Origin of the sequence: Natronococcus pandeyae (genome assembly GCF_008122205.1) — an archaeon.
Classification (GTDB): domain Archaea; phylum Halobacteriota; class Halobacteria; order Halobacteriales; family Natrialbaceae; genus Natronococcus; species Natronococcus pandeyae.
The window spans coordinates 55,855-113,525 of record NZ_PHNJ01000006.1; the positions used below are offsets into that span (position 1 = coordinate 55,855).

The 57,671-nt window shown below is 64.9% G+C and carries 49 protein-coding genes (2 of these 49 only partly in view); 32 read left to right on the top strand and 17 right to left on the bottom strand.

The features are described 5' to 3' along the window. A protein-coding gene (locus CV102_RS12735) for an efflux RND transporter permease subunit (RefSeq protein WP_148858394.1) crosses the window boundary here: on the bottom strand, positions 1-2,622 show its 5' portion. 30 nt of this gene lie to the left of the window's left edge; the window shows 2,622 of its 2,652 coding nt (coding positions 1-2,622); it begins with the start codon at positions 2,620-2,622; the stop codon falls past the left edge of the window. Between the two features lie 216 nt (positions 2,623-2,838). Here CV102_RS12735 and CV102_RS12740 point away from each other — a divergent pair, with 216 nt between their 5' ends. Together CV102_RS12740 and CV102_RS12745 are read left to right on the top strand one after the other, a co-directional pair. After that, a complete protein-coding gene (locus tag CV102_RS12740) occupies positions 2,839-3,486 on the top strand; it encodes a hypothetical protein (protein ID WP_148858395.1) in 648 nt (215 codons plus the stop codon). Positions 3,487-3,746: 260 nt separating this feature from the next. Further along, the gene (locus tag CV102_RS12745) at positions 3,747-6,410 is read left to right on the top strand and encodes a valine--tRNA ligase (protein WP_148858396.1); all 2,664 of its coding nucleotides are present in this window, start codon (positions 3,747-3,749) and stop codon (positions 6,408-6,410) included. Between the two features lie 67 nt (positions 6,411-6,477). Here the strand turns inward: CV102_RS12745 and CV102_RS12750 are convergent, their stop codons facing one another. The 4 genes from CV102_RS12750 to CV102_RS12765 all read right to left on the bottom strand — a co-directional run bounded on the left by CV102_RS12750 (position 6,478) and on the right by CV102_RS12765 (position 10,138). Then, positions 6,478-7,482: a hypothetical protein gene (locus CV102_RS12750; protein WP_148858397.1), complete on the bottom strand. Its 1,005-nt coding sequence runs from the start codon at positions 7,480-7,482 to the stop codon at positions 6,478-6,480. A 112-nt stretch (positions 7,483-7,594) separates the two neighbouring features. Further along, complete coding sequence (locus CV102_RS12755; RefSeq protein WP_148858398.1) at positions 7,595-8,377, bottom strand: ABC transporter permease; 783 nt, start codon at positions 8,375-8,377, stop codon at positions 7,595-7,597. Between the two features lie 40 nt (positions 8,378-8,417). Beyond that, complete coding sequence (locus CV102_RS12760) at positions 8,418-9,200, bottom strand: ABC transporter permease subunit (RefSeq protein ID WP_148858399.1); 783 nt, start codon at positions 9,198-9,200, stop codon at positions 8,418-8,420. Further along, positions 9,197-10,138, bottom strand: coding sequence for an ABC transporter ATP-binding protein (locus CV102_RS12765; RefSeq protein WP_148858400.1), 942 nt, complete (start codon positions 10,136-10,138; stop codon positions 9,197-9,199). The genes CV102_RS12760 and CV102_RS12765 overlap by 4 nt, the downstream gene beginning before the upstream one ends. A 446-nt stretch (positions 10,139-10,584) precedes the next feature. On the opposite strand from CV102_RS12765, the gene CV102_RS12770 reads away from it, so the two are divergent. Continuing rightward, the gene (locus CV102_RS12770; protein WP_148858401.1) at positions 10,585-10,938 is read left to right on the top strand and encodes a DUF7344 domain-containing protein; all 354 of its coding nucleotides are present in this window, start codon (positions 10,585-10,587) and stop codon (positions 10,936-10,938) included. Positions 10,939-10,949: 11 nt separating this feature from the next. Here CV102_RS12770 and CV102_RS12775 read toward each other — a convergent pair whose 3' ends face one another. Beyond that, positions 10,950-11,651 carry a DUF1405 domain-containing protein gene (locus tag CV102_RS12775; RefSeq protein ID WP_148858402.1) on the bottom strand — a complete coding sequence of 234 codons (702 nt, stop codon included), beginning with the start codon at positions 11,649-11,651 and terminating at the stop codon, positions 10,950-10,952. A 102-nt stretch (positions 11,652-11,753) separates the two neighbouring features. Here CV102_RS12775 and CV102_RS12780 point away from each other — a divergent pair, with 102 nt between their 5' ends. The 3 genes from CV102_RS12780 to CV102_RS12790 all read left to right on the top strand — a co-directional run bounded on the left by CV102_RS12780 (position 11,754) and on the right by CV102_RS12790 (position 14,412). Then, entirely contained in the window at positions 11,754-12,524 is a 771-nt protein-coding gene (locus CV102_RS12780; protein ID WP_148858403.1) for an acetoacetate decarboxylase family protein, read from the top strand. A gap of 102 nt (positions 12,525-12,626) precedes the next feature. Further along, positions 12,627-13,535 carry a pyridoxal 5'-phosphate synthase lyase subunit PdxS gene (gene pdxS, locus CV102_RS12785; protein WP_148858404.1) on the top strand — a complete coding sequence of 303 codons (909 nt, stop codon included), beginning with the start codon at positions 12,627-12,629 and terminating at the stop codon, positions 13,533-13,535. A 97-nt stretch (positions 13,536-13,632) separates the two neighbouring features. Beyond that, complete coding sequence (locus CV102_RS12790) at positions 13,633-14,412, top strand: hypothetical protein (RefSeq protein WP_148858405.1); 780 nt, start codon at positions 13,633-13,635, stop codon at positions 14,410-14,412. A gap of 25 nt (positions 14,413-14,437) precedes the next feature. On the opposite strand, the gene CV102_RS12795 is transcribed toward CV102_RS12790, so the two are convergent. The 6 genes from CV102_RS12795 to CV102_RS12820 form a co-directional block, all read right to left on the bottom strand. Then, the gene (locus CV102_RS12795) at positions 14,438-14,788 is read right to left on the bottom strand and encodes a hypothetical protein (protein WP_148858406.1); all 351 of its coding nucleotides are present in this window, start codon (positions 14,786-14,788) and stop codon (positions 14,438-14,440) included. Between the two features lie 11 nt (positions 14,789-14,799). Beyond that, complete coding sequence (locus tag CV102_RS12800; protein WP_148858407.1) at positions 14,800-15,687, bottom strand: homoserine kinase; 888 nt, start codon at positions 15,685-15,687, stop codon at positions 14,800-14,802. Between the two features lie 123 nt (positions 15,688-15,810). Further along, entirely contained in the window at positions 15,811-18,801 is a 2,991-nt protein-coding gene (locus CV102_RS12805) for a methyl-accepting chemotaxis protein (protein WP_148858408.1), read from the bottom strand. A gap of 258 nt (positions 18,802-19,059) precedes the next feature. Then, positions 19,060-20,328: an MFS transporter gene (locus CV102_RS12810; RefSeq protein WP_148858409.1), complete on the bottom strand. Its 1,269-nt coding sequence runs from the start codon at positions 20,326-20,328 to the stop codon at positions 19,060-19,062. 88 nt (positions 20,329-20,416) lie between these two features. Further along, positions 20,417-21,676, bottom strand: a complete 1,260-nt coding sequence (locus CV102_RS12815) for a polysaccharide deacetylase family protein (RefSeq protein WP_148858410.1) — start codon at positions 21,674-21,676, stop codon at positions 20,417-20,419. A gap of 130 nt (positions 21,677-21,806) precedes the next feature. Then, complete coding sequence (locus CV102_RS12820; protein WP_148858411.1) at positions 21,807-22,403, bottom strand: DUF6149 family protein; 597 nt, start codon at positions 22,401-22,403, stop codon at positions 21,807-21,809. A gap of 220 nt (positions 22,404-22,623) precedes the next feature. Between CV102_RS12820 and CV102_RS12825 the strand changes: the two genes are divergently transcribed. From CV102_RS12825 to carB, 9 genes are all read left to right on the top strand, one after another. Next, positions 22,624-23,862, top strand: a complete 1,239-nt coding sequence (locus tag CV102_RS12825; protein ID WP_148858412.1) for an NAD(P)/FAD-dependent oxidoreductase — start codon at positions 22,624-22,626, stop codon at positions 23,860-23,862. A gap of 127 nt (positions 23,863-23,989) precedes the next feature. Then, a complete protein-coding gene (locus CV102_RS12830) occupies positions 23,990-24,211 on the top strand; it encodes a hypothetical protein (protein ID WP_148858413.1) in 222 nt (73 codons plus the stop codon). 74 nt (positions 24,212-24,285) lie between these two features. Next, a complete protein-coding gene (locus CV102_RS12835; protein WP_148858414.1) occupies positions 24,286-24,696 on the top strand; it encodes a DUF7124 domain-containing protein in 411 nt (136 codons plus the stop codon). Positions 24,697-24,797: 101 nt separating this feature from the next. After that, complete coding sequence (locus CV102_RS12840) at positions 24,798-25,697, top strand: ArsR/SmtB family transcription factor (RefSeq protein WP_148858415.1); 900 nt, start codon at positions 24,798-24,800, stop codon at positions 25,695-25,697. 166 nt (positions 25,698-25,863) lie between these two features. Continuing rightward, complete coding sequence (locus CV102_RS12845) at positions 25,864-26,781, top strand: ABC transporter ATP-binding protein (protein ID WP_148858416.1); 918 nt, start codon at positions 25,864-25,866, stop codon at positions 26,779-26,781. Further along, the gene (locus CV102_RS12850) at positions 26,778-27,650 is read left to right on the top strand and encodes an ABC transporter permease subunit (RefSeq protein WP_148858417.1); all 873 of its coding nucleotides are present in this window, start codon (positions 26,778-26,780) and stop codon (positions 27,648-27,650) included. Before CV102_RS12845 ends, CV102_RS12850 begins: the two co-directional genes overlap by 4 nt. A gap of 48 nt (positions 27,651-27,698) precedes the next feature. Then, a complete protein-coding gene (locus tag CV102_RS12855) occupies positions 27,699-28,235 on the top strand; it encodes a DUF5815 family protein (protein WP_148858418.1) in 537 nt (178 codons plus the stop codon). 280 nt (positions 28,236-28,515) lie between these two features. Then, on the top strand, positions 28,516-29,082 hold the full coding sequence (locus CV102_RS12860; protein WP_148858419.1) for a GrpB family protein: 567 nt from the start codon (positions 28,516-28,518) through the stop codon (positions 29,080-29,082). 121 nt (positions 29,083-29,203) lie between these two features. Next, a complete protein-coding gene (gene carB / locus CV102_RS12865) occupies positions 29,204-32,437 on the top strand; it encodes a carbamoyl-phosphate synthase large subunit (protein WP_148858420.1) in 3,234 nt (1,077 codons plus the stop codon). A gap of 616 nt (positions 32,438-33,053) precedes the next feature. On the opposite strand, the gene CV102_RS12875 is transcribed toward carB, so the two are convergent. Together CV102_RS12875 and CV102_RS12880 are read right to left on the bottom strand one after the other, a co-directional pair. Beyond that, positions 33,054-33,707 (bottom strand): ribonuclease HI family protein, encoded by a 654-nt coding sequence (locus CV102_RS12875; RefSeq protein ID WP_148858589.1) that lies wholly within the window; start codon positions 33,705-33,707, stop codon positions 33,054-33,056. 379 nt (positions 33,708-34,086) lie between these two features. After that, entirely contained in the window at positions 34,087-34,512 is a 426-nt protein-coding gene (locus CV102_RS12880; protein ID WP_148858421.1) for an EamA family transporter, read from the bottom strand. A gap of 600 nt (positions 34,513-35,112) precedes the next feature. Here CV102_RS12880 and CV102_RS12885 point away from each other — a divergent pair. Together CV102_RS12885 and CV102_RS12890 are read left to right on the top strand one after the other, a co-directional pair. Further along, on the top strand, positions 35,113-35,778 hold the full coding sequence (locus CV102_RS12885; protein WP_148858422.1) for a helix-turn-helix domain-containing protein: 666 nt from the start codon (positions 35,113-35,115) through the stop codon (positions 35,776-35,778). Between the two features lie 295 nt (positions 35,779-36,073). Beyond that, positions 36,074-36,295, top strand: a complete 222-nt coding sequence (locus CV102_RS12890; protein ID WP_148858423.1) for a hypothetical protein — start codon at positions 36,074-36,076, stop codon at positions 36,293-36,295. 389 nt (positions 36,296-36,684) lie between these two features. Here CV102_RS12890 and CV102_RS12895 read toward each other — a convergent pair whose 3' ends face one another. Beyond that, entirely contained in the window at positions 36,685-38,346 is a 1,662-nt protein-coding gene (locus CV102_RS12895) for a hypothetical protein (RefSeq protein WP_148858424.1), read from the bottom strand. Positions 38,347-38,586: 240 nt separating this feature from the next. Here CV102_RS12895 and CV102_RS12900 point away from each other — a divergent pair, with 240 nt between their 5' ends. Beyond that, complete coding sequence (locus tag CV102_RS12900; protein ID WP_148858425.1) at positions 38,587-39,369, top strand: ABC transporter ATP-binding protein; 783 nt, start codon at positions 38,587-38,589, stop codon at positions 39,367-39,369. A gap of 91 nt (positions 39,370-39,460) precedes the next feature. Further along, the gene (locus tag CV102_RS12905; protein WP_148858426.1) at positions 39,461-40,279 is read left to right on the top strand and encodes a hypothetical protein; all 819 of its coding nucleotides are present in this window, start codon (positions 39,461-39,463) and stop codon (positions 40,277-40,279) included. Between the two features lie 72 nt (positions 40,280-40,351). Here the strand turns inward: CV102_RS12905 and CV102_RS12910 are convergent, their stop codons facing one another. Continuing rightward, on the bottom strand, positions 40,352-41,146 hold the full coding sequence (locus CV102_RS12910; protein ID WP_148858427.1) for a S26 family signal peptidase: 795 nt from the start codon (positions 41,144-41,146) through the stop codon (positions 40,352-40,354). 152 nt (positions 41,147-41,298) lie between these two features. On the opposite strand from CV102_RS12910, the gene folP reads away from it, so the two are divergent. The 11 genes from folP to CV102_RS12960 all read left to right on the top strand — a co-directional run bounded on the left by folP (position 41,299) and on the right by CV102_RS12960 (position 53,759). Further along, a complete protein-coding gene (gene folP, locus CV102_RS12915; RefSeq protein ID WP_148858428.1) occupies positions 41,299-43,797 on the top strand; it encodes a dihydropteroate synthase in 2,499 nt (832 codons plus the stop codon). 94 nt (positions 43,798-43,891) lie between these two features. Continuing rightward, positions 43,892-44,668 carry a hypothetical protein gene (locus CV102_RS12920; protein WP_148858429.1) on the top strand — a complete coding sequence of 259 codons (777 nt, stop codon included), beginning with the start codon at positions 43,892-43,894 and terminating at the stop codon, positions 44,666-44,668. Between the two features lie 45 nt (positions 44,669-44,713). After that, the gene (locus CV102_RS12925) at positions 44,714-45,442 is read left to right on the top strand and encodes a class I SAM-dependent methyltransferase (RefSeq protein ID WP_148858430.1); all 729 of its coding nucleotides are present in this window, start codon (positions 44,714-44,716) and stop codon (positions 45,440-45,442) included. 57 nt (positions 45,443-45,499) lie between these two features. Further along, positions 45,500-46,579, top strand: coding sequence for a hypothetical protein (locus CV102_RS12930; protein ID WP_148858431.1), 1,080 nt, complete (start codon positions 45,500-45,502; stop codon positions 46,577-46,579). Between the two features lie 149 nt (positions 46,580-46,728). After that, on the top strand, positions 46,729-48,414 hold the full coding sequence (locus CV102_RS12935; protein ID WP_148858432.1) for an NADH-quinone oxidoreductase subunit D: 1,686 nt from the start codon (positions 46,729-46,731) through the stop codon (positions 48,412-48,414). 287 nt (positions 48,415-48,701) lie between these two features. After that, on the top strand, positions 48,702-48,836 hold the full coding sequence (locus CV102_RS27005) for a hypothetical protein (protein ID WP_267903121.1): 135 nt from the start codon (positions 48,702-48,704) through the stop codon (positions 48,834-48,836). A gap of 4 nt (positions 48,837-48,840) precedes the next feature. Next, positions 48,841-49,824: a YeiH family protein gene (locus CV102_RS12940; protein ID WP_148858433.1), complete on the top strand. Its 984-nt coding sequence runs from the start codon at positions 48,841-48,843 to the stop codon at positions 49,822-49,824. Between the two features lie 328 nt (positions 49,825-50,152). Next, entirely contained in the window at positions 50,153-51,133 is a 981-nt protein-coding gene (locus CV102_RS12945; protein ID WP_148858434.1) for a PstS family phosphate ABC transporter substrate-binding protein, read from the top strand. After that, positions 51,134-52,069: a phosphate ABC transporter permease subunit PstC gene (pstC, locus tag CV102_RS12950; protein ID WP_148858435.1), complete on the top strand. Its 936-nt coding sequence runs from the start codon at positions 51,134-51,136 to the stop codon at positions 52,067-52,069. It abuts the gene before it with no gap. Then, a complete protein-coding gene (locus CV102_RS12955) occupies positions 52,069-52,929 on the top strand; it encodes a PstA family ABC transporter permease (RefSeq protein ID WP_148858436.1) in 861 nt (286 codons plus the stop codon). Before pstC ends, CV102_RS12955 begins: the two co-directional genes overlap by 1 nt. After that, positions 52,926-53,759 carry a phosphate ABC transporter ATP-binding protein gene (locus CV102_RS12960; protein WP_148858437.1) on the top strand — a complete coding sequence of 278 codons (834 nt, stop codon included), beginning with the start codon at positions 52,926-52,928 and terminating at the stop codon, positions 53,757-53,759. Before CV102_RS12955 ends, CV102_RS12960 begins: the two co-directional genes overlap by 4 nt. Here CV102_RS12960 and CV102_RS12965 read toward each other — a convergent pair. Then, on the bottom strand, positions 53,756-55,219 hold the full coding sequence (locus tag CV102_RS12965) for a hypothetical protein (protein WP_148858438.1): 1,464 nt from the start codon (positions 55,217-55,219) through the stop codon (positions 53,756-53,758). The two genes, CV102_RS12960 and CV102_RS12965, sit on opposite strands and share 4 nt — an antisense overlap. 312 nt (positions 55,220-55,531) lie before the next feature. Between CV102_RS12965 and CV102_RS12970 the strand changes: the two genes are divergently transcribed. Both CV102_RS12970 and trpB read left to right on the top strand, forming a co-directional pair. Further along, a complete protein-coding gene (locus CV102_RS12970) occupies positions 55,532-56,926 on the top strand; it encodes an FAD-binding oxidoreductase (RefSeq protein WP_148858439.1) in 1,395 nt (464 codons plus the stop codon). A gap of 389 nt (positions 56,927-57,315) precedes the next feature. Continuing rightward, positions 57,316-57,671, top strand: partial view of a tryptophan synthase subunit beta gene (trpB, locus tag CV102_RS12975; protein ID WP_148858440.1) — the beginning only. The gene runs 796 nt beyond the window's last position; only the first 356 of its 1,152 coding nucleotides appear in the window; its start codon is at positions 57,316-57,318; its stop codon lies beyond the right edge, outside the window.

Here is a 57,671-nt window from a genome sequence, read left to right on the forward strand (position 1 = left end):
AAGCACGAGCAGACACGGCAACACCGTGAGACAGGCGACGAAGGCGAAGATGATGCTCAGCCCGGTCACGAGACCGAACCGTCGGAGCGGCGGGGCCAGCGCGAGCGCGAGGACGCCGAAGCCGGCCGCCGTGGTCAGGGCGCTCCCGAGCAGCGCGCCGCCGGTGCCGGTGATGGTTGCGGCGAGGGCGTCCTGAAGCGAGTCTCGGCGATCCGATTCGTCCTCACGGCACCCACCGGTCGCCGTTCGGGTATCCGGGACTCCTCTGGAGTCCCGCTCATCAATGAACCGCTCCCCGACGTGGATGCTGTAGTCGACCCCCAGTCCGATCGCGAGACTCGTGATCACGGCCGTCTCGCTGTTGAACGGCAGGTCGAGGATAGCCATCGCCCCGAGCAGCCACGCGAGCGCGGCGACCACCGGCGCGAGCGTGATCGCGCCGAGCGTGAGCGCCCGGTGGCGCACCCAGTAGAGGACGGTGAGGAACGTGAGGATCACCACTAGCGTGACCGCGAACGCCTGGACGAGCGTCTCGAGCAGCGCGTCCTGGATCACGGCCGTCGTCACCGGGCCGCCGGTCGCGATGGCCGACGCGGGAGCGTTCGCCTCGATCCCGCTCGCGATACCGCGGGTGTCGTCGGCGACTGACTGTGCGGCCGCGTCGCCGCGCACGCTGACGAGCAGGCGGGCCGACTCGTACTCGCCATCGTCCGTACGGTAGAGCACCGTCGACGCCGCCTCTTCGTCGGCCTCGTACAGTTCGTCGTACAGTCCCTCGAGGTCCTCGTCCGGGAGGCCGTCGCCATTGGTGTCGCGTTCCTCGAGCGCGGCGGCGACGGACTCGTTCTCGCTTGCAACCTCACGGAGTACCGAGACCGGGCTCTCGATCGCCGGTCCGCCGCCCGATCGGGTGATGATCGTGCCGCGAGTCCCGTCTCCGCCGCCGTCCGACGCGGCGCTATCGATCGCCGCGAGCGTCGCCGGATCGGTCACGTCTCCGCGTATCAGAATCTGGCTCTGGCTTCCCTCACCCCGTTGCTGGAAGTTCTCGCCGAGGTACTCGGCGTCGTCGCTGATCGTGTACGTGTCGGGAGCCAGCCCGCCGGGAAGCGATTTCGTCCACTCCGGCGGATCCTCCGGCAGGAAGTCGGCCTCGTTGAACTCGGTGTCGATCCCCGTCGCGCCGTAGGCGCCGCCGATAGCCAGCAGGAAGGCGAGTGCGACGACCGCGAGCGGCGCACGCTGGACGAGCGAGACGACGCCGGAGAGTCCGCGGTTGACGATTCCCGTCCCCCTGCCGAACGGCTCTTTCCGTCGGTCGATTCCGAACCGGCTCTCGAGCAGGTCGTCCACCTCGACCTTCAGCGCGGGCACGAGGACGGCGAAGGAGACGAACGTCGCGAGGATCCCTCCCGCAGAGAGGATCGCGAAGTCCTGGATCGCGGGCAGGGGGCTGACGACGTTCGAGAGGAAGCCGACCCCCGTCGAGAAGGTCGCGGCCGCGAGCGCGAGCACGACGCCGGCGAGTCCGACGCGCATCCCGTTTCGAACCGCCAGTTCGCCGCCGGTCTCGTCGCCGCCGTCGGTCGCCGTGCCGTCGCGCTCGAGCGTTCCCGCACGCGCTTCGCGCGATCGCATCACGACGTGCAACGAGTAGTCGATGCTGAGCCCGATCAGAAGGAACGGAACGGCGATCAGCAGTTGGCTCGTCGGAATCTCGAGCCAGCCGAGGATCCCCGCTAACCAGGCCATCACGACCGCGATGCCGAAGACGCTGATCAGCACGTCTACGAGATCCCGGTAGGCGGTTCCGAGCGCGAACAGGACGAGCACGAGGGCGACCGGCGTGATGATGGCGAAGCTGTCGCCGACGGCGTTCGAGGAGGCCTCGTTGGTGATCCCCTGCCCGAAGAGGAAGGCGTCGTCGAAGCGATCCTCGACGAGTTGGCCGATCTCGACCTGCGCATCGTAGGCCGCCTCGGGATCCTCGTCGGGGCCGCTCTCGTCGACCTGGAAGAGGAACGCGATCCGCGCGTCGGCGGTCGTCGAGCCCGGTTCGTACTCGGTCGGGAGGAACTCGTAGGGATCCTCGCCCTGGGTCTCCGAATCGGGGTCGAGCACGTCCGCCAGAAGGTCGTCGACCTCCTCGTCCGAGCGGGATTCGAGCGCCTCGATCTGTTCCTCGAGCGTCGGCTCGCTGGTATCGGGCGGTCCGTTCGCCTCGGCCGCACGATCCTCGAAGACGGCACCCGTCGCGACGACGTTCTCGAGGCCGACGAAGCCCTGGTCGTCGAGCGTCGCGTTCAGGTCCTCGTCCTCGCGAACCTCCTGTTGCAGATAGAGCCCATCGAGCAACGAGTCGCGCGTAAGGACGTCACCGCCCTCGTCGCGGACGACGAGTTGGGTGACGACGCGGTCGTCGGTGCCGTAGGTCGCCTCGATCTCCTCGAGCGCCGCAGTCTCCTCGGAGTCGGTTTCGAACTGGCCGATCCCCTCGTCCTCGCTGTCGCCGATCGCGGCCCCGGCGGCGACGACCGCCGTCAGCAGGAGGACGACCACGACGACGAGTTTGCTGTGCGAGACGATCGCGTCGGCGTAGCGATCGGCGAGCGATCCCGACATTCGTTATCGCCGCCTCCGGCCGGTCGGCTCGCGGACTTCTTCGACTCGAGCGTCCCGCCGAGAATCCGGCGACACCGGGCGATCCCGGCCTGCGTCCGGAGACGCGCCTGAATAGCGCAGCCTCGGCGGTTCGATGTGATCCATTACCCGTCCATCCAATCCAAGCGTTGATAGCAGTTCGGATAGAATCCAGTTTTGTATAATCGGTTCCTGATTATGAACACCGACATCGACCGCGATCGCGGGATCCTCACGCCGGCCGACCGCGCGTTCCTGCTGGGCGAGCGTGAGATGGGCCACGAACAGTCGCGACGAAACGCCGAAGCGCGCATCCGTCGGCGCGTCACCGACGCGATTCTGGACTTCGACCTGCTGTTGCACACGTTCTCGGAGAAGGATCGACGGCAGGTGTTCGACGAGCTAACGGCGGATCCCGACCACCTCGACGCGCTCAGAGCCATGCTCGCGTTCGCCTACATCGGAACGGACGAGCACGGTCTCGACTTCGAGGAAATCCTCGTCCCGGCCGTCCGCCACTCCGAGGAGGCCTGTGCCGCATCGCGCCTCGACGCGAACGTCTCGGTCGACGTCACCTTCGAGGTCGAGACGAGCGTCGAGTCGACGCTCGAGGGCGTCGCCGAGCGACTCGAGGCCGGCGACCCGGTCACGCCCCAGGAACTCTTCTCGCTCGTCATGCAGGGCGACCACGACCCCGGACGATACGACCGGATCGCGCTCGTGGTTCCGGAGGAGGGGGTCGACGACCAGTTCCTCGAGCGGCTGGCGACGTACCTCGAGGGCGAGGTTCGACGGCCGACGCCGTCGCGTGCGGTGATTCGACTGGACGGAGCGGAGAGCGAGTGATCGCTGCCTACGCGAAACACATAACAGGAATCATCGGCAAGAACTGCGTATGAGCGAGTCCGTCGAGTTCGAGGCGGTCATCGGCGGGTCCCACGACGCCGTTTTCGTAGGGGCCTCGTAGCCCCCTATTCCCACCCCGTATCGACGGATGTATTGTAGCCGACCAGCATTCACCGAACAACGACCGGTATGCAGATGTACGATCCACTTCCGCGACTTCCGACGACGAATCGACGACGCCCGAACCGGGCGGTGAGACCATGAGCACGGACGCCAATGCCCGCGAACGCGACGAGGCGAGCCTCGAGGGCGGCTACGACCCCGAGGCCGTCGAGTCCCGCTGGCAGGACCGCTGGGTCGACGCGGAGGTCTACGCCTACGACGGCGATCCCCAGCGCGACCCGAATACGGTCTACTCGATCGACACGCCGCCGCCGACCGTCTCGGGGAGCCTCCACATGGGTCACCTCTACGGGCACACGCTCCAGGACTTCGCTGCGCGCTTCCAGCGGATGCACGACGGCGAGGTGCTGTTCCCCTTCGGCTACGACGACAACGGGATCGCGAGCGAGCGACTGACCGAGAAGGAACTGGACATCCGCCACCAGGACTACGAGCGCCGCGAGTTCCAGAAGCTCTGCCGCGAGGTCTGTACGGAGTACGAGGCCGAGTTCACGGACAAGATGCAGGGACTGGGCTGTTCGATCGACTGGAACAATACCTACAAGACGATCGAACCGCGCGTCCAGCGCATCTCGCAGCTTTCGTTCCTCGATCTCTACGAGAAGGGCCGCGAGTACCGCAAGAAGGCACCTGCGATCTGGTGTCCCGACTGCGAAACGGCGATCTCACAGGTCGAGATGGAAGACGACGAACGTCACTCCCACTTCAACGATATCGCGTTCGAGGTTGCCGGCGAAGATCCGGCGCGCGAAGAGTTCGTCATCTCCACCACTCGCCCGGAGCTGATCCCCGCCTGCGTCTCCGTCTTCGTCCACCCGGACGACGACGAGAACCAGGATCTGGTCGGCGAGACGGCTCGGGTTCCCATCTTCGGCCACGAGGTGCCGATCATCGCCGACGACCGCGTCGACATGGAGAAGGGCAGCGGCGTCGTCATGTGCTGTACCTTCGGCGACCAGAACGACATCGAGTGGTACCAGGCCCACGACCTCCCGCTTCGCGTGGCCATCGACGAGTCGGCGACGATGACCGACCTCGCCGGCGACTACGAGGGACTGTCGACCGAGGAGGCCCGCGAGGCCATCGTCGAGGACTTAGACGACGAGGGATACCTTCGCGACCGCTGGGAGATCACGCACGCCGTCCAGGTCCACGAGCGCTGTGACACCTCCGTCGAGTTCCGCGTCTCCAAGCAGTGGTACGTCGAGATTCTCGACCACAAGGAGGAGTACCTCGAGGCCGGTCAGGAGATGGACTGGTACCCCGAGAAGATGTTCTCGCGTTACCGCCACTGGATCGAGGGCCTCGAGTGGGACTGGCTGATCTCCCGTCAGCGGGACTCGGGGATCCCGTTCCCGGTCTGGTACTGTACGGACTGCGATCACGAGATCATGGCCGAACGCGAGGAGCTGCCGGTCGACCCCCTGAGCGACGAGCCGCCGGTGGATAGCTGTCCGGAGTGTGGCAACGACGCGTTCGAACCGGAAGAGGACGTCTTCGACACCTGGGCGACTTCCTCGCTGACGCCGCTGATCAACGCCGGCTGGGACTGGGACGCCGACGAGGAGGAGTTTGCGATGGACAACCCCGAACTCTACCCGTTCGACCTCCGGCCCCAGGGCCACGACATCATCTCGTTCTGGCTGTTCCACACCATCGTCAAGTGCTACGAGCACACCGGTGAGGTGCCGTTCGACGCGACGATGATCAACGGCCACGTCCTGGACGAGAACCGCGAGAAGATGTCCAAATCGAAGGGGAACGTCGTCGCCCCCGAAGCGGTGCTCTCGGAGTACCCTGTCGACGCAGTCCGGTTCTGGGCTGCCAGCGCCGCCGTCGGCGACGACTTCCCGTACCAGGAGAAGGACCTGACCGCGGGCGAGAAACTCCTGCGGAAGCTCTGGAACGCCTCGAAACTCGTCGACAGTCTCGCCCCCGCCGACCCCGACGAGCCCGCCGAACTCGAGGCGATCGACCGCTGGCTCCTCGCCGAACTCGACGACGCCGTCGAGGAGCTGACGGCCCACCTCGACGCCTACGAGTTCGCGAAGGCCCGCGACCGGCTACGGACGTTCTTCTGGAACACCTTCTGTGACGACTACCTCGAGATCGCCAAGGAACGCGAGGACAACCCCTCGACCCAGTACGCGCTGCGGACCGCCCACCGCACGTTCCTCGAGCTGTGGGCGCCGTTCCTCCCGCACGTGACGGAGGAGATCTGGCAAGCGCTGTACGCGGAGGACGGGAAACTGGACGAGACCAGCATCCACGTCCGCGACTGGCCCGCCCCGCAGGGGTACGAGGCCGACCTCGAGGCCGGCGAGACCGCGATGGAGGTCATCTCGGCGCTGCGACGCTACAAGAGCGAGAACCAGTTGCCGCTGAACGCCGACCTCGAGGCCGTCTCGGTCTACGGTCCCGTCGAAGGGTTCGAGGACGCCATCCAGAACGTGATGCACGTCCGGGAACTCGACGTGCTCGAGGAGCCCCCGGAGATCACGACCGAGGTCGCCGCGATCGACCTCGACTACTCGACGCTCGGGCCCCGCTACGGCTCGAAAGTCGGCGACATCGACGCCGGAATCGAGAGCGGCGAGTACGAGATCGACGACGACGCGGGCGTCCTGCGAGTCGCCGGCGAAGATCTCGAGGACGACGTGTTCGAGGTCGAACTCGAGCGCACCTACTCGGGCGAGGGCGAGATGCTCGAGACCGACTCAGCGATCGTCATCCTCGAGTAACGTCGCACAATTCGTTTTCTTCCGAGTGTTCGTCTGGTTCGTTCGGGGCAGCCGCGTTTCGCGATCCTCAGTCGGTCGTCAGGTTCTCCTCTCGCCACGTGGCCGTCGCCGTAACCCGGTCGCCGTCGACGTCGACCGACTGCTCGTCCCCGGAGGCGCCGAGAAGCTCCTCGAGCGCGGCCTCGTCCGGCTCGTCGACGACCGCCGCGAACTCGCCGGTGGACGTCTCCTCGTCTTCGACGGCGAGCGACGAGACGATCGCCTCGGCGTCCTCGAGTTCGTCGAACCCGAAGTCGACGAGCCCCTCGCCGTTCGGCTGGGTGCCGGCTACGGGACCGTACTGCCCGACGGCAACGTCGCCCTCGCCGGCGCTCGAGACGACCCACTCGAACGCCCCGGATTCGTCCGTCGCCCGTTCGACGTCGCCCGTCGAGGCGCCGATGGTCGTCTCGAGCGTCGCCGTCGGCTCGCCGTCCTCGCCGTCGACGACCACGAGCGCGTCGCTGTCGACGGCGACCGCTGCGTCGGTATCGCCCTCGACCGGCGTGTAGACGTCGTACCCGCCGATATCGTCCGTCCGTTCGAGCTGGCGGATGAACTCGGCTTCCGGCTCGGCGGTGAGCCGGGCGTCGATTTCTTCGGTGACCATCTCCCCGGTCACGACGAACGCGTCGTCGGTCAGCAGCAGTCCCTCGACGGTCGACTCGAACTCGTCGTCGACGTCGAGCAGCCTGCCGAGTCTGTACTGGGCGAGGTCGAGTCCGACGAAGAAGTACGCCCGGAGCAGCCCGTCCGATACGGGCGCGATCATCGGATCCGCCCGGAACTCCTCGGGGACTTCTTCGTCCGGCCCCGCCTCCTCGAGTTCGTCGCCGACGAACCCCTCGAGGGCCGCCCAGTCGACGTGGACGAACTCGAGTCCGCCGTCGTCGATCGTGAGCCACCGACTGTATGTCGGGAGCTCGTCGCCCTCCTCCTGTGCACTGACTGGAAGACAACCTGCGGTTCCGACGGCGGCCACCGTCGCCGTTGCGCCCGCGAGCCCGAGCAGTTCACGTCGACCGAGTGTCATTACACGCCAGCACGCGTTCGATTTGGATATAGCCCGTCCCCTCGTTCATCGCCGGCTGACTGTCGGCGTTGCAGATTTGGCCCTGGTGGTCCTCGAGGTGAGAGACGCGGATTCAGATGTCTCGTCGTGTGAAGACGAAGACGGCGACGGCCACCAGAACGAGAAACGCTGCGAGGAGAATCCCGGCGTCACCGAACGCGTACTCCTCGTGGACGAGAATCGCCGTGTGGTCGTAGTATCGACTCGGCGCTGCGGCGCCGACCCACTCGAAATCCGGGTCGATTCTCGAGACGCCTTCGACCAGCCACAGTACGACCACCAGGCCGAGGGCTGCCGCCCTGGCGGTTCGCACCCTGTCGACGACGACGGACGCCACGAGACCGGTGGCCGCGCAGACGAGCAGATAGGGAACCGAGAGCAGGTGGACCATCGCGAGCGCGACGGGGTTGAACGCCTCGCCGATGAGGATCGCACCGACGTAGACGATGAGCGCAACCCCGACGTTCAACGCGACCAGGGGAACCCACAGAGCGCCGACCTTCTGGAGTACCACGGACTCACGAGAGATCGGATTGGAGAGGATGAGATCCATCCGCCGGTCCTGAACGTCCCTCGCGATCAGGCCGGCCCCGATGTACGCGAAGTAGATCCCGAGAAGGAGGACCCAAAAGAAGGAGTATATTTCGGCGGCGATGAAGCCCTCGATCGTGTGCAGTTCTTCGATCCGGAACAGTTCGAACATGAATCCCGGGAACGCTTCCTCGAGCACGTCCATCTCCTCCTGGATACCTGGGAACATCGAGAAGTAGAGGGCCGAAAGCAGGGCGAACACGGCGATCAGCACGACCGAGCCGCGGACCCGCTTTCTGGACTCGATTCGGAGAATGGCCGTCATAGCGTCACCTCCAGCCGATCCCTCGTGCGGTCGACGCTCATCAGATATCCCTCCGTGCGAAGATGAAGACGGCCATGCCCAGCAGGAGGAGAAAGACCGCGAGGAGAATCCCGGCGTCGAGAAGCGCGTACTCCTCGTGGACGAGGATCGCCGTCGGATCGTAGTACCGACTCGGTGTGAGGTCGCCGACCCACTCGAAATCGGGATTCATGTGAGAGAGGCCGTCGACCAGCCAGAGGATGAACACCAGCCCCAGTGCGGAGGCCTGGGCGGTCTCCACTCGATCGAGGACGACGGAAAAAACGATGCCGATGCCGGCACAGACGAGCAGGTAGGGGACGCCGAGCAGGTGCACCATCGCGAGGGGAACGAGATCGATTGACTCACCGAGGAGGTGCGCACCGGTGAGTAGAACGGCCAGCAGGGCGAGATTCAACACGACCAGGGGAAGCCACAAGGCCCCCACCTTCTGGAGCACTACGGACTCGCGAGAGACCGGATTAGCGAGAACGAGGTCCATCCGACGCGTGCGGATATCGTCCGAGATCATCCCCGCACTGATGTACGCAAAATAGATTCCGGCGAGGAGTATCCAGATGAACGGAAAGATATAGCCGCCGACGAAGCCCTCGATCGTGTGCAGTTCTTCGATCCCCAGGAGTTGGAGTATGTACTCCGGGTACACTTCCTCGAACAGTTCCGCTTCTTCCTGAATGCTCGGGAAGACGACGAGAAAGAACGCCGAGAGCAGGACGAGCAGGCCGGTCAGGGTGAGCGTGCTACGGAGGTGTTTGCCCGACTCGTTGCGAAGGATGGCCGTCATTCTCCCCCCACGAGGCCGTCGTCCCCGTAGTAGTGTTTGAAGATCTCGTCGAGTTGCGGATCACCGATCTCGACGTCTTCGAGTTCGTACTGGACGAGATGCTCCAGCAGCGCGGCCGGCTCGCCGGTGTAGGTGAACCGAACCGTCCGATCGACGACCTCGACGTCTATCATCTCCTCCGTGGTAAACCGCTGCTCGTCGACCGGCTCTGCCAGGTGAACGCGAACCTGCTTTCCGCCCCGTTTGAGCAAGTCGTCGATGTCCTCGAGGGCGACCAGTTCACCCTCCCGGATAATACCGACTCGATCGCACACGCGCTGCACCTCGCTGAGGACGTGCGACGAAAAGAAGATCGTCTTTCCAGCGTCGCGTTCCTCCTCGAGGAACAGGTGCATCCGGTCTTGCTTGAGCGGGTCCAGTCCGGACGTCGGTTCGTCCAGAATGACGAGATCCGGATCGTGCATGAACGCCTGCACGATCCCGAGCATCCGCTTGTTCCCGTGTGAGTAGGTTTCGATCGATTTGTCGAGCGGCGGCCGAAACAGCTCCAGTAACTCGTCCCGTCGTTCGTCTCCGCGCATTCGAGCGAAGTAATCGAGCGCCTGGCGACCGGTGAGTCGCTCCTCGAAGCCGAGCGTGTCCGGCAGATACCCGACGTTGGCTTTCGCCTCGGTGAGCGCTCGTCGATCGCGGATGTCTTCGCCGAGTACTTCGGCGGTGCCCGAGGTCGGTTTGATGAGTCCGAGCAGCAGCCGAATCGTCGTGGTCTTACCCGCCCCGTTCGGGCCGAGGTAGCCGAATATCTCACCGGCCTCGACGTCGAAGCTGATCCCGTCGTTAGCGGTAACGTCACCGTAGCGTTTGGTGAGACTGTCCAGCCTGATCGTCGCCTCGTCGTGGTCCGATTCGGTTTCGACGTCTTCGATCTGGGTACGCATGGTTCACCACCTGTTTTGAAAACTCGCAGCGGAACGCGACGACCGCTACACGCGACACGACGCCTCGATCGTGTATAAAAATGTTTGTGGGATTACATACTATTCTGACGAGGTGAGAGTGTGGGTTTCGGACACGTCTCGCAAGAACAGACACAGGCCCTGTCACGGTCGATCACTTCGTCGTGACCTCCACCTCGAGCAGTTCGGCGAGACGTCCGCGCTGTTCGCGCTTCGAGTGGGGTGTTCGACTGTCCCCTAGCTTGTGGTTTTCCCTAAACTCCCAGATATAGTTCACAGATACGGGACGTACTCGAGAACTGCCCACTATCTGCCCAGTAATAGAAAGTATATGTAGGGTGGCGCGCAACGGTCGGCTGTGCTCTGCTGAAGGTGACCAATGCTGACACGTTGGCCCTTGCTGTGTAAGCCGAGTACGGAGCACACCAATGACGACAGAAATCACACACGGAGACGCATCCGACACGCACGCTACTCTCTCACCAACCACTGTCTTCGAGTTGCTTCTCGACGAACGCCGCCGGCACGCACTGTATTATCTCTCTCGACACGTCGGAGCGGTATCGATCGAGGAACTCGTCGACGGCGTCGCGCGGATGGACGGCAAGCCGACACGGCAGCGACTCGACGCACTCGCGGTCGAGTTCCACCACAATCACCTGGATCGGCTGGCCGAGGCGGGTGTGTTGCGATACGACCGGGACGCTGAAACGGTCGAACGACGTCCGACAGCGCGAGCGCTCGATCCCCATCTCGAACTCGTCTACGGTGAGGGCCTGTAGGGGCGAGCGAATCAGCGGTCGGCGGTTCGTTCACGGACAGCCTCGCACTTTTTGACCCGCGTCGCGAGCGCGAGAAACAGCGCGAGGAGTACGAACGTCGTTTCGCCCGCGGCGATGACGCCCAGCGCGTCGGCCCCGAGGAACATCGGTTCGTCTCGCGGAACGGGGATGACAGTGTGATGGGGATCTCCGACGATCGGGATGTGATAGTCGACGACCAGGTTGCTGGTGTACCAGACGAGCGCGACGGCGACGCCCCAGACGGGAAAGTCGGTAATCCGGTGGAGGACGTACGCCTGGACGACCATCCCGAGGTGACTCCAGAAGAGGAACTGGTACATCAGGAAATCCGTCTGAGCCAGGTAGGTCTCGTGGAAGACGAGCAGCGTATAGGGCGTCCACAGGCCGAGGACGATGTTTCCGAAGAAGGCGAGCGCGGTCAGCCATGGCTGCTCGTGACCGAGTTTCCACGCCGCGATCGCGAGCGCGATGAACAGCGTCGCCAGCGGGCTATCCGGCACCCACGGCCACATCACCGTCGGTGTCGCGGCGAACTGGCCGGAGTAGTACCAGAAACCGAAGGCCGTCCCGCCGAGGTTGATCGCCACGATGAGCCACGCGAACCGCAGTCCGAGGTCTTCGATCGTCTTCGGGAGGGGAGCGAGGTAGCTCGGCAACGGGTCACGGTCGGGCAGCCCAGTCGGCGCGGTCATCGTTCGTATCCGGCGCGACGAACGGGGAACGCAAAATGGTAGCGGTTGTCGCCGCCTATAGACACCCACAGCGATACAGTACTCGTCACCGTTCGATCAGCTATGACAGTTGCGACCGACGATCGGGAACAGTGGAAACTCTCGACGGGCCACACGGTTTCGCTCCCGCTCGAGCTTTCGTATACGCTGGGTGGCGTAACCGTCCCGGCCTGGCGCGAGCGCCTCGAGTCGCTTCTCCCGGACGCGCTCTCTTCGCTGGCGATCGCACCGGGCGTCGGCTGCGTTTCGCTCGTCGGCATCCAGTATCACCGCGTCGGTAGCGCCGAACCCGGCTTCGAGCCCTACGACGAGTTCGCGGTCATCGTTCCCGCGGTCCGCGGGAGCCGAACCGATCTGCCGTTCGGACAACTCGCCGACGGCGAGGTGGGCGGCTACGTCCACTGGCTGCCCGTGACGACCGACGCGTCGGTCGCGCTCGGTCGCGAGATCTGGGGGTATCCGAAGGAGCGGGCACCCATCACCGTGACGGACGGCCCGCGCGGCGTTCGAACCGTGGTCGGTGACGCCGACTCGAGCGAGGACGTGATCAGACTCGAGGTTACTCGGCCCCGAACCGCCGTCCCGTTACAGGACGTAACGCTCTCGAGTTTCACGACCCGCGACGGCGAACTGCTCCGGTCACGGATGGAACTCCGCGGCGAAATTTCGATCGGCCCGCCGATCGGAACACACCTCGAAGTCATACCGAATCTGGCATCGGAACTCGGATTGTGGCGGCGACCGCTCGTCCGGATGACGGGTTCACGCGTTCGCGCACGGTTGTTCGACGGCGAGTCAGTAGCGACGCCGACGCCCGCGAAACCGGATCGCTGATGCTGAGAGCTACTCACGGGACGAACCCGAGCCACCGACGACACGCCCCGAGTCCCGGTCTCAAAGGACACGCGTAAGTGGAGTGGGTCCTAACGCCACAGCATGACCGAGAAGACCGATCTCGAGGAACTGCGACGTGGGACCGACCTCGTCAAGCGCGGTTTCGCCCAGATGCAGAAGGGCGGCGTCATCATGGACGTCGTCAACAAAGAGCAGGCCCGGATCGCCGAGGACGCCGGCGCGGTCGCCGTCATGGCTCTCGAGGCCGTCCCCGCAGACATCCGCAAGCGCGGCGGCGTCGCCCGGATGGCCGACCCCGCGGACGTCGCGGAGATCGTCGACGAAGTGTCGATCCCGGTGATGGGGAAGGCCCGTATCGGTCACACGAAGGAGGCCCAGATCCTCGAATCCGTCGGCGTCGACATGATCGACGAGTCCGAGGTGCTCACCCCTGCCGACGACGCCTACCACATCGACAAGCGCGACTTCACCGCGCCGTTCGTCTGCGGTGCGCGAAACCTCGGCGAGGCCCTCCGTCGAATCAACGAGGGCGCGGCCATGATCCGCACCAAGGGCGAGGCCGGCACCGGCGACGTGAACCAGGCCGTCCACCACCAGCGGACGATCAAGGGCGCGATCCGCGAACTCGAGGGGAAGAGCCACGAGGAACGCGAAGCCTTCGCCCGCGAGATCGAAGCGCCCGCAGAACTGGTCCACGAGACCGCCGAGATGGGCCGGCTTCCGGTCGTCAACTTCGCCGCCGGCGGCATCGCGACGCCGGCCGACGCGGCGCTCATGATGCACCACGAGTGTGATGGGATCTTCGTCGGCAGCGGGATCTTCGGCGCCGAGAACCCGCCGGAGATGGGCGAGGCGATCGTCGAGGCGACGAACAACTGGGACGACCCCGAAACGCTCGCCGAGATCTCGAAGAACCTCGGCAAGGGAATGAAAGGCGACGCGAACGCCGACCTCGCCGAGGAAGAGAAACTGCAGGGCCGCGGCGTCTGATCGGCAGTCGACGAAATTTTCCTTGTATTCTACCGTTCTAGACCGGAGTAAAGCGGCAAGCACGTCCGTTTTCTCCGTGTACAGCCACCGCTTTCGTATGAGTCACGCGACGTCTCCGACCACCTTCGAACGGCTGTCCGATCAGGTCAAAACGGGAACCGAGCAGTTGCTCCAGGAAACCGAGACCGACGCATCGGACGAGACGCTGTCGACGACGGCAGCCGAACTGTGGGACGTCGTCGAGGAAGTCGAAGACCTCCTCGAGACGATCGACCTCGAGAAGCTGCCGGATACCGTCGAGGTATCGGCGCTGCCCGATCTCCTCGACGTCGACGAACTCCCGAATGCGATCCGCGAGCACGATCCAGACCTGGCGCTGGACTTCAGCACGCTCCGACAGGCTATCAAACTGCGAGAGCTCTGGAATACGGTCGATCTCGCCGACTTCGCGAAGGAGAGCCGACAGCTCAAAGCCGAACTCGAGGACGTCGTCGGGCCCGACGCGCTCGACTCGAGTGGCGACTCCGAGGCAGCAACCGAGGTCACGGAGTTCGTCGACGAGGTGAAGGGGGACGCGACGAACGCAGCGATGCAGCAGAAGGCCAAAAAGAGGGCGAAAACGGCTCGAAGAGGGGTCATCGAAGGCCACTCGAAGTTCGAGGAACTGTACGAATCGAACCAGCGCGGATCCGGCTACGCCGGCCGGCGCCCGGTCTCGAACAACCCGACGGCTGTCTCGTCGGTTCCCCACGGTCCGCTTCCGGCCGGCGTCTCCGCGAGAGTCTCGACCGTTCCGACGAACGTCCGCCAGTCCAAGGTCGACGCGCTTCCGCGGATCTACGGTCGCCGCTGGAAAGGCGCGACCAACCGTCCCTGATACTCCGGTCCGGAGAGTACCGTCGCTACCACCACGTCTGCGGCGGCGGAACGAGTTCGATTCGAACGAGCCCGAGAAATACGAGATACGTTATCAGTGCACCACAGGCCAGCGACAGCACCGGCTCCGGTGCGAGGAGCGCGCCGACGGCCGCGATACCGATCGCGACCGCGAGCGACGTGAACTGGACGTCCCGTCGCTCCCAGTACCGGCGCACGAATTCGTACGCTCGAGCCGCGAGTAGTTCGAACGCGAGCGTCGCGAGGCCACCGACGAGCAGGAAGGACGGGGAGAGCGAGGCGTCGACGAGAACGGCGAAGCCGACGAAGACGGCCAGCGCGACGAGCGCGAGCGCGGCGTCGGTTCGTGTGCCCATTCGAATCCCGGCTACGTTCCGTCGCGGTAGAGCCGCGCACCCTCGCCGACGGCCGTCTGGTAGGCCCGACTCTCGATTCCGGCGGCGTCGAAGGCGTCGATCATCGCCCCGGCGATGGCGCGCCGGTCGGGTTCGTGACAGACCGCGAGAACGCCCGGGCCGGCACCGCTGACGGTGACCCCGGTCGCGCCAGCCTCGAGTGCGGCCTCGCGGACCGCATCGTAGCCGTCGATGAGCGCGGATCGTTCGGGCGTGACGATCTCGTCGCTCATTCCGGTTCCCACGAGGTCGGGATCGTCGCGGGTCATCCCCACGGTGAGCGTCGCGGCGTGGCCGACGGTGTCGACGACGTCCTCGAGTGCGGCCGCCTTCGGAACGACGCCGCGTGCGTCCCGCGTCGAGACGCTCGTCTCGGGAAGACACGCGACGAGCGGGATCGAAGCGTCGACCTGCGTCACGCCGTCGTCGGTGGCGATCGTGAACCCGCCCAACAGGGAGGGGGCGACGTTGTCCGCGTGGGCCTCGCCGGAGACCAGGGCCTCGCCTTCGGCGGCGATCGGGACGAGTTCCTCCCGCGACAGCCCCCGATCGTACAGCGCGTTGAGGGCGACGGCCGCCGCGGCCGCGCTGGCCGCGGAGGAGCCGAGTCCCGAGGAGGGGCGAATCCCCTTGTCGATCCGGATCCGGGCAGGTGCGTCGAGCGCCTCCGCGACGGCGCCGACGGTGTTCTGTTCCGGATCCTCGGGAATGTACTGACTTCCCGCTCCGGTGATCGAAATCGTCGTCTCCGGGGCGCGCTCGACCCGGACCACGTCGGCGGGCGCCTCGAGAGCGACGCCGAAGACGTCGAAACCGCTCCCGAGGTTCGCACTGGTCGCTGGAGCCCGCACGGTGAACATGCCGCTTTCTTCCGAGAGAACAGGCAAAAAGGTAGCGAACGACGGTGACTGCGTGCGTTGCCGGCGGTCGAGAGTTCGATTCGCGACCGACCCGAAGCGGAACCTCAGCGCCGAAAACCGCCGTTACTCCTGGTCCCCGTCGCCGAAGGTGAACACTTCGTCCGATCCGTCCACGTCCTCGTCGGTGCCGTCCGTGGCATCGTCGTCGGCATCCTGGTCGTCAGCCACTTCCTCGTGTCCGTCGGCCGCTTCCTCGAGTTCGTCGGCGACTTCGGCGAACGGGTCGTGCTGTTCGTCTTCGACCGCCCCCGTGTCCTCGATCGCTTCGAGCGGATCGCCGCCGGAGACGTCCGCGTCAGTTGGTTCGACCGCCAGCGGATCGTCGGCATTCACGTCACCCTCGTCCGGTTCGACGGGGTGGCCGGCGACCGGTTCGGCGTCGTCCGCCGGAGCCACGGTTTCTGCCTCGTTTGCGGTGTACTCCGACTCCGGAACGGAACCGGACGGCAGCGTCGAATCGACGGAGGAGTCCGTCGGTTCCGACCCCGGTTCGCCGGCACCGTGGAACTCCGTCTGCACGGTGTCGTCTGGGGCTTCACTGGAGTCGACCAGTGGGTCGCCCTGTTCGTCATCCTCGGGGCCCGTCCCCTCCGGATCGACTGGCGGTTCCCCTGCAGTTTCGGGAGCCACAGCGATCGACTCGGCGTCGCCTTCCGACGCGGCCGCGACAGTTTCCTCCTCCCCGTTCGTCGCGAGGAGTTCCTCCGCGTCGGCCGACGACTCCTCGATCGGAGGCTCGTCGGTACTGGTTTCGAATCGGTCGAGTCCTTCCGAAAGCTCCGCGGCCTGTTCGGAGAGGTTCGACGCGGACTTCGTCACTTCCGTCAGTGCAGTGGTCTGCTCTTCGGCTGCTGCAGCCACGTTCTCGGACTCGGCAGACGTCTGGTCGGAGATCGACGCGGCGTCGTCGACCATGGCGACGACCTCCTGGGTCGACGCCGCCTGTTCTTCGGTTGCCGCCGAAATCTCCTGTACGCCGACGTTCGTCTCCTGTGCGAGGTCGGTAATCTCCTCGAGGGCCTCGACCGCTTCGCGTACCTGTTCGCTGGCGTCGTCGATCTGGTCGCTGGTGACCTCGACCTCCTCGGCGGAGCGTTCGGTTCGCTCGCGGATCGACTCGAGCCGATCCTCGGCCTCGTTGGCCGCCTCGGCGACGTCCTCGGAGAGGGCTTTGACCTCCTTTGCGACCACGGCGAACCCTTCGTCGTCGTCACCGGACGCGGAGCGCGACGCCTCGATGTTGGCGTTCAGCGCCAGCATGTTGGTCTGGCGAGCGATCTCGGAGATCGTCGCGATCAGTTCGTCGATCTGCTGGACCTCCTCTTTGAGCTGGGTGATCTCGTCGACTGCCTGCTCGGATTCGGTTTCGATCTCGTTCATCGCCGTGATCGCCTCGTGGGCAGCGTCCTGCCCCTCGCGGCCCGTCTCGGCCGTTCGCTCGGCGATGTCGGCGACCTCGTTCGAGGAGGCGGCGATCTCCTCGGTCGTCGTCGAGAGCCCGCTCATCTCCTGGTTGACCGACTGCAGCGACTCGTTCTGCCGGTCGGCGCCGTCCGAAATCTCCTGGACGGAGCCGGTGACTTGCTCCGAGGCGGAGCGAACCTCCTCGCTCGAGGCGGTAACCTGTTCGCTGGCGATCGCGACCTCGGTCGCGAACCGGTTCAGTTCGGACACCGTCCCCTCGATCTCCTCGAGCATGTCGTTGAACTCCTCACCGATCTCTGCCATGACCTCGTTCTCGCTTTCCGTCTCTGCGCGGGCAGTGAGGTCGCCGTCAGCGGCTGCGCCCATGACGTCACAGTACTCCGTCGCCTTCTCCTCCAGGTGGTCGTTGAGTTCTGCGACGCGTTCGCGTTCGCGTTCGGCCTCCTCCCGGGCGGCTTCGGCTTCCTCGATCTGCTCGCGCAGCGCGATCCGCATCGAGTCGAAGCCCTCGTAGAGCCGGCCGATGTTGTCGATCCGTTTGGTCTCGAGATCGACCTCGAGGTTCCCCTCCTCCATCTCTCTCGCCTTGTTGGTGAGGCGGTCGGTCGCGACGGCCGTGTTGCGACCGAGTACGGCACCGACGAGACCGATCAGGAGCACGCCACCCGCGGTCGCCATCGTTCCGTACTGGTCGACGTCGTTGACGAAGCCGTAGGCCTCGTCCGTCGAGGTGTGCATCAACACGACCCAGCCCATGTCGGTCGTGTGGTAGGCCGCGACGTAGCCGTCCGGTCCGAACTCGTAGGGCTCGTTCTGGAGGGTGTCGCCCGGCTGGCTGTCGAACGCCATCGCGCCGGAGGCGTTCGCGTCGTCTTCCGCGAACGCCGCCTCGAGCAGTCCGTCGTCGTCGGCGTACTCCTGGCGGAACGCGTTCTCCGTGTAGTCGTCGATCAGCGCGTCCGCACCTGTTCCGGTGAACGTGTCGTCCGCGACGATCTCGCCCTCGGAATCGACGGCCATCGTGACGCGATCGCCCTCGACGGACTTGCCGAAGTCGGCCATCATGTCCTCGAGGTCGAACGTCATGACGAGCGCCGTATCGTCCGAGCCGCTGGTCTTGATGTAGTACGAGACGACCGGCGTTCCGTCGCTCTCGTAGGCTTCGGTCCGCTCGGCGGTCGAGGCCGACAGATCGTCGTTGACGTCGTTCGTCGCCGGGAAGTCGACGTCGTCGAGCGTCTCGGCCCCGTCCGTCGTGGTGGCCCGCAGCTCGTGGTCGTCGACGTCCACGTAGTGAACCGCGGTCACCTGATCGGAGTACTCGAGCAGGACGTTGTTCAGGTGGGCTTGAATCTCCGACTCGTTACCCGACTCGACGGTCGGCGTGTTAGACGTACTCGCCGTCACCCGTTTGTTCTGCTCGTTCCAGTTGTCGAGCGCGGTTGCCTCCTGTCCCGCGAGCGCCTCCTGGTCTTCCAGTGCGTTTTGCTCGACGCTGTCGGTGATCTGCGCGGTTCCGATAACCCCAATCAGACCGACCGACAGCCCGAGGATCAACAGTGCGATCCCGAACTTGACCGCGTACCTGCGCCGAATCGGCGCCGGCACCAGTCGTCGAAGGAACTCCATTGATAGGACACGGGTATCATCACCAATACATAAATGGTCAGTCTCCATTATTGGTATTGATAATTGGACGGGTCGTCTCGGCCGCAAAAGCTACGTGGCCTGTGTCACCACTCACCGCGGAGAATACAGGGAATGCTCGAGACGGATTTTTCATCAAACATCAGAGAGAATGGGTGGGAACACCTCCCGATGAAAACTCGCGTCCTGGTGTTCGTACTGGGCGACGAGTGATCGGCGGCGAAGGAGAAGGAGGGATCCCTAATCGTCCGTCGTGGAGTCGACCGGTCGGTCCGTCTCGACGAACCGGTCGAGTCCCGCAGCCAGCGCCACGGACAGGAGCATCCCGACGAGCGCGAAGCCTGCGATCATCACGAAGAACCATCCCAGCGAGACGTCGAGGACGAACCCGCCGAGCGCGATACTGGCGGCGCCGAGACCGAACTCGCCCAGATAGGTGTAGCCGTAGGAGAGCCCACGACTGTCCGCCGGCGTGTAGACCGCGACCGCGTTCTGGTAGAACGGCTGGATGGCGAACAGGAAGAAGCCGAAGACTCCACAGAGAGCGGCGATCGCCACCAGCCCCATTCCGGTGACCGGAACGAACGCAACCGCCAGTACCACGAGCACGGCGAAGATGGCCGCCAGGCCGCGCGCGGGCGGCACTCGGTCCGTGAGCTTCCCGCCGACGTACTGGCCGCCCATCCCGACGACCAGCAGGCCGACGTAGATGTAGAAGGACGGTTCGATCCCCTCGAGCCCCGTCGGGAGCGCCAGTCCCGCTATCGCGGGCAGTCCGTACAGGATCTCGGGGAGGAAGGTGAGCATCCCCCGGTAGTACAGCCCTTCGAAGGTGACGATGACGAAGACGACGGCGAACGCGCTCGCGAAGAGGGCCTTCGAGTTCCCGACGAGCGTCGAGAGCGACAGCGCCTCGTCCGGGCCCGCGTCGACGTCGTCCTCGACCGCCGCGGTCGGCTCGAACTCCGCCGAGAGGCCGTAGAGAACGGCGAGGAGTCCGGGAAGGGCGAGCAGTGCGGCGACGAGTTGCCAGTCGAGGAAAATCAGCATGGTCGCGGCGGCGAACGGGCCGAGCGCGATGCCGATATTGCCGGCGATGCCGTGCCAGGCGAACACGGTCCCGCGTTCCTCGACGCCGGTGCTGATGAGCGCCAGGCCCGCGGGATGGTAGATGCTCGCGGCGATCCCCCACAGCAGCAAGCCGACGGCGATCATGTAGATCGAGGTACTCGTCGCGAGGACGACGAACGCGAGGCTCATCCCCGCGAGACAGAGCACGATGAGTCGCTTCGTTCCGTACCGGTCCGCCAGAATCCCGCCCGGCAGGGCGCCGATCCCGAACGGTGCGTAACCGAGCGCGACGACGAGTCCCATCAGGGCGACGGCGACGTCGAACTCGGCGACCCAGACGACCAGAAAGATCGGAATCGCCGTCTCGAACCAGTGAACCAGCGCGTGACCGGCCATCGTGAAGCCGGCGATCGATCGATCGTTTGCGTTCAGTGCCATCGAGTCAGTATCCGAACGGCAACGTGCCGACTATTTAGCCGCTTGGATACGGGCTAACTGCAGCGCGATCGAGTGCCGAAACGGAGACTCAGAACAGGTAGTCGCGCTCGAGATCCTGCGGGAGGATCACGTCGATCTCGCCGGCGGACTCGTACTCGTGGAGCAACTCGATCGCCGTCTCGAAGTCCTCGAGCAGGTCGTCCTCGAGTCGGTGGTAGAAAAACGAGGTGATGCCGCGCATCTCGGCGGTTCGCTCGAGTTCGGTCGCCATCCGTTCGGCGCTCGGGTCGCCGATACGGGAATTCAGGACGTGATTAACGTTGTAGCCCTGGACGGGGTGACCGCCGCCGAAGCCGAGGTCGTGGTACTCGTCGATCAGTTCGAGCGTCGTCGCGTCGTAGGAGCCGTGGGGGTAGGCGAAGTAGCGGGCACCTTCGTCGAACCCTTCGTTCTCGAGCCACTCCTTGCCCCGGCGGATCTCTTCTTCCTGTTCGTCCGGTTCGAGATCCGCGAGTTCGGGGTGGTTGTAACAGTGGTTGCTGATGACCCAGCCGGCGTCGTGGAGTTCGTGCGTCTGGTCGACCGTGATTCGGGGCAGGCCACCGGGATCCGTCACGCCCGACGTCTCGGCTTCGATCCGACCGGGATTGACGAACGTTACCGCCGGGTAGCCGTACTCCTCGAGGACCGGGAGCGCTTCCGTATAATCGGTGACGTGGTTGTCGTCGAACTGGATCATCACCTTCCCGGTCTCGGGACGGGGAACGAAGTGGAGGTCGTCGAACCAGACCGTCGGCTCCCGGCCCTCGTCCGTCCATATGTGCAGTTGTACTTTGCTGACGGTCGTAGGGTCGAACGCGTCGTCACGTCCGTCGACACCGAAGTTGTACCGCATGAGCGGCAACTCCCCTCTCGAGCCGCGGCGGTAGTCGATCCGGTTTCCGTCGGCGTCGAACAGGCGGAGCCACGGGAAGACGAAGTCAGAACTCGCCATCGCGACGCCAGGGACGACGTCGGCGAGGTCGAACGGCGACTCATACTCGAGCGAGAGCTGTGTCGCTTCCGCCGCCGCAGGGATCTCGACTCGCGCGCTCTGGGAGCCGACGAGAACGCGGTCGGCGTCGGCGTCCATCGAGCCGCCGTCGATCGACCAGCGGGAGAGCTCCTCGAAGTCGTCCGCCGCCTCGGGAATCAGCGGTTCCCGGGGTTCCGTGGAGTCTGGCTTCGTCTCGTCGTCGTCGCTCGAGCCGTTGCGATTCGAGGTGGTCTCGGACTCGAGTGTATCCGATCCGGCACACCCGGCGAGACAGACCGCGGACGCGGCCGCGAGATACGCGCGTCGCTTCATGTACGACAAGCTGTCTGTCAGTATCGGCTATTGTTATGGCCGGGTTTCTCTCGACGGCAACGAGTAAGGGGGCGGAAAACGATCTAGGGGACGGTTCTGCTCGCGTGAACAGCCAGTGAGTAGACGGCGCTCACTCCTTCTCGCCCGCAGTCTCGTCGACGCCGACGGCCTGCGAGACGTCGACGTCCTCGGGTTCCTCCTGGCCGCCGACGACCAGGTCGCCGTCTTCAGTTTCGACGTAGACGTCGTCGGCGAAGCCGCCCTCGGCGTAGGGGTGTTCCGGTTCGTCGAGCTTTTCGGGCGTCGACGGTGCCTCGGGGATCCCCTCCGGCGGTTCGAACTGCCCGAGCGGGTCGTCGATTGTGACGTCCCAGCGCTCGAAGAACTCCCGATAGCGGTCGTAGTGGTCGTCGAGTTCGTCGGTCGGGAACTCCATCATCTCGGTCCAGCCGTGGTTGTAGAAGTCGAAGTTGGCCTGGATGTGCGTAATCTCGCGGGCTTCGGCCTCCGAGTACCCCTCTTGAAGCGCGCGCAGGTAGCTATCCATCGTCGCGTCGAAGAAGGCGTCGAGTCGGTCCGTTCGTTCCTCGGCGTGGGCCGGGTCGGCCTTCTTCGTGAATATCTTCGTGTGGAGTCGGACGAGGCCGGACTTGGCGACCGAGCGGACGACCGGCGTTTCGAGTGCCTTACGAGACGCGAAGTGACGCGCGTTCTGACGGATCTTCATGGACGGATCTATGGAGGCGACCCTCAAGAGCGGTTCGGAGGGGGCGAAGCGTTCGGAAGAACGAAGGGAACGATAGCTGTGGGGTGTTCGAACAGTTCCGGACGAGCGTCTGCGGACCGGATTCGACAATCGACTGAACAACTGTTGGGGAACGGAGGGACCACACAGAAAGTAGACGAGATAGCAATCCACTTTAACCCGCATTACGAACGGTCACGGTATGACCGAGTACGTCATCATCGGTGACGGGATCTCGGGCAGCTCGGCTGCCGAGACCCTCCGGGAGGAAGACCCGGAGTCTTCGATTACCGTCATCACCGATGAGGGGGAGCCACTGTATAACCGCATTCTGATCAAAGAGCACGCGAAAGGGAAGCTCCCGGAGGCCCCGATCTCGATCCACGACGAGGGGTGGTACGAGGAACGCGACATCGATCTCTCGCTCAACACTCACGTTACCGGCCTCGATACCGACGCGAAGACGATTCACACCCACGAGGGTGCGGACATCTCCTACGACAAACTGCTGATCGCGACCGGCGGGACGCCCACGCAACTGCCCGTCGACAACAGTGACGCCGACGGGATCCATCACTTCTGGACCTTCCAGGACGCTCGCAAGATCCGCGAGAGCGCGGACGCCGCCGACGAAGGCGTAATCGTCGGTGCCGGACTCCTCGGGATCGACTTCGCCGCCGTCTGTGGTGCACAGGGCGTCGAAGGCAAGTATCTCATGCGTGGCGACCGCTGGTGGCGCTACGCCCTCTCGAACGAGGGCGCGGAGATCATGCACGAGGGGATGCGCGAGAAGGGCGTCGAACCCGTGTTCGATAGCGGCGTCGATCACTTCGAGACGGACGACGACGGTCGCGTCGTCGCCGCCGTCGATCCCAACGGCGATCGCTACGAGTGTGACTTCGCGGGCGTCGCAATCGGACTGACGTTCAACACCGAGTTCCTCGGCGACATCGGACTCGAGCAGGAGAATGGGATCCTGGTCGACGAGTACATGCAGACGAACCTCGAGGACGTCTACGCGGCCGGCGACATCACCCGCTTCCACGACGTGTTGCTCGGCGAGCGGGCCCAGAACGGTTCGTGGGGCTCCGCGAAGGAGCAGGGCCGTGTTGCCGGCGTCAATATGGCTGCGGACGACGAGGCCGAAGGCTTCCAGTGGGTCTCCTCGTACTCGATCACGCACTTCGACTTCCCCTTCCTTTCGTTTGGTCACCCGACGCTCGGCGACGACTACGCCGAGCGAAAGTACAGCGACACCGAGTGGCGCCGCGTCGCCTTCAAAGACGGGAAGATCGTCGGCGGTGTTCTCATCGGCGACCTCTCGCCCCAGAGCAAGTTCAAGCAGCTGATGCGCGAACAGCGCGTCGTCGCCGACCAGAAGGAAGTGCTGCTCGAACAGACCGTCGATCTCGACAACCTCGCGCCGCCACAGGAGCAGTAAGACGCCAGTTTGCGCTCGTTTTCCGGCCCAGATTCGGCTTCCCGGGACTCGGTGGGCCCGACCTCACAGCCGTTCGACAGTCCAGCCGAACATTTATATCGCCAGAGTGTGTTTGTCACTGACACGCATGGCAACCAGTAGCACCACCAGTCGGTCCCTCACGCTCAGGCGCGTCGAGTCAGTCGATGCGGCAACGACCGTTCAGCACGTCGATCAGCTCGACGAAGAGACGCTGGAGGCGTTCTACCGCGCGCTCGAGGGGGGCCGTTCGCTGGCTGCTACCGGAACCGACCTCGAGCTGGGGACGGTCGTCGTCGCCACTGACTACTACCGAGTCGAGCCGAGATAGCTATCACGAGCGGCTGTTCTGACGTCGTTAGAAGTATCGAAGCCGTTTTCCCCCGTGCGCGTTTTCGATAGCGTATGAACGGCGGTAGCGACATGACCCTGGCGTTCGAGCTCGAAGCACTGAAAGAGCTCGCCTCGCCCGAGAGCGTCTTCGAGGACGCCAGAGGGTGGAGCGAGTACATCGGCGTCGTCTCCGAGAAACCGACCTACGTCGTCACGAACTACACGCGAAAGAACCGCATCCGGCAGGACTTCTTCTCCGGCCCCCGCGGGAAACGCGAGAGTCTCGAGGCCGTCAAGGACCAGTTCGACACCGATCGACACGTCCTCATCGGCGCCAGCAGCGAGGACGAACAGCTGGCCGAGGACGTCGACTGGGAGTACCTCCCCGTCGAGGACGCCGCCGAGGCGGCCGACTGGGTCCTGGCGACGAACGTCGAGGACGAGGAGGACGACGCCGAACCGGTTCGCGACGACTGGCCCTGAAACTGTACGGGTTTTCGGCTCAGTCTCGAATACGCGGCCGAACAAGCCGCTCTGTCTTCGTCTCTCTACATCTCCAGATAGCGGTACAAGACCACTGAACGATGACTTCGAGGAATGAGGCCCGGATCGACCAGGACGTCGTCGAAGCGATCGGTGCGCTCGGAAACCGGACGCGGCTCGAGATTCTGCTCGCACTCGCCGAAGCGGAACGAGAGCAGCAAGAACAGTGGCTTCGGATGTCGTTTACCGAGCTCTACGACGCCGTCGACGTCGAGAGCACGTCCCAATTTTCTTACCACCTCGACCAGCTCGCTGGACAGTTCGTCGCCGAAACGCCGGATGGCTACCGACTGACCTACGGCGGCGACAAAATCGTCAGAACGATTCTCTCCGGGCTGTACGAGAGTACCGAAACGTTCGACGACGCCGACGTGGACGGAATCTGCGTGTTCTGTGAGGAGTCCGCCCTCGTCGCACTGGTCGACGAAGAGCGGTTCGTCGTCCGCTGTGACTCCTGTGAATCGACCCTCCTGACCGATCTGTTACCCCGAAGCCAGACGCGCCACCGGTCGGCCTCGGAAATCGTCGACAGCGTCGGCTATCGGATCTGGGGAACGGCGACGCTGGTTCGGGGGTCGGTCTGTCCGGAGTGCTACGGGCAGGTCGACACTACCGTCGACGCACACCACCACGACGGGCGAACGCTGTACACGCTCGAGCACACGTGCCCCGAGTGCTGGCTCGTGATCCACCTTCCCATCGAGGTGGTCGCAGCGTTTCACCCCGCGGCCGTCGGCTTCTTCTGGAACCACGGGATCTCCCTGTTGGACCTCCCGCTCTGGGAATTTTTCGAGTTCCTCGTCACGGACGCCGTAACGACCGACGTCGCCACCGTCGACCCCCTCGAGGCGACGGTCGTGATTGCACTCGACGGGGAGACGCTTCGACTCGAGGTAGACGATGCGCTGCGCGTGACTCCCGCACCGGTCGACGGCGGCTAGCCGAACGGCGTTGCCGTCCGCCGTCCCTGGCTCAAACATATTTGAGTAGTTCCCCTGTCAATATGTATGAAAAACGACAATACTTATCCCAACTGCCGCCGATGATCGTCTATGTACTCCGTCTCACCGACATTGAGGGATCTGACGGCGTTCTGGGGGATCGAACATGGCGGCGATTGAACTCGAGGGGCTGACGAAACGGTTCGGTGACGTCGTCGCCGTCGATGGAATCGATCTCACAATCAGGGAAGGCGAAATCTTTGGCTTCCTGGGCCCGAACGGGGCGGGCAAGTCGACGACGATCGATATCCTGCTGGATTTCATCCGACCGACCGACGGGACGGCGACCGTGCTGGGCCACGACGCCCAGACGGCTGGACAGACCGTCCGCAGCCGAACCGGTGTCCTCCCGGACGGCTACCACGTCTACGACCGGCTCACCGGTCGACAGCACGTCGAGTTCGCCATCGAAATGAAAGGCGTCGACGAGGATGCGACGGCGCTGCTCGAGCGAGTCCGGATCGCCGACGCCGCCGATCGGAAGGCGGGCGGCTACTCGAAAGGGATGCGCCAGCGGCTGGTGTTGGCGATGGCGCTGGTCGGCGACCCCGACCTGCTCGTCCTTGACGAACCCTCGACGGGGCTGGACCCCAACGGCGCCCGCGAGATGCGCGAGATCATCCGCGAGGAGAACGACCGCGGGACGACGGTGTTCTTCTCGAGTCACGTCATGGAGCAGGTCGAGGCGGTCTGCGACCGCGTGGCGATCATCAACCGCGGGAAGCTTGTCGCCGTCGACACGATCGACGGCCTCCGGGACTCCACGGAAGTCGGCGAGACGCTGTACGTCTACGTCACGGAACTCGACGAGGGCGTTCTCGAGCGCGTCCGGGAACTCGAGGGCGTCGGCACCGCGTCGATCGACGACGGCCGCCTGCGGGTGACCGTCGACGGCGTCTCGAAGTTCGCCGTCCTGCACGCGGTCGACCGGGTCGCGTCCGTCCAGGACTTTTCGGTCGTCGAATCCTCGCTCGAGGACCTGTTCGTCCGGTACACCAACGAGAAACAGGAGGTCGAAGCATGACCTGGCTCTCGGTCGCGAAGAAGGATTTCCGCGACGCCGTCCAGTCGCGGGCGCTGTGGGCGCTCGTCGCCGTCTTCGTCGTGCTCTCGATCGTCTCCACGTACGCGTACGTCGAGGTCCCCGAGATGTTTGGCTCGCCGACGGGGGCGACGTTCGGCGGGCTGCTCTTCTTCACGATCGGCCTCGTCGGGCTGTTCGTCCCGCTGGCGGCGATCGTCGTCTGTTACAAGTCCCTCGCGGGCGAGCGCGAACTCGGGAGCATCAAGCTGTTGCTCTCTCTGCCGACCACTCGCGGCCAGGTCTTCGCCGGCAAGGTCCTCGGACGAGCCGCCGTCCTCGCGTTCGGACTCGGGGTCGGGCTCGTCGTCGGACTCGGGTTCGGCGCTGCGTTGCTCGGCGAACTCGAGGCCGTCGCCGTGCTGGTGTTCGTCCTCGTCACGCTCGCCTTCGCGGCCGTCTACGCGGCCATCGTCGTCAGCATCTCGGCGACGACGGGGTCGACCTCGCGCGCGACGACGCTGGCGCTCGGCTTCTTCGTCGTCTTCGAACTGCTCTGGGACGTGGTCCCGATGGGTGTCCTCTACGTCGTCGAGGGGTTCTCGTTCCCGTCGACGATTCCGGACTGGGTGTTCACCGTCACGCAGCTCTCGCCGTCCTCGGCGTACTTCTCGACGATCGTCGCGCTGTTGCCCGACCTCGCTGAGACGGTCGGCGCCGACCCGGCGCAGACGGGTGCCGGCGTCGAGGTGAGCGCCGCGGACGCCGGGCCGTTCTACGCGAGCCCCGAGATCGGGATCGTCGTCCTCGCCCTGTGGCTGCTCGTCCCCCTCGCCGTCGGTTACGTCCGGTTCAACTCGGCCGACCTCTGAGGGTCCCGAGTCGTCGACCTTTTACTGTCTCCGACCCAATCGCAAGCAATGGCAGAGCCCCGCGTACCGGGTTCCGGCGGCGACGATCAGCTCGAGCTCCCCTGTGGGGAAACGCTCGACCCCCACGAGATCGATCTCGGGATGCGCGAGTACACCTGTTCCTGCGGCGAGTCCCACGCCGTCGTCACCGACGTCCACCCGCCCTCTCGGTTCTTCCCCGAGTCGTTCGTGGTCGTCCTCCAGGAACTGGTCGAGACCGACGACGAGTTCGACGAGTTCGGGACGCCGCACTTACTCGGCGTCGTCATGGAGGAGTTTCCGGAAGCCGTCGTCACCCACGACGCGAGCGACGACGGAGCCGTCGGCTACTCGATGCTGTGGGTCACGGACTTCGACTCTCGGCGGCTCCACGAGATCGTCGTCGAACTCGTCGTCGAACTGATGGAGCACGCGATCAGCCACGCCGAGGACGACACCGCGATCTCGGAGTTCGAATCGCAGATGCTCGAGTTCGACGTGAGCGAGTTCGTCGAGCAGTACCGCCGCCAGCGCGAGTTCGAGAGCGAGCACGACCGAGCGCTCTGACCGTCGTTTTCGATCGAGCGCCTCGTTCGAGCGTATTCGTCGTTCGGTGCGCGATTTCGACACCGAATCGGTCGGGATCATTCGCGCGAAATGAATTGGAGTCTGTGCTGGGGTTACCGTGCTACATTGAGGGTACGTAGCACACCGTCCTCGACGGGAGCCGGGTAGCTTGCGATCCGGAGCGACACATCGTCTACCTGCCCGTCCCACTGTTTCGGCTCTCGGTACCGGTTGACACACGACACCAACTCTGAAACGTCTCATCTGCGTTGGAGACACAATGGTCGATACGGACGACGATCCGATCGAACTCGTGCCGTCCAACCACGAGACGTGGAGCGAACGCTTCACCGCCGAACGCGATTACGTGTTAGAAGCGCTGTCGATTACCGGACTCGAGGCCGACTGCGAGCGGATCGAACACGTCGGCTCGACCGCCGTCCCGAATCTCGCTGCGAAGGACATCGTCGACCTCGACGTCGTCGTCGCCGACGGTGCCGTGAGCGAGGTGTCGCGAACGCTGGCCGACGAACTCGGCGGCACTCGCGTCGAGAACAGCGACGAGTGGCATCCCGTCTTTCGCGAGCACGACGGCCAGCGGTTCAACGACCACGTCTTCGCGGCCTCGAGCGACGGCTGGAAGCACAGCGTGATCACGCGCGACGTCCTCGCTGCACGCCCCGATCTCCGCGCGGAGTACGAACGACTGAAGCGCGAACTCGCCGCCGAACACGACGATCTTGTGGCCTACTCCGAGGGGAAGACGACGTTCGTGAGGCGCGTTCTCGAGGTCGCCCGGACGGACGACGACCTGACGTTCGATTTCAGCGTCCCGTCGAGAGACTGATTTCGTCGGCGCACTCGCCCGCCGGAACGGGCGGTCTATTCGAATTTCGAAATCGAGTTACGAGAATCGTATCGTTTCGTGGGGCTTATTACGATGTACGAACTCCGAATGGACAGGACCAATGAGTACGGACCACCAGGGCGACGGGGACGCCACAGGGGACGGACGCACGATCCTGCTGATCGGCAGCGGGCCGATCCAGATCGGACAGGCTGCTGAATTCGACTATTCCGGCGCACAGGCCTGCCGAGCGCTTCAGGAGGAGGGTGCTCGAGTCGTCCTCGTCAACTCGAACCCCGCAACGATCATGACCGATCCGGAGATGGCCGATCGGGTCTACATCGAACCGATCACGACCGAGGCCATCTCCGAGATCATCGCCAAGGAGAATCCAGACGGCGTCATCGCCGGCCTGGGCGGCCAGACCGGACTGAACGTCACCGCCGAACTCGCCGAAGAGGGCGTGCTCGAGGAGTACGACGTCGAGATCATGGGCACGCCGCTGGACACGATCTACGCGACCGAGGACCGCGACCTCTTCCGCCAGCGCATGGAGAAGATCGGCCAGCCAGTGCCCGGGTCGACGACGATCTCGCTCGAGGAGGGCGAGTCCACCACCGAGATCACGGACGAGGACCTCCGCGAGCGCGTCGAGGCCGCCGTCGAGGAGGTCGGCGGGCTCCCGGTGATCGCCCGGACGACCTACACGCTGGGCGGCAGCGGGTCGGGCGTCGTCGGGGAGATGGACGAACTCCTCGCCCGCGTCCGCAAGGGACTGCGCCTCTCGCGGAACAGCGAAGTCCTCATTACGGAGTCGATCGCGGGCTGGGTCGAGTACGAGTACGAGGTGATGCGGGACGCCGACGACTCCTGTATCATCATCTGCAACATGGAGAACATCGACCCGATGGGGATCCACACCGGGGAGTCGACGGTCGTCACACCCTCCCAGATCGTCCCCGACGAGGGCCACCAGGAGATGCGCACCGCGGCGCTCGACGTCATCCGCGAACTCGGCATTCAGGGCGGCTGTAACATCCAGTTCGCCTGGCGCGACGACGGGACGCCCGGCGGCGAGTACCGGGTAGTCGAGGTCAACCCGCGCGTCTCCCGCTCCTCGGCGCTCGCGTCGAAGGCGACGGGGTACCCGATCGCCCGCGTGACCGCGAAGGTCGCGCTCGGCAAGCGCCTCCACGAGATCACCAACGAGATCACCGGCGAGACGACCGCGGCCTTCGAGCCCGCGATCGACTACGTGGTGACGAAAGTTCCGCGGTGGCCCAAGGACAAGTTCGACGACGTCGACTTCGAGCTGACGACGGCGATGAAGTCGACGGGCGAGGCGATGGCCATCGGGCGCACCTTCGAGGAGTCGCTGCTGAAGGCGCTGCGTTCGAGCGAGTACGAGCCCGACGTCGACTGGGCCGACGTGAGCGACGAGGTGCTCGAGGACCACTACCTCGAGCGGCCCTCCCCGGACAGGCCGTACGCGATGTTCGAGGCCTTCGAGCGCGGCTACACCACCGAGGAGGTCGTCGAGCTGACGGGTATCTTCGAGTGGTACACCGAGCGGTTCAAGCGCATCGCCGACTCGACTCGCGCCGCCCAGGAGGGCGACTTCACCGAGGCCGCCATCGCCGGCCACACCAACGCGACGATCGCCGCGACCGCGGGCGGCGACGTCGACGTCGACACCGTCGAACAGGAGGTCCCAGGCCGCACCTACAAGCAGGTCGACACCTGCGCCGGCGAGTTCGCCGCGGAGACGCCGTACTACTACTCCGCGCGCAGGTCCGAGTTCGAGTCGGGCCCGCTCGAGGGTGCGGCCGCCGCGGGCGAACTCGAGGTCGACCGCGACGTCGAGAGCGTCATCGTGGTCGGCGGCGGCCCGATCCGGATCGGACAGGGCGTCGAGTTCGACTACTGTTCGGTCCACGCGGTCCAGGCGCTGCGCGACATGGGCATCGACGCCCACGTCGTCAACAACAACCCCGAAACCGTCTCGACGGACTACGACACCTCCGACGGCCTCTTCTTCGAGCCGATCACGGCCGAAGAGGTCGCGGACGTCGCCGAGGCGGCCGACGCCGACGGCGTGATGGTCCAGTTCGGCGGCCAGACGTCGGTCAACATCGGCGAACCGCTGCAAGAGGAGATCGACCGCCGCGGCCTCGACTGCTCGGTCATGGGAACCAGCGTCGAAGCGATGGACTTAGCGGAGGACCGCGACCGCTTTAACGCCCTGATGGACGAGATGGGCATCGCCCAGCCCGAGGGCGGAACCGCCTTCTCGAAGACGGAGGCGCTCGAACTCGCCCACGACATCGGCTACCCGGTCCTCGTGCGTCCGTCCTACGTGCTGGGCGGCCGCGCGATGGAGGTCGTCTACGACGACGAGGAACTCGAGCGCTACATCGAGGAGGCCGTTCGCGTCTCTCCCGATAAGCCGATCCTCGTGGACGACTTCCTCGCGAACGCGGTCGAACTGGACGTCGACGCCGTTTCCGACGGCGAGGACGTCCTGATCGGCGGCATCATGGAACACGTCGAGGCCGCCGGGGTCCACTCCGGCGACTCGGCCTGTATGATCCCGCCGCGCTCGCTCGACGACGAGACGCTCGCTCGCGTCCGCGAAGTCACCGAGGATATCGCCGACGCGCTCGACACCGTCGGACTGCTGAACGTCCAGCTCGCGGTTCGCGATGGAGAGGTGTACGTCCTCGAGGCCAACCCGCGCTCCTCGCGTACCGTTCCCTTCATCTCGAAGGCGACCGGCGTCCCGATCGCCAAGCTGGCGGCGAAGGTCATGGCCGGCAACTCGCTCGAGGAACTCGACGTCGAGGAGCAGATCCCCGAACAGACCTCGATCAAAGAGGTCGTCCTGCCGTTCGACCGCCTGCCGGGCTCCGATCCGCGCCTCGGTCCGGAGATGAAGTCCACCGGTGAGGTCATGGGCAGCGCAGACTCCTTCGGCAGAGCCTACGACAAGGCCCAGGACGCGACCGGCAAGCCGATTCCCGAATCGGGCACCGCCATCATCGACCTCTCGGCCGACGCCTTCCCCGATCCGGACACCGACGCGGGCGAGGAACTGGTCGCCGGCTTCACCGAACAGTTCGACCTCTGCGAGGAGGTCGACCTCGTGCAGGCCGTCAAGGAGGGGAAAGTCGACCTGATCATCTCGCGCGACCGCAACCTGCTCGAGGTCGCCGTCGAGGAGGAAGTAACGTACTTCTCGACGCCCGCGAGCGCGAAGGCCGCACTCGAGGCGCTCGAGGCGAAGGACGAACCGATCGACGTCCAGTCGATCACCGACCGGCCGAAGCAGGTCGGCGAGTGGGGCCGCTCGGACTGATCGGTCCGGCTGATTCGACGGCAAACAGACTGCCGATTATTCTTTTGTTTGGCTGAAGGGCTTTTTATTGCGGTTGGTCCGCATACTGCACCCGCGAGCGACCGGCGCTTTTCTTATCGAAGTGACTCTGTTGCACTCGTCACTAACTGATAGACGTTCGCTGCTGAATACAGCGGGTGTAGTCAGCACGTGGGTTCTAGTATAGTACCAACTGAAACGGTTTCCACACCGATCGCACTGTCCGCGGGTCTCGCTCGCGTCGCTCACGGGTCGTTCCTCCCCGTTCGCTTCGCGGTTCTCACTCACTTCGTTTGCTCACGGGTCGTTCCTCCCCGTTCGCTTCGCGGTTCTCACTCACTTCGTTTGCTCACGGGTCGTTCCTCCCCGTTCGCTTCGCGGTTCTCACTCACTTCGTTTGCTCACGGGTCGTTCCTCCCCGTTCGCTTCGCGGTTCTCACTCACTTCGTTCGTTCCGAACCGCGCACGTTCCGAACCGCGCTCACTCCGACCCGCGCTCCCGTCGTGCGATCGGGTCTGCACTGACGTTCAGTGGCTACTATCACTGCTGAGGATTGCAACAGAGCCGGAATTTCGAATTGTAAGCGGCGTAACTCTACTATCCAGGTCCGAAGGCCGCGATATCGGCTCCCACCGTCGCCAGTGCGTCGGCGGGGTTCGGGTCGCTGTCGGCCAGATGCGTGTACTGGTGTTCCGGAATGCTCGCCAGTGCTGCCGTGACGGCCTCGCTGTACGTCTCGACGCCCGGTTCCGTCGGGTTATTGCCACCCCAGACATCTCGGATGACCGTCATCGAGTCGATGCGCACTTCCAGCCTGCGCGGCTCGTAGCGAGCCAACAGTTCGGAGAGCCCGAGCTGGAGGGCGACGTATTCGGCGGTGTTGTTCCCCGTTCGGGAGCCGACGGGTCGGCCGAGACGGGCGAGTTGGTCCTCCGCAGCATCCACGATGACAGCGCCCGCGCCTGCGGGGCCGGGGTTGCCGCGCGAACTGCCGTCGACGTAGAGGACGAACGCGTCGCTCGTCGGCTCGGGAACGGGTGGTCGGGCGAGTTCCGACTCTAGCAGGCTCTCGAGCGCGCGACGCAACTCGGCCGGAGTGGTTGCGGGATCGAATAGACCGCCGTAGCCGGGGACAGCCTCGTCGATGGCGTCGGTAGCGGCCGCCACCTCGTAGCCGACGCCTGCGAGTACCTCATCGGCGAGCGCGGCGAGCGGCGAGAGGTGTTCGGCCGGGAGGGGGTCGTCGGTCACGCCACTTGCCTCTTCGAGCCTCGGTTCCAGGCTCTTCCCCTCTCGCTCTCGGACGATCCCGTTGGCTGGTCGCACCACTGCATATCGGTCCTCGGAGGTCAAGCGGGATAATCTCTTCAGGTGGCCCGGTGGCAGGCTGCGTTGAATCAGCCGACCTCTCATGATATAAGATTATTGATATAAGCGGCGCGCTGGATACAGAGCGCAAATCCATCACGGTGACGAGTGCAGACGGAGACAGGTGGACTGGTAGATACAGATGAACCAGCAACGAGAAGGATTCTACTTCCTCTGATACCTACTAAGAAAGCCGAAGACGCGCCTTGGCTCACTTTTTTCGAGAGTACTACACCATGCCCAATGATCGCGGAGGGCTAATCTATTGGGAAACCAAGATAACCCCAATAACTGCGAACACTATCCCGGCAAATCTCGTTATCGTAACTTCGTCTCCGAGGACGACCATACCGATGAGAGCTGCGACGACGAAGTACATCGCACCGAGAGTAGAAACGACGGTTGTCGACCCTCCGGAAAGGCCGATGTACATCGAAATCAGGCCTATTCCGGTGAACAATCCGGCCACGCCAGCGAGCAGTCCGCCTCTCGCAGTAATGGCAAGCGATGCGTCTGAAACGAGGATGTATCCGAGTGCAAGGGGTGCCGCAACGAGATAGGAGATCGCGGCGGCCGTCCTCGGGTCGATAGACTCCGACGCAGCGTTGCCCAGGACTACCCAGATTCCCCAGGTTACCATTGTAATCGAACCAAAGAACACAGCCGAATCTATCTCAGGGAAACCCATTATGATGATTCAACGTACTGGTTGAATAGCGACGCCCAGAGACGCTCGAAGTGACTGACATAGAACGGTGGGGTGTCCACGGCGGGGAGGTAGAATTTTGGTTCAGTGTCGCTGCCTCGGTTATCGGCACGGTATCTCTGTGGCATACATAATGCATACCGACCGTGCCCGGATTGGTCTCTCTCTTAATCGAATAATCCATTTATATCGGGTCTAGAAGAATGCATGCCTGACCGCTTTCGCAGGTTGCTCGGTGGATGCAGCGAGGACGACGAGGGCAAGCAACAAGGATGATTAGCGCCCAGAGAACGCCACCAGAGATTTTCGATGCGCGTTCGCCCTCGTTCTGAGCAGTGTACCACCAACTCCGCCGGACCGCTCTCTTCTGTTGTCCCCCAGCAGCCTCCGTTTCACTGACCCAGAGAACAGCGCCCGACTGCTGAACGCAGACTCTGTATGTAACGTTTCGCTGACTCCGATTCGGAACGCACCGTCGATGCTTTCTGTATCCTCTGTATGCAGCAAACCGGTTCTGATAGTTGCGAAGGGGTTCACCAGATATACATGCTCATATATTAAGGACACCTACCCTATAGAAAAGTGACCGATATTAAAGCAGTCGTCCGAATCGAGCACCCAGATATAGTGCTCACGAAGACAGTCACTCACGACCAGAGTGCGAAAGTCAAGTCGGTGTTAGAGGCAGGAACTGACCCTACGTCGGGGAAATTCTTCTATCGCATACAGTCATCTGATTTCCACCAGTTCGAAGACGGATTGCGGAACGATCACACCATTGGCGAGTTTGAACGAGTTATTGAAACCAGAGACGAGAAGGCGGTCTATAGCTTCGAGTATACAGACGAAGCGAAGATCGTCTCGCCAATCATTTCGAACGCGAATGGTGTCATACTCGATATGAAGAACGACGGAAACGGCTGGATTCTAACAGTATGGATGCCCGACCGGACGAATCTGGCTCCTCTATGGGACTATGCAGAACAGAACGACATTGATATCGATTTACTGCGCGTGAACGAATATGCTAGTTTAGGAAATACGGACGCAGGGTTGACCGATAGCCAACGAGAGGCACTCCTCGTCGCACTCGACACAGGGTATTTCGAAGACCCACGGAACGCAACTCTCAGCGAAGTCGCCGCTAATCTGGATATCTCTCAACCTGCAGCCAGTGGCCTCCTTCGGCGTGGGACCAAACGACTCATCATTTCTTCCCTGATGGATGACAGTGAGAAGCCAGATTGATGACGGCTACTCGGTGCAGTGGCGACGATATCACCCCGAGGGCACGATGTGTCTTCGTCAGCTTCCTGGGAGTGAGTGTCGTGATCGAAACGCGCTCTCTATTCAGCACTGTCTGACTGCTTCCTATAGAATCTGTCAAAAACAGTCTGCTGAATAGAGAGGATTAGTGCAGCACGGCGACTTCGCTTGTTTCAGCCGAAACCGGCGCACCGTCCGCTCACTACCCGTGCATACTGAACACTATATTCTTCTCCAAATAGGTCAAATTCACATACCTAAAGTTATACCATTATTTATGGCAGGTGCCCTCTTGCTTGGCGTGTTCCTCACAATACTTGGGCTCTCTATGATGGTGAAGTCTGAATGGGTTGGATTCATAAACAAAAAGAGGATATCATGGTTTTCTAATCAGGATGTAGAAAACATAGAGCTATCTGAAGCGTGGTATGCATCCCGCCAAGCAGCAGGCCTCATGATAGCGTTGACTGGTCTCATTATTCTCGGAGCCGCTGTATAACTGCCTGTTCTCCGAAAACAAGCCGGAAGTGATGGAAAGTATGTGTGTGACCTGACTGACCGACTACTCCCCTCACAGATCGGTTCTCAGCCTATACCACATTCGCGCTCTGTATCTCACACGCCCAATTCAACCTGTCCAGAGACAGGTAGTAACGGCGTACAAGATACAGAGTGTGGATGCATTACCAGTCTCCGCGCGAGCAAAGCGAGCGCGGTTCCCGGACGGCGAGACCGAAGGCCGAGCCGTCCGCCTTTTTCATCGAAGTTTTTGCGCCGAGAGGTTCGCCACAGGCGAACCCGAGGCGGAAAAAGTTCGCGCCCTGTATTCAGCACGACTCCTGGAACCTATCACCGACAAGGGGTTCAACGGAATTATCGGAGTTTTCGTTAGTCAAGCGTGTAGAGATCGAACGTCTCGAGCGCGTAGAGGAACGAAACCGGCGGCGCGAGGATACCCACGACGAGGACGGTCCAGGCGGCGACGGTGAGCTGGCCGGCGGTAACCGTGAGTTCGGGCGTGGGCGCCCAGGCGGCGGTCGCGACGAGTACCGACGCGATCGGTTCGGCTGCGTCGGTGTAGAGCACGGCTGCGGCGGCCGCTGGGAGGATGATCGCGAGCGAGTAAACGAGGAACGCGGTCTTGCTCGGCACGACGGCCTCGCGGTTGTTCGTGACGTTGACGCTGCCGAAGCGGGGAAACGCCGTTCCGACGCCGGTCGCGAGCGCGGGCGTTACGACGGTGCCGACGACCGTGGCCGCGACCAACGTCGCGGTGTGCTCGAGCGAGAGCGGACTGACGAGGCCGAGCCCGAGCGAGACGAGAAGCCCGACCGGCGCCGCGACGAGCGCGCCGGCGACCACGAGTCCGGCGATCGCCTGGCGACCCGAGAGCGTCGAGGTGACGACCGCGGGCAGCGCCCGTCCGAGATCGCCGAGCGGGTTGAGCGTGAACAGAGCGCCGGCCGCCCAGACGACGTACAGCGAGAGGAGGACGGCGACGTACGACGGTACCGTCCCGCTCTGGACGATCACCTGGACGAACCCGATGGCGCCGAACAGCGGGTAGGCAACGTACACCAGCCGGATCGGGGCTCGCCTGGTCCGGCGGATCGCGGTGATCGTCACCGTTCGAACCGGCCGACCGAGTCCGCGAGCGAGCGCGCCGGCGAGGCGACCCGAGGAATCCGTCGCCGACGACGCCTCCTCGTCGTCGAACCGTGCCGGATCGGCAAACCAGTGGACCCTCGCGGAAGCGATCGCGACGGCGAACGCGAGCGCCCCGACGAGTGCCGTGCCGACGACCGCGCCGAGGATCGCAGTGTTCGAGGCCGGGACGTTCGGAACACCGGCTAGCAGGAGGTGGCCGATCCAGCCGAGCGGACTGTCCTGGAGGGTGACGAATAGCTCGCTGATAACGAGATCGAACTGGCCGCTCGCGAGCGCCCCGAAGTAGGCGCCCCAGAAGCCGACGAAGATCACCCACCGGTAGCGGGCGATCGGCTCGTAGACGGTGACCAGGTGTCGAACCCAGATACCGAGCACGAAGCCGAGCGGAACGGCGGTGAGGAGCGCGAGCACGACGACGAGTACGGCGGCGAAAACCGGCGCGACCGTGCCGGCACCGACGGCGAACGCGCTCGAGAGCAGCATCGCCGGCGGGAGCAGCCAGGCGCCGAACAGTAGCAGTTCGGCGAGGACGACGCCGACGGTGACGTTTCGGACCGACGTCGAAACGAGCAGGAAGGCCGACTCGTCGGGGTCGGTCGCCGCGGTAAACGCCCGTATCGCGGCCATCCCGACCAGCGCGAGCCAGCCGACTGCGGCGCCGCCGGAGGCGATCTCCGTCGCGACCGCCGTCGTCTCCGCCGTCGCCGACGCCGCGAAGTGCTCGCCGAGCGAGGGGAGCAGATAGCCGCCGGCGGCCGCGATCGACCCGGAGACGAACAGCGCGAACAGCGCCAGCAACAGCAGTTTCGTCCGATCGGCAGTCACCGAGCGGACCGTCCGTCGAAACTCCGTCCTGGCGACGGCGAGGGGGACGGACGTCATCGTCTCCTCCCGTCGACGAATCGATGACGGCGTACCGTTATGGGAACCATGATCGATAGCCCGTCCCGGATCCAATAAACGGTTTGGATGCTGTCATGCGCTCGAGCCAGCGTCTCGCTGCTCCGGACCGTTCTCACTCGGGGACGCGAGCGCGTCGAGAGTGGCCACTTCGCCGTCTCCGACCGGTTACCCGGCCGATATGTCGTGGTTTTACGTGGTGAGTGGCGAAACGAGACGGCTATGAGTCCCGCCGATGTCCCCGCCATCGAAACCGACGACCTCACGAAACAGTACGGGGAGACGACGGCCGTCTCAGGGGCGACGATGACGGTCGACCGTGGGACCGTTTACGGATTTCTCGGTCCAAACGGTGCAGGCAAGACGACGACGATGCGGATGCTGACGACGCTCACCCGGCCGACGTCGGGGACGGCGCGCGTCGCCGGCTACCCGATCACCGATCGGGAGGCCGTGACGCCACACATCGGCTACCTGCCGGAAGAGCCGCCGATCTACGACGAACTCACCGGCCGCGAACAGCTCGAGTACGCCGCCGGACTCCGGGACCTGACCGAAGACGACGCCGCAGAACGGATCGAGTCGCTGCTCGAGCGGTTCGATCTGCTCGCCGACGCCGACCGTCGCATCGAGGGCTACTCGAAGGGAATGCGCCAGAAGGTCGGCGTCATCCAGGCTGTGCTCCACGAACCGGTCGTCGCCTTCCTCGACGAACCCACGAGCGGGCTGGATCCGCGCGCCGCCCGGACGATGCGGGAGACGATCGCCGACCTCGCCGACCGCGAGATGACGATCTTCCTCTCGACGCACATCCTCCCCGTCGTCGACGAACTGGCCGACGAGATCGGCGTGATCCACGACGGCAAACTGGTCGCACAGGGCGACCCCGAGACGCTCAAATCCCGCGCGGAGACGGGTGAGACGCGCAGTCTCGAGGAGGCGTTCCTCGAGATTACACAGGACAGTCCGGCCGACGGCCACGCCGCGGGGTCGCCGGCAGAGTGAGCGGCGCTCCGGACGGCTCCGCGAGAGCCGCCGGGACGGCGAGTCGCGTGTTGGCGAACCTATATGTAGATATAGAGTTATATTCGAAAGGATGCGTCCATCCCTCCGGACGATCGGACTCGCGGCCGCCGGCGGACTCGCGAACGTTGCCGTCGTCCTCGCGCTGTACGCCCGCGCCGGCTACCCCACGCTCGAGTCGACCGTCGATGTCGCCGGCCTCGTGATCCCCGTCTTCGCGGTCGGGTTCGTTCCGCTCCTCGTCTCAGCACATACGCGTCTGCTCTCCCCGGCCGTGGGCTTTCTCGTCGCGCTGGTCGGAACGACGTACGTCGAACTCACTACGCCGATGCCCGAGTGGGGCGAACTGGGTGGGTACGTGGTCGTCGACGGACCGACGCACGTCGCCAGCTACGCGAACACGTGGTACGTCTGGCTCTCGCTCGCGCTGGTCGCGGGCCTCCTCGAGTTCGCGATCCGCCGCGGCTACGACGTCGCCGACCGACGGCTCCGGAACCTTCCGCCGTTACCACTCTCGCGTGCGACGCTCGCGGGAACCGTCGCCGGGTTCGCTGGACTCGTCGGCGTCGCGACCGCGCTGCTGGTGGTTCGAGCCGGGATCAGGCCATCTCTCGCCACACTGGTCGTCTTCGCCGTCGCCGCCGCCGTTACGGCAGTCCCGATCTGGGCGGTGCTCGCCAGGGGACTGCTCTTCCCGGCCGCTCTGTTCGCCGTCGTCGTTCCCTACTTCCTGATCGTCGAGGTGTTCGTCGCGACCGAGAGCCCCGTCCACCTGCTGCTGTTCGGCCCGTACGCCGTCGTTCTCGCGCTCGTCGGAGCGCTCGAGGCGGCGCTCCGAGCACGACTTCGGGGGTGGAACGGCGGTCGGTTCGTCGGCCAGCACCGGCGATGAGCGGGGTCCATCGATCCATCGTTGGAACCCGAACCCCGAGTGCGCCATCCGAAACGTCCGGAGTTGCTGGTTCTACAGGCGGCGCAGACGTCCGGCTGCGAGGGTGCCGGTGAACGCGATTCCAGCGGTGGAAGCGATCGCGGCTGCGCCGAGCGGTCCCAGTCCAGTCACGAGCAGTTGGTCGACGGTGAGACGGACGTAGCCGAGCCAGGGGATCCGGAACGACGCTTTCCCCAGTACCCACTCCGGTTTGACGACGTCGTTCTCCGGAGTCGACAGGCCGCCAGCCTGGTCGTAAAGGGGATTCGCGTCACCCTTGGTGATGAAGCCGTCGTGGGGCGCCGGACAGTTCTCGATTTCGGCGCAGGAGCCTCCACCGACGTACTCCTCGTTCGCCTTCGTGTCGACCCAGTTTTCGCCAGCTTCGACCCAGAAGTGTGCGCGGTGGATTATCGGCGTCCGAGAGTCGTCGCCGTCGGGTGCAAAGACGACGACGTCGCCGTCGTTCCCGAACTTCTCGTGATCCTGACTGTCCTCGAGCGCCACGACACCGGTCTCCCCGGCGGGATCGTCACCGACGAAGCGATCGTCCGCAGTGATGACGACGAGATCACCGACCTGCATATTCGGTTCCATACTGCCGCTCTCGACGGCGACCAGCGGCGGCCAGACGCCACTGAACCCGAAGAGAAGCAGTCCGACGAGCACGACGATAGCGACGCTGCTCAGAACGTCACGCACGAGAGTCCATTCGTCGGGGTCAGAGACCTGGCGTCCGGATCCGTCGTCCTCGGCCGACTCGCGGTACGTGACGCTGGAGCCGCCAGTGTTCTCCCGTCTCTCCGCATCGGGGCCCGACTCGCTCACTTGCTGCGGTACGTTCTTTCAGGTAATTAAAACTCTTCTCTATCTCAGCGTCCGATCTCGCGAGACTCGATTCCGGCAGACACCCCCTCAGTAGAGCCACACGCGATGACGAACTCCGACATCCCTAAGCGCCCGGACTTGCTGGTTCGGATATGGAGTATCACGAGGCGGCGGACTTCTTATTCGGTCTGCGGCGCTTCCGGCCGAAGCCGGGAACGACGTCGACGGCGCAGTTACTCGCCCACCTCGAGGACCCACAGGAGGGCGTCGAATTCGTGCAGATCGCCGGTTCGAACGGGAAGGGAAGCACGGCGCGGATGCTCGAGCGCACGCTTCGGGAGGCGGGCCTCTCGGTCGGACTCTACACCTCGCCGCACCTCGAGGACCTGCGTGAGCGGATTCGCGTCGACGGCCGCAAGATCCCCCGGTCCGCGGTCCGCTCGTTCGTCGAGGAGGCCCGCGAGTACGTCACCGACCGGGGCGCCGACGGCGAGTCACCGACCTTCTTCGAGGTGATGACCGCGATGGCGATCTGGCAGTTCGATCGCGCGGACGTCGACGTGGCCGTCCTCGAGGTCGGCATCGGCGGCCGCTACGACGCCACCAGCGTCGTCGATCCGGTCGCGAGCGCGGTCACGAGCGTGACCTTGGAGCACACCGGCATCCTTGGCGACACCGAGGCAGAGATCGCCCGCGACAAGGCCCACGTCGCTCCCGCCGACGCCCCGCTCGTCACCGGCGTAAAAGGCGAGCCACTCGAGGGGATCCGCGAGGTCGCCGGCGAGGTCGTCACCGTCGGAACGGCCGTCGCTGGTGCGGCGATCGACGAGGAGACGCCGAACGTCCGGGTCGCCTACGGCGGCCGGACGAACCACACCGAGGCCGCCGTCTCGATCGACGCTGGCGACGGTGCACTCGAGACGCGGATTCCCTTGCTCGGCAGTCACCAGGCCGAGAACGCGGGGATCGCCGCGACGCTCGCCCGGCAGGTGGCGGACGTTTCGGACGACGACATCGCGCGCGGTCTTCGGAACGCCCACTGGCCGGGCCGCTTCGAGGTGATCGACACCGAGCCGCTGGTGATCTTAGACGGGGCGCACAACCCCGGCGCCTGCGAGCAGCTGGCGGAGACGCTCGGCACCTACGAGTACGACGACCTGCACCTCGTCGTCGGGGCGATGCACGACAAGGACCACGGCGAGATGGCCGCGGCGCTGCCGACCCCCGACACCGTCGTCGCGACCGAGCCGGACCTCGACCGCGCCGAGGACCCCGACGTCCTCGCGGAAGTGTTCGAGCGAACGGGAGACGGCACCGACGTTCGGAGCTCCCCATCCGTCCAGGACGCCCTCTCGAGCGCGCTCACGACGAGCGACGAAACCGACTGCGTGCTCGTCACCGGCTCGCTGTTCGCGGTCGCGGAGGCGCGCTCGCGGTGGACGAACGCGGGGATCCCGAAACGGATTCGCGACCTCGACGACGCCCGTGAGGCGCTCGAAGGGGCAACCGCGACCGCGGCCGACGTCGATCGAACGTCGGGGTCGGCGGTCCACCGCGTCGTGAAGACGAATCTGCGTCACCGCCAGGCGACCGCCCTGCGGGAGGAACTGCTCCGCGTCGACGGTGAGTGTACCCTCTCCGGACTCGAGCGCGGCGACGAGGCGGTCGACGCCGTCCTGATGGGGACGCTCGCGCAGTTCGAGCGACTCGTCGACCGGCTCGAGGGGCGATCCGACGGGCTGTCGGAGGTCGCACGAGAGCTGCGAGAGCGCCTCGAACTCGAGGCGGGCGGCTCGCCGAGGCCTGCGGTCGGGTCCGAATCGAGCGCCAGTTCGCGGTACCCCTGGACCGACCGAACGGCCGTTATGGGGATCCTGAACGTCACGCCGGACAGCTTTCACGACGGCGGCGAATACGACGCGCTCGAAGACGCCCTCACCCGCGCCGAGGCGATGGTCGAGGCCGACGTGGACGTCATCGACGTCGGCGGTGAGTCCACACGGCCGGGCGCCGACCCCGTCCCGACCCAGGAGGAGATCGACCGCGTCGTCCCCGTGATCGAGCGGATCGCCGACCTCGACGTCCACGTCTCGATCGACACGCGAAAGGCCGCCGTCGCCGACGCGGCGCTCGAGGCCGGTGCGGATATTATCAACGACGTCTCGGGACTCGAGGACCCCGAGATGCGCTTCGTCGCGGCGGCACACGACGCGGCGCTGGTCGTGATGCACAGCATCGACGCGCCCGTCGTCCCGGATCGCGACGTCGAGTACGACGACGTCGTCGAGGACGTCATCGACCAGCTTCAGGAGCGAATCCTGCTGGCCGAGAAGGCCGGTCTCGACCGGGAGGACATCGTCGTCGATCCCGGCGTCGGCTTTGGCAAGTCGGCTCGCGAGAGCTTCGAACTACTCGACCGAATCGACGAGTTCCGGGCGCTCGGCTGCCCAATCCTCTTCGGCCACTCGCACAAGTCGATGTTCGATCACGTCGGCCGCGACGCCGGCGAGCGTCTCGAGGCGACCGTCGCGGCGAGCGCGCTCGCGGCGGATCGCGGGGCGGATCTCGTCCGGGTCCACGACGTCCCTGAAAACGTCGCTGCGGTGCGAACGGCGCTCGCAGCGCGCGATCCGGACGCGTTCGAGTGGTAAGACGCGGCTCGATCACCGTCGCACCTGCCGGTCCAACCTTCAACTGTTCCGAAAGCATACTGATCGTGAGTGCGACGTACCCGGTGACAGATATATGACAGATGAACACGAACACGATCTGCAGTCGACCGTCGAGGCAGAGGGACTGGAAGAACTCGCGGACGACCCGATGAATACAGCGGTGTCGGTCGCGACCGACAGCGCCCGCGATGGCAAACTCGCCGTGCTCGGTGGCGGGCTCTTGTTGCTGTCGACGCTTCGCTCGCTGGCTCGCGGCCAGCTTCGAGCGCTGCCGAAGGCCGCCGCCGGCGCCGGACTGCTCAGGCTCGGACTCCGCCAGCGGGCCTCGAGCGAGGAGACGACCTTCGAGCCGAGTACGGACGAGATCGACGGCGAAACCGACGGGAAAGAAACCTCGGACGAAGCCCACGCGGCAGCCGAGCGTCCGGACTCCGGACAGGAGTCACAGATCGGCGGGAGCGGCGAGGTCTCGGAGTCGGCACAGCTCGGAGAGGAAGGTGACACGGGATCACAGATCGAATTCACGGACGATCCGGAAGAATCGGAGCCGCGGTCGAAACCCAGCGCCGAGAAGGAGGACGACGACCCCCGACGCAACACCGACGACGACACGACGGAAATCGACGTCTCGGACACGGCGATGGCCGAGGAAACGGCCGAGGCCACGGGTCCAGACCCCGAACAGGCCCAGCCGACCCAGACCGACTCGACGGAGCCCGAAGAGACCCCGGAGGAGGACGCGTCGGATATGAAGGTCGAGCCGGACGAAGATGAGGGCGAGGACGAGGACGTCGAAGCCGGTGTCGACGACGAGACGGACGCGGAAACGGACGACGAGGATAATACGTAGTCGGCGCCCCGGAGCGCCCGGACCTCGTTTCGCGATTCGAACGGGATGAGAGACCCGCTGGGACTGATCAGGCGCGGACTCGAGCGACCGGCGAAGATCCCGCGGTACCTGTGGGGACTGCTCGTCCCCTCGTCGCGGTGGGGTCCGGAGTGGCGACGGCGAGACGGCGTCGTGCTGTTCGAACCCGGCGGCTACGCCGCGAGTCCTCGAACCAGAGCCGAGTTTGCGTCGAACCTCCACCACGAGGTGGCCGGGCTGTGGGCGATTCTGGACGACCACCTCGAGACCGACGAGCGGCCCGAAACCTCGCTCGAGGTCGGCTGCGGCTACGGTCGCCTCTCGCCGTGGATCGCGATGCGTGCCGAGTCGTATTACGGCGTCGATCCGGACGAACGCGCGCTCGAGATCGCGGCGACGCAGTATCCGAACCTCACCTTCGTTCGCGGCCGTGCGTCGTCGCTGCCGGTTCCCGACGACGCGCTCGATCTGGCCGTCACCTGGACCGTCCTCCAGCACGTCGACGATGCGCGGATCGACGCTGCAGTCGCTGAACTCCGCCGCGCGCTCGCGCCCGGCGGGCTGGTCGTTTGCTGTGAACGCGTCCGTCCGCCCGGCGACGATCACATCTGGCCGCGCTCGGTCGGGACCTACGCGCGACTGCTCGAGCCGCTCGAGCTTCGCGGGGAGTACGAGCGGCCCGTCGAACCGACGTGGGCGGAGGCGATGCCGACCGACCGGCCGGCAGAGCGCGTACTGGTGTTTCGAGCGCCGTAATCCGGCCGCTGCAGCCGCAGCCAGTCGGCACTTCACCCTGTAGCCGCTTGTGCCCCTATGGTGACGGTTCCGACCGTCCGGTACTACGCCCGCGAGCTCCGGCGACGACTGGCGCATTACGCCGAAAAGCGACGGCACGGCTTTCGCAACCACGGTTCGCTCGAGTGCGCCGCCGATCGGATCCTCGCGGCGCGGGCCGAACGCGGGCTCGAGTCAGGCGGCCACTTTCACGGCGTCTGGCCGCGAGACCTCTGTTTCGCCGCGAGGGGACTGTCGACAGCAGGGTACGACGACGTCGTCGGTGACACCGGGGGCTGGCTCGTCGACCAGCTCTCGGACGTCTTCTTCACCGACTTTCACGGGGAGTACAACGCCGCGACGCCCGCTGAGGGGGTCGACACCTTCCCGGCGCTCGTGATCCTCCTGGCCGAGGCGGGACGACTCCGCGAGCACGCCGATGCCGTCGCCGACCTCGCTGCTCGTCATCGAGAGCGGTTCGTCGACGACGAGACCGGGATCGTCGCCGGTTCGGGGAGCTCCTGGTGGGACTCGGCCACAGCCCCTCGAGAGGCGTACAACACCGCGATGTTGCTCGCGGCGGTCGAACGGCTCGAGGCTCGGGGCGTCGAGACGACGTTCACGGGCCAGGCCGACCGAATTCGGCGCGGACTGGACGGGCTGTGGAACGGCGAGTACTTCGACGAGCACCGCGGCTCTTCGGTGCTCGCCTGTGACGCGAACGTCGTTCCGCTCTACTTCGGGCTCGTCGACGAGGATCGCGCCCGATCGATCGCGAGCGCGCTCGAGCGTCTCGAAACACCGAACGGACTCCGTCTTCGCGAACGGCCGTTCACACCCAGCGAGGTTCGTCCCTTCTTCGTGTTCCATCGGGACTACCACTACCACGTCTGGCCCTGGAACAGCTTCGTGTACGCCAACGGCCTCGAGCGCTACGGACTCGACGAACGAGCCCGGCGGGAGGTCGCCCGAATCGAGCGCGTCATGGCGCCGTACGGCAACTTCCTCGAGGTGCTCACGCTCGCGGGTGAACCCTACATGAAACGGGGGTACGCCAGTGCGGAGGATTTCACCGTCGCCGCGGCGCTGTGGGTAGAGTACACCGGAAGCCAGCGATGAGGGTCGTGATCGTGCGGGAGAGCGTCGTCGCTCGACGGTCGTATTGCCACCCGAGAGAGTCACTGCAGATCACCAAAACCCTCATTCCTCTGTCAGCTGTACGGTAGCAAAGAGCACGCCACCGTCCACAGGGTGGCGACGAGTGGACAATGAGTGAAACACCCCAGCGCCAGCGCGAACCGATCGATCCGGAGTTCGACCATCAGCGGACGGAGGGCGTCGACGAGGGGGCGCTCGAGGAGTTGCTCGAACCGTACGCGATCGGACGGGACGACCACGAGAACGCACCCGCCTTCGTCATCCGACCGGACGAGATTCAGGAGACGCTCAGGCTTCTGCGGGACGAGGCGGGGTTCGATCACCTCTCGTGTATCACGCCCCAGGAGTACGAGGATCGCTACGAGTCGAACATCCACCTGACCAAGTACGACCAGCGGACCCACGAGGTGACTCTCGTCGTCCCGCTCCCGAAGGACGACCCGCGGTGCGAGACGGCCGAGCCGGTGTTCCGGACGGCCGACTGGCACGAGCGCGAGGCGTTCGACCTCGTCGGGATCGAGTACGAGGGCCACCCTGACCCGCGCCGAATCCTCCTGCCGGAGTCGTGGCAGGGCCATCCGCTCTCGATGGGCTACGACCAGGACAAGCCCCAGGTCATCAGGTTCGCCGAGCACGCGAACCCGCTGCAACCCGACCAGGAGGTCCCCGAGTCGGACACGATGCTCATCAACATCGGCCCGCATCACCCGGCGACCCACGGCGTCCTCCACCTCAAGACGATCCTGGACGGGGAGACGGTCGCCGACGTCGACCCCGACGTCGGCTACCTCCACCGCTGCGAGGAACAGATGTGCGAACAGGGAACCTACCGGTACCAGATCATCCCCTACTCGAACCGGTGGGACTACACCGCAAACCTCCCGAACGAGTGGGCCGTCGCTCGCGCGGTCGAAGACCTCGCGGACATCGAGGTACCCGAGTACGCTCAGGTCCTGCGGACGATGGCCACCGAGTTCGGCCGGATGCTGGGTCACTTCCTCGCGCTTGGCACGTTCGCACTCGACGTCTACGGCGATTTCACGGCGATCTTCCAGTACGCCTTCCGCGACCGCGAGGTCGTCCAGGACATCCTCGAGGACCTCACGGGACAGCGGATGATGTTCTACTTCTTCCGACTGGGCGGCGTCGCCTGGGACCTGCCCGAACCCCGTGAGGAGTTCATCGAGAAGTGTCGGGACTTCCTCGACGAACTGCCGGCCAAGATCGACGAGTACCACGCCCTGATCACGGGCAACGAGATTTTCCAGATTCGGACCATCGACACCGGCATCCTCGAGCCGGAAGTCGCGAAGTCCTACGGCTGTACGGGACCGGTCGCCCGCGGCTCGGGAATCGACTACGACCTCCGGCGGGACGACCCCTACGGCTACTATCCGAACCTCGACTGGAACGTCGTCACGGAGGACAGCTGTGACAACCACGCCCGGGTCCTCGTTCGAATGCGCGAGGTCGAGGAGTCCGCGAAGATCATCGAGCAGTGTCTCGACCTCCTCGAGGAGTGGCCCGAGGACGAGCGAACCGTCCAGAGCAACGTTCCTCGCACGCTGAAACCCGATCCCGACACCGAAACCTACCGCGCCGTCGAGTCCGCGAAGGGCGAACTGGGAATCTACGTCCGCTCGGACGGGACGAACAAACCCGCCCGGTTCAAGATCCGCAGCCCGTGCTTCCACAATCTCTCCGCGCTGCCGGAGATGGCCGAAGGCGAGTACGTCGCCGACCTGATCGCCTCGCTGGGGAGCCTCGACATCGTCCTCGGGAGCGTCGATCGGTGAGTCGGGACTCGAGTGGCCGATTTCCGTCTCAGCGGTCGTCGTCCGTCCCGTCCAGGTATTTGCGAGAGTGATCGCGGACGGCGGCGATGGGATACGCTGCCCCACGGTTCGAGATCCGATATGCCTCGAGCGAGTGCTATCGACCGGTGAACGGGTTCGCCGTCTCGCAGGTTTCCGCAACAGATTCCGATATCCAACCGGTTCCGTCACAGCTCTCTGCAATATCTTCCGGTACCTCCGACGGCATCGACAAGCGTTAAGTACGGCGATCCGAAGGAACCGAACGGATGTCGTTCGATCGATCGAAGCTCGACGTCACGGCCGTTTACTCTCGCTGGACGACTCTCGAGCACGACTGGCAAAGCGTCGTCGTCGGCGCTGTAGTCGTCGCAGTGGCCGGAGCGGTGCGGATCCCCTGGTGACGAGATGGCACCCACCCGGTTCCTTCCAGGGCTCGCCGTCCTCTGTCTCGGCGCCGTTTTCGCCCGGGCTATCGAACTGACCGTCGGCTTCAATCACCTGCTCGTCGCCATCGCGCTCGGATTCGTTCTGGCGAACGGCGTCGGCGTTCCGGACCGCCTCGAGCCGGGACTCGCGACCCACAAGCTCTGGCTGGGCGCCGGGATCGTCCTCATGGGCGCGTCGTTGACGCTCGAGACGGTGCTCGAGGTCGGCGGACTCGTCTTGCTCGTCGTCGTCTGCGTGACCAGCTTCACGATCCTCGTCGTCGAACTGCTCGCGCGCAACGTCTTCGGCCTCGCCGATCGGCTCGGCTCGCTGCTCGCCGCCGGCGCGGGCATCTGCGGCGTGTCGGCGGTCGTTGCTGTCGCCGGCGCGATCCGCGCCCGGGAGGACCACATCGCCTACGCGGCGGCGACGGTGCTGCTGTTCGACGCGATCACCATCGTCGTCTACCCGGTGGTCGGCGACCTGTTGAACCTCTCCGGGATCGTCTTCGGAGTCTGGGCCGGCGTCAGCATGTTCTCGACGGGACCGGTCGTCGCGGTCGGCTTCGCTCACTCGGAGGTCGCCGGTCAGTGGGCGACGATGACGAAACTCTCGCGCAACGCCCTGATCGGGGCCGTCGTCCTCGCGTACGCGAGTTACTACGCCCGGTCGGGTGGCGGCGGACGCCCCTCCGTCCGGACGCTCTGGGACGAGTTCCCGAAGTTCGTACTCGGTTTTCTCGCGCTCATGCTCCTCGCGAGTGCGGGCGTCTTCTCGGCGAGCCAGCTGGCGTCGATCGAGAACGCCTACAGCTGGCTGTTCGTGCTCGCGTTTGTCGGTCTCGGAACGGAGATACGGCTCGCCGAACTCCGGAGCACCGGCCTGATGCCCGCGGTCGTCGTGCTGGTGTCACTGCTCGTCGCCAGCGCGCTCTCGCTTGCACTGCTCACGCTGCTGCTGTGACCGCCATCCCGACTGTCGAAGGTGGCGGCAATACTCGCTATCCCTGGTGTACGGCCATCAGTTCCACCGAAACCGAGACACTCGGTTTCGGCCGTCTAATATGTTCACTGCGCACACGGGCTGCAGGCCGAGAGCCCCACACCGCGGACGCGTCAATTCCGGGTTTCACACCAGTCGCGTGTGAGATCCGGCTGAAATGATCTGTTCTGTAGGGGTGCGTGGGTACCTCACTCACGCTTTCGAGAGCTTTGCTGGTTTCGGGTTGAGATCCAAAGAATTGCAGGCTAACGAGGGAATACAAGCCTCTAGTGGGTATGCGGGAGTAGTAATGAATCGGGGTTACTCGCGTCGTTCTGTACTGACCGCACTCGGTGCCGGCTCTGCGGTCGCGCTCTCGGGGTGTCTCTCCGGATCGGACTCCGATTCCGGATCCGGCTCGCGGATACGCATCTCTGGGGGCGTCGGCCCCTTGCCGATGGTACAGGTCTGGGCCGATATATACAGCTCCGAACGCGACGTCAACATCGACGTTTCCGGCGGCGGCACCGGCGTCGGCGTCTCCGACGTAATGAACGATCAGGTCGACATCGCCATGATGGGACGCGACCCCGACGACGCCGAGATCGAACGGGGGTTGGTCGCCACCGCGATGCTCATCGACACCGTCGTCGGCACGGTCAACGTCGACAACCCGGTATTCGGCGACCTCTGGGAGAACGGTCTCACTCAGGACGAACTCGCTGCCATCTTCTCCAAGGAGATCACGAACTGGGGCGAGGTCGTCGAGAGCGACGTCGACGAGCCGATCTACGTCTACGGGCGCTCGGACTCCTCGGCCGCCTACCAGCAGTGGGGCGAGTTCCTCGGCGGCTACACCGAGAACGAACTCGAGGACATGGCCGACGGCAACTTCGACGGCGACCAGCAGGTCGCCCAGGCGATCGACAACGACTCTCACGGCATCTCACTGAACAACATCAACTACGTCTACGACTTCAACACGGGAGACCTCGAGATGGACATCCGCCCCGTCCCGCTCGATCGCGACGGCAGCGGGACGCTCTCGCCGGAAGAGGAGTTCTACGACACCCGCGACGAGTTCCTCACCGCCGTCGAGGAGGATCGCTACCCCTCCCCGCCGGCGCGGGACATGTACCTGGCCGCCAACGGGGAGTTCGATCAGGACGCCGCCGACTTCGTCGAGTGGGTGTTAACCGAGGGCCAGCAGTACGTCCGCGACAACGGCTACGCCCCGATCGACGACGAGAAGCTCGAGGAACAGCGCGAGATCCTCGCGGAGGCGTCGTAGATGGGCACGACCGAAACGAACCGTTCCGACGGCTCGAGCCGACTCGATCGGCGGCTCCTGCTCGAGCGCCTGAGCAGTTACTGGCTCGTCGGCGCCGGCTTCTTCGCCGTCGCGCTGTTCGGGCTCATCGTCCTGACGCTCGTCCAGCAGTCGATCCCGATCGTCTCCGAGTACTCGCTGTTCCAGATGATGACCTCCTCGAACTGGGATCCCGCGTCGGACGAGTTCGGCTTCCTGCCGGCGATCGTCGGAACGATCTACGTCACCGTCCTCTCGATGGCGATGGGGACGCCGCTGGCGATCCTCGCGGCGATCTACATCGCCGAGTACGCGGAGGGACGAACGAAGCTCATCGTCTCGTCGTTCATCGACGTGCTCGCGGCGATTCCGAGCGTAATCTTCGGGCTCGTCGGCCTGATCGTCGTCGTCCCGTTCGTCGGCGACTACCTCGCGCCGGCCGTCGGCGCCCACAGCATCGGGCTGGGGATCGTGACGGTCAGCCTCGTGATGGCGATCATCGTCACGCCGTTCATGATCTCGCTGTCCGTCGAGTCGCTCGAGGCGCTCCCCGACGAACTGCGCGAGTCCTCGCTCGGCGTCGGCGCGACGAAGTGGGAGACCATCCGGACGGTCCTCCTGCGAGCTGCGGGGCCGGGCATCTTCTCCGCGATTTTGCTCGGCTTCGGCCGCGTCTTCGGCGCGACGATCGTTCCCGCGATGCTCATCGGCGGCCAGACGGCGATCCCCGAGAGCCCGTTCGACGCGGGCGAGACGCTGCCGACGCTGATCGTCAACGACTTCGGCGAGCTAATGTCGATCCCGCTGACGCAGTCGGCGCTGATCCTCGTCGGACTGACGTTGCTCGTCGTCGTCTGGATCTTTAATTTCGGGGCGATGCTCGTCCGTCGCCGGCTGCAACGGAGGTGGCAGTACTGATGGATCGATACACCGAGCAGCGACTGTTCGGCCTGCTGGCCCGCGCGAGCGCCGCGCTCATCCTCGCGGTGCTGGTGATGGTCGTCGGCGTCACCCTCTGGCGCGGCGGGCGCGTCTTCATCACCGACCCCGCCGTCGCGGTGACGCCGCCGGGTTCGCGCTACATGTTAGACGGCGGCGGCGGCTTTCTCCACGCTGTGCTGGGAAGCATCTTCATCGTCGTTCCCGCGACGGTGGTCGCCTCGATCCTGGCGATCTCGACAGCGATCTTCCTCCAGAGCGACTACTCGAGCGAGCGCACGTCGGACGTGATCAACATGTTCCTGAACGTGCTCTGGGGGACCCCGCCGATCGTCTACGGGGTGTTCGTGCTGACGATTATCATCGCCGCCGGCGCCCAGACGAGCCTGATCTTCGGGACGATCGCGATCGCGATCTTCCAGTACCCGATCATGACCCGGTACGCCGACGAGGCGTTGCGGGCCGCCCCGGACACGGTGAAGGAGGCGTCCTACGGCCTCGGCGCGACGCGGTTCGAGACCGCCCGGATGACCGTCCGTGCGGCCCTGCCGGGCGTTATCGCCGGGATCATCATGGGATTCGCCCGCGGAATCGGCGACGCCGCCACCGTCCTCTTTACGGCCGGCCGGAGCACGCAGATGCCCGGCGGCCCGTTCGATCCGGCGACGACGCTCCCGATCCTCATCTTCGAGCAGGCGGCGTCGTTCAACGCCGAAGTCCGCTCGCACGCCTACGCGGCGTCGTTCGTCCTGATCATCACCGTGCTCGCGCTGATACTCGTATCGAAGCTCCTCGCGGGGAAATTCGCCCGCTTCGCACCAGGAGGGAGACACTCATGAGCAACGAAACTGCAATCCGAACCGAAGACCTCGAGGTAACGTACACCGGAAACAGGGAAGTGACCGCGCTCGACGGCGTCAGCACCGAGTTCGCGGAGAACAAGCTGACGGCCATCATCGGGCCCTCGGGCTGTGGCAAGTCGACGATGCTGAAGTCGCTGAACCGCCTCCACGAGATCCAGCCCAACGCCGAGATCAGCGGCGAGGTGTACCTCGGCGACGAGGGGATCTACGACACCGACGAGCCCCTGCCCGAGATCCGTCGCCGGGTCGGCTACGTCCCCCAGACACCGACGGCGCTGCCGCTGTCGATCTACAACAACGTCGCCTACGGCGCGAAGATCCACGGCAACTATTCGAACTCGGAGCTGGACGACCTCGTGGAGAGCTACCTCCGGAAGGTGAACCTCTGGGACGAGGTGAAAGACCGGCTGGACGACCCCGGCGCCGAGCTCTCGACCGGACAGATCCAGCGGCTCTGTCTCGCCCGCTCGCTGGCCGTCGAGCCCGAGGTCCTGCTCTGCGACGAAGTGACGTCGGCGCTGGACCCCATCTCGGCCGAGCAGGTCGAGGAGACCCTCGAGGACCTCAAAGAGGAGTACACGATTATCATGGTCACCCATAGCATGGACCAGGCCAAGCGGCTCGCGGACGACGTCGTCTTCCTCTACCTCGGGGAGCTCGTGGAGACGAACGACACGCGGTCATTCTTCGAGAACCCGCAGAACGAACGCACCCAGGAGTTCGTCAAGGGTCACACCGCGGTCGACTACGACGACGAACCCGACGAGGAGTCGGTGACGGACGAACAGCCCGTCGCCACTCGTTAGCCGGTCGGTTCGGTCTCTGAACGACGCTCGTTCTCGGATCGTCGTACCGCATCCCACTCGAGTTCGTACTCCTCGGCGACGTCCGCGGCGATCGACTCGAAGCGATCGAACGCCATCGGCGGCGGGTGCGCATACCGCGCGTCGATCTCCTCGGGCAGATCCGCGTGGTAGCGAACCTGCGTCTCGACGTCGTACGGGAATTCGTCGGTGTCGACACCGACGAAACCGTACTCGTCGCGGGCGTTCGAGAGGACGTCTCGCCACTCCCGAACGGAGGCCAGCCCGGCTGACTCCATTCCGTGGGAGAACAGCGTCGTCCGGATCTCGTCGTACGGATCGCTCTCCTCGAGGTACGACTCGAGGAACTCGACGTCGGATCTGGTGTTGAACGCCGTCCAGTACGGCACGGAGCCGGTTCGGATGGTCCACCACGGTTCGATCAGCGCGAACGACTGGACGAGCAGTCGGTCGACCGACCGATCCCGGTCCGCGTACCGCTCTCGGTATCGGTCGGCGACGAACGGGCTCAGGTCCCGGGGGTCGTCGAACGCGAGCCGTCGGACCTCGTAGTCGCGTTCGTTCGCGACGCGCTCGATATCGTCGCGAAGTGCCGGATCGAATCCCCACTCTGCCTCGGGAATCCTCCCGTCCGGCTCCGGGACGTCCCACTCGTGCTGGCCGGCGTTCTGTCGCTCGAGGAACCGGGCGACCTGCTCGCTCCCCTCGTAGTACTCTTCCGGCGAGAGCCCGCCACACCCCCCGAGCTGGAAGCTGTGGCGCTCGCCGACGTCGATCGCCGGCCAGTCGTACTCGCACTCGAGCGAGATGACCGTGCCGCCGGGTTCGAGAACGGTGTCCAGAAACTCCTCGTAGGCCTCGCCCAGCGTTCGGGATTTGACCCGGAAGTAGGCCAGTTTCCGGACCATCAGCCGGTCCTGGTTCGGATCGTGCATCTGGTGGAGCGAGACGTCCGGGTTGGCCTCGAGGAACGGCGGCGCGTGCTCGGCCCCCCACTGGATATCCTCGCGGATCGCGTCGGCGTCCATCGAGCGCTGGATCGGGAGGAGGAACGTCTGGGGAAGAAACGGAATCCCAAGGAGGGCGGCAAGGTGGACCGCCGCACCGTTGCTCGAGCCGATTATCACGGCGGGGTAGCCGCGCTCGGGGTACTGGTCGACGACCCACTGGCGGAATCGTTCGACGTCGACGTCGCCGAGGTCGTCGGGGTCGATCCCCTCGTTCGCGCCGCCCTGGGTGTAGATCGTGGTTCGGGCCTCTTGCGGCAGGGCGTTCACCCGCTTCGCGAGCGGCTCCAGTTTCGGATGGATCATCCCCAATCTCGGGAACGCCTCGCCGCGCAGGTAGCTGGCGGCGGCCCGAACGAACACCGTCGTCGAGTCGAAGTTCGGCAGCCCGTACGGCGTCGATCCCTCGCCGGCGAACAGTCTCGAGAGTCTCATCGCCCGTCCACCCCGGGTCGGCGACGCGACGGCGGGGTTCGGGCTCGAGTCGACACCAACGGTCCAGCATCGTTTGTCATCTATCGTTCGACGAACTACCACGGTTCGCTGGATAATAGTGCGGCCGGCAGTGGACACGCCGTCCGCACCTGCCGGCTACTCGGTCGAGTGACACGACGATCCACAGCGCGGCCACGCTGGGTGTGCAACCGGTGACGTCCGTACGGCACCTGCACGGCCGTCGATGACTGCAAAGATGTTGCCAGATGACTATCTAACGCTCGCTTTCGTACGTCAATCGGAGTGGTACCAATGGCAGTTAGAGATCCAATCGACCAACGGGAATACGAACCGCTCGCCCGAGACGTTCACGGCGAGGTACTCCAGCCCGGAGACGACGACTACGACGAGGCCCGATCGATCTGGAACGGGATGATCGATCGGAAACCGGCCGCCGTCGTCCGTCCCACCGGTGCAGCCGACGTGATGACTGCGGTCGACTTCGCCCGCGAACACGGCCTCCCGCTCGCCGTCAAAGGCGGTGGTCACAACGTCGCCGGCAACGCGGTCTGCGACGACGGCCTCGTGATCGACCTGTGCTCGATGTCGTCGGTGCGAGTCGATCCCGACGCCCAAACTGCCCGCGTCGGGCCCGGTGCGACGATGGCCGACCTCGACCACGAGTCGCAGGCATTTGGGCTCGCCACGCCGGCCGGTTTCAACTCGACGACGGGTATCGCCGGGCTCACGCTCGGGGGCGGCTTCGGCTGGCTCTCGCGAAAGTACGGAATGACAGTAGACAATCTCCGCTCGGTGGACGTCGTCACTGCCGACGGCGAGTTGGTACGGGCCAGCGAGGACGAGAACCCCGATCTGTTCTGGGGCGTCCGGGGCGGCGGCGGCAACTTCGGCGTCGTCACCTCCTTCGAGTTCGACCTCCACGAGGTCGGCCCGGAGATCCTGGCCGGGCTGATCCTCTATCCGGCGGAGGACGCACGCGCCGTGGTTCGCCACTGGCGGGATTTCGTGGCCGACATCCCCGACGAACTCACGGTCTGGATCGTCGTTTTGACGGCGCCGCCGTTTCCGTTCGTTCCCGACGCGTACCACGGGAGCCCGGTCGTCGCGGTCGCCCCCTTCTACGCCGGCGAGTTGGCGGACGGGATGGCCCTGATCGAACCCCTGCGGACGTTCGGCGACCCCGTCGCGGACAACGTGGAGCCGCGCCCGTACGCAGCGTGGCAGCAGTTCTTCGATCCGGCGTACGCGCCGGGCGCACGGAACTACTGGAAATCGCTCAACTTCACCGAGTTCACCGACGAGACGATCGACGCGTCTCTGGAGTACGCTCTGGCCCGACCGTCACCCGAGACGAAGTTCGCGATGGTCCACCTGGGTGGGGCTCCCTCCCGTGTCCCGACGGACGCGACCGCGTACCCCCACCGCGACGCGGAGTTCGTCGTGAACATCGTCGCGCGCTGGAACGACCCGGAACAGGACGACGACTGTATCGAATGGGCCCGGAACAGCCACGACGCCCTGACCGAGTACTCGACCGACGGAACGTACGTGAACTTCATCAGCGAGCGAACGGGTGAGGAGCGGTTCGCCTACCGCGAGAACTACGACCGACTCGTCGAGCTAAAACGGAAGTACGATCCGGAGAACCGCTTCCGGCTGAATCAGAACGTGAAGCCGGCGGAGTGAATCGAGGACGGACGGAACCGTTTCCGTCCTCGGCACGGCGGTCTCAGTGCTCGACACGGCGCTTTGTGAGACGCGCGTATCGGATACCGACCGGTGGCGAGCGGTTTCGATGGAACCGACGCCACGGATAGCCTCGAGACAGCGTCCACCTCTCTCGATAACGGTGTTGAGAGTACACCGGCTCGCCGAGAGAATCGACCATCACGAAAGCCCCTGGGCCGCTCGAGTCGGGGAGCTCGCTGCGCTCGCATGCTTGCGTCGCCGCCGTCCCCGAGCGGCCCAGCCCCTTTCGTGGTGGTCTCACCGGAAAGCTGATCTCTCACAGTAGTCGCTGAACGCGGCCCCCGATGCACAGAACATACTTTACGCCGAACGCGAAACACGAACCTATGTCAGACGGAGAGTTCGAGGGCTACGGCGGCCGTCACGTGCCGGAACCGCTACGAGAACCGCTCGAGCAACTCGCGAGCGCCTACGACGAGGTCGCGTCGACCGACGAGTTCCAGGCGGCGTTTCGCGACCACCTCGAGAGCTTCGCCGGCCGGCCGACGCCGATCTACCACGCCCGCAACCTGAGCGAGCGCTACGGGGCCGAGATCTACCTCAAGCGCGAGGATCTGCTCCACGGCGGCGCTCACAAGATCAACAACTGTCTCGGCCAGGCGCTGCTCGCGAAGCGGGCCGGACGGGACCGGCTGATCGCCGAGACCGGGGCCGGCCAGCACGGGACGGCGACCGCGATGGT

Coding starts and splice junctions, on each gene's coding strand:
- CV102_RS12770 (WP_148858401.1), top strand. CDS start 10,585: ATGACGACAGAAATCACACACGGAGACGCATCCGACACGCACGCTACT.
- carB (WP_148858420.1), top strand. CDS start 29,204: ATGAGTACGGACCACCAGGGCGACGGGGACGCCACAGGGGACGGACGC.
- CV102_RS12830 (WP_148858413.1), top strand. CDS start 23,990: ATGGCAACCAGTAGCACCACCAGTCGGTCCCTCACGCTCAGGCGCGTC.
- CV102_RS12960 (WP_148858437.1), top strand. CDS start 52,926: ATGAGCAACGAAACTGCAATCCGAACCGAAGACCTCGAGGTAACGTAC.
- CV102_RS12935 (WP_148858432.1), top strand. CDS start 46,729: ATGAGTGAAACACCCCAGCGCCAGCGCGAACCGATCGATCCGGAGTTC.
- CV102_RS12970 (WP_148858439.1), top strand. CDS start 55,532: ATGGCAGTTAGAGATCCAATCGACCAACGGGAATACGAACCGCTCGCC.
- CV102_RS12855 (WP_148858418.1), top strand. CDS start 27,699: ATGGCAGAGCCCCGCGTACCGGGTTCCGGCGGCGACGATCAGCTCGAG.
- CV102_RS12920 (WP_148858429.1), top strand. CDS start 43,892: ATGACAGATGAACACGAACACGATCTGCAGTCGACCGTCGAGGCAGAG.
- CV102_RS12755 (WP_148858398.1), bottom strand. CDS start 8,377: ATGACGGCCATTCTCCGAATCGAGTCCAGAAAGCGGGTCCGCGGCTCG.
- CV102_RS12860 (WP_148858419.1), top strand. CDS start 28,516: ATGGTCGATACGGACGACGATCCGATCGAACTCGTGCCGTCCAACCAC.
- CV102_RS12800 (WP_148858407.1), bottom strand. CDS start 15,687: ATGTTCACCGTGCGGGCTCCAGCGACCAGTGCGAACCTCGGGAGCGGT.
- CV102_RS12820 (WP_148858411.1), bottom strand. CDS start 22,403: ATGAAGATCCGTCAGAACGCGCGTCACTTCGCGTCTCGTAAGGCACTC.
- CV102_RS12925 (WP_148858430.1), top strand. CDS start 44,714: ATGAGAGACCCGCTGGGACTGATCAGGCGCGGACTCGAGCGACCGGCG.
- pstC (WP_148858435.1), top strand. CDS start 51,134: ATGGGCACGACCGAAACGAACCGTTCCGACGGCTCGAGCCGACTCGAT.
- CV102_RS12745 (WP_148858396.1), top strand. CDS start 3,747: ATGAGCACGGACGCCAATGCCCGCGAACGCGACGAGGCGAGCCTCGAG.
- CV102_RS12955 (WP_148858436.1), top strand. CDS start 52,069: ATGGATCGATACACCGAGCAGCGACTGTTCGGCCTGCTGGCCCGCGCG.
- CV102_RS12750 (WP_148858397.1), bottom strand. CDS start 7,482: ATGACACTCGGTCGACGTGAACTGCTCGGGCTCGCGGGCGCAACGGCG.
- CV102_RS12805 (WP_148858408.1), bottom strand. CDS start 18,801: ATGGAGTTCCTTCGACGACTGGTGCCGGCGCCGATTCGGCGCAGGTAC.
- CV102_RS12905 (WP_148858426.1), top strand. CDS start 39,461: ATGCGTCCATCCCTCCGGACGATCGGACTCGCGGCCGCCGGCGGACTC.
- CV102_RS27005 (WP_267903121.1), top strand. CDS start 48,702: ATGTCGTTCGATCGATCGAAGCTCGACGTCACGGCCGTTTACTCTCGC.
- CV102_RS12840 (WP_148858415.1), top strand. CDS start 24,798: ATGACTTCGAGGAATGAGGCCCGGATCGACCAGGACGTCGTCGAAGCG.
- CV102_RS12740 (WP_148858395.1), top strand. CDS start 2,839: ATGAACACCGACATCGACCGCGATCGCGGGATCCTCACGCCGGCCGAC.
- CV102_RS12880 (WP_148858421.1), bottom strand. CDS start 34,512: ATGGGTTTCCCTGAGATAGATTCGGCTGTGTTCTTTGGTTCGATTACA.
- CV102_RS12815 (WP_148858410.1), bottom strand. CDS start 21,676: ATGAAGCGACGCGCGTATCTCGCGGCCGCGTCCGCGGTCTGTCTCGCC.
- CV102_RS12775 (WP_148858402.1), bottom strand. CDS start 11,651: ATGACCGCGCCGACTGGGCTGCCCGACCGTGACCCGTTGCCGAGCTAC.
- CV102_RS12845 (WP_148858416.1), top strand. CDS start 25,864: ATGGCGGCGATTGAACTCGAGGGGCTGACGAAACGGTTCGGTGACGTC.
- CV102_RS12890 (WP_148858423.1), top strand. CDS start 36,074: ATGGCAGGTGCCCTCTTGCTTGGCGTGTTCCTCACAATACTTGGGCTC.
- CV102_RS12825 (WP_148858412.1), top strand. CDS start 22,624: ATGACCGAGTACGTCATCATCGGTGACGGGATCTCGGGCAGCTCGGCT.
- CV102_RS12835 (WP_148858414.1), top strand. CDS start 24,286: ATGAACGGCGGTAGCGACATGACCCTGGCGTTCGAGCTCGAAGCACTG.
- CV102_RS12850 (WP_148858417.1), top strand. CDS start 26,778: ATGACCTGGCTCTCGGTCGCGAAGAAGGATTTCCGCGACGCCGTCCAG.
- CV102_RS12795 (WP_148858406.1), bottom strand. CDS start 14,788: ATGGGCACACGAACCGACGCCGCGCTCGCGCTCGTCGCGCTGGCCGTC.
- CV102_RS12900 (WP_148858425.1), top strand. CDS start 38,587: ATGAGTCCCGCCGATGTCCCCGCCATCGAAACCGACGACCTCACGAAA.
- CV102_RS12895 (WP_148858424.1), bottom strand. CDS start 38,346: ATGACGTCCGTCCCCCTCGCCGTCGCCAGGACGGAGTTTCGACGGACG.
- folP (WP_148858428.1), top strand. CDS start 41,299: ATGGAGTATCACGAGGCGGCGGACTTCTTATTCGGTCTGCGGCGCTTC.
- CV102_RS12940 (WP_148858433.1), top strand. CDS start 48,841: ATGGCACCCACCCGGTTCCTTCCAGGGCTCGCCGTCCTCTGTCTCGGC.
- CV102_RS12930 (WP_148858431.1), top strand. CDS start 45,500: ATGGTGACGGTTCCGACCGTCCGGTACTACGCCCGCGAGCTCCGGCGA.
- CV102_RS12760 (WP_148858399.1), bottom strand. CDS start 9,200: ATGACGGCCATCCTTCGCAACGAGTCGGGCAAACACCTCCGTAGCACG.
- CV102_RS12765 (WP_148858400.1), bottom strand. CDS start 10,138: ATGCGTACCCAGATCGAAGACGTCGAAACCGAATCGGACCACGACGAG.
- CV102_RS12810 (WP_148858409.1), bottom strand. CDS start 20,328: ATGGCACTGAACGCAAACGATCGATCGATCGCCGGCTTCACGATGGCC.
- CV102_RS12780 (WP_148858403.1), top strand. CDS start 11,754: ATGACAGTTGCGACCGACGATCGGGAACAGTGGAAACTCTCGACGGGC.
- CV102_RS12965 (WP_148858438.1), bottom strand. CDS start 55,219: ATGAGACTCTCGAGACTGTTCGCCGGCGAGGGATCGACGCCGTACGGG.
- pdxS (WP_148858404.1), top strand. CDS start 12,627: ATGACCGAGAAGACCGATCTCGAGGAACTGCGACGTGGGACCGACCTC.
- CV102_RS12945 (WP_148858434.1), top strand. CDS start 50,153: ATGAATCGGGGTTACTCGCGTCGTTCTGTACTGACCGCACTCGGTGCC.
- CV102_RS12790 (WP_148858405.1), top strand. CDS start 13,633: ATGAGTCACGCGACGTCTCCGACCACCTTCGAACGGCTGTCCGATCAG.